The 42,346-nt window shown below is 67.2% G+C and carries 23 protein-coding genes and 2 pseudogenes; 10 read left to right on the top strand and 15 right to left on the bottom strand.

What is annotated here, in order from left to right:
• From V7787_RS38575 to V7787_RS38560, 4 genes are all read left to right on the top strand, one after another.
• The coding region (locus V7787_RS38575) for an N-acetylmuramoyl-L-alanine amidase (protein WP_336092828.1) at positions 1-991 on the top strand (991 nt) is incomplete at its 5' end.
• 292 nt (positions 992-1,283) lie between these two features.
• Positions 1,284-3,167: a DNA mismatch repair endonuclease MutL gene (gene mutL / locus V7787_RS38570; RefSeq protein WP_336092827.1), complete on the top strand. Its 1,884-nt coding sequence runs from the start codon at positions 1,284-1,286 to the stop codon at positions 3,165-3,167.
• A 2-nt stretch (positions 3,168-3,169) separates the two neighbouring features.
• Entirely contained in the window at positions 3,170-4,180 is a 1,011-nt protein-coding gene (locus V7787_RS38565; protein WP_336092826.1) for a DUF1684 domain-containing protein, read from the top strand.
• Between the two features lie 67 nt (positions 4,181-4,247).
• Positions 4,248-5,330 (top strand): TraB/GumN family protein, encoded by a 1,083-nt coding sequence (locus V7787_RS38560; RefSeq protein WP_336092825.1) that lies wholly within the window; start codon positions 4,248-4,250, stop codon positions 5,328-5,330.
• Between the two features lie 387 nt (positions 5,331-5,717).
• Here V7787_RS38560 and rnfB read toward each other — a convergent pair.
• The 4 genes and pseudogenes from rnfB to V7787_RS38540 form a co-directional block, all read right to left on the bottom strand.
• Positions 5,718-6,104, bottom strand: a pseudogene (rnfB, locus tag V7787_RS38555) (Rnf electron transport complex subunit RnfB); the annotation flags it as partial.
• A 105-nt stretch (positions 6,105-6,209) separates the two neighbouring features.
• Positions 6,210-8,297, bottom strand: a complete 2,088-nt coding sequence (metG, locus tag V7787_RS38550) for a methionine--tRNA ligase (RefSeq protein ID WP_336092821.1) — start codon at positions 8,295-8,297, stop codon at positions 6,210-6,212.
• 313 nt (positions 8,298-8,610) lie between these two features.
• On the bottom strand, positions 8,611-9,048 hold the full coding sequence (locus V7787_RS38545) for a DUF2147 domain-containing protein (RefSeq protein WP_336092819.1): 438 nt from the start codon (positions 9,046-9,048) through the stop codon (positions 8,611-8,613).
• 244 nt (positions 9,049-9,292) lie between these two features.
• Positions 9,293-12,274 carry a TonB-dependent receptor domain-containing protein gene (locus V7787_RS38540; RefSeq protein ID WP_336092817.1) on the bottom strand — a complete coding sequence of 994 codons (2,982 nt, stop codon included), beginning with the start codon at positions 12,272-12,274 and terminating at the stop codon, positions 9,293-9,295.
• A 523-nt stretch (positions 12,275-12,797) separates the two neighbouring features.
• Here V7787_RS38540 and apbC point away from each other — a divergent pair.
• From apbC to V7787_RS38525, 3 genes are all read left to right on the top strand, one after another.
• On the top strand, positions 12,798-13,865 hold the full coding sequence (apbC, locus tag V7787_RS38535; RefSeq protein ID WP_336092815.1) for an iron-sulfur cluster carrier protein ApbC: 1,068 nt from the start codon (positions 12,798-12,800) through the stop codon (positions 13,863-13,865).
• A gap of 91 nt (positions 13,866-13,956) precedes the next feature.
• Positions 13,957-14,529, top strand: a complete 573-nt coding sequence (gene dcd / locus V7787_RS38530; protein ID WP_036115729.1) for a dCTP deaminase — start codon at positions 13,957-13,959, stop codon at positions 14,527-14,529.
• A gap of 566 nt (positions 14,530-15,095) precedes the next feature.
• Complete coding sequence (locus V7787_RS38525; protein WP_336092812.1) at positions 15,096-15,608, top strand: RDD family protein; 513 nt, start codon at positions 15,096-15,098, stop codon at positions 15,606-15,608.
• Between the two features lie 236 nt (positions 15,609-15,844).
• Here the strand turns inward: V7787_RS38525 and V7787_RS38520 are convergent, their stop codons facing one another.
• The 6 genes from V7787_RS38520 to V7787_RS38495 are packed head-to-tail and all read right to left on the bottom strand — an operon-like array spanning position 15,845 to position 19,506.
• Positions 15,845-16,144, bottom strand: coding sequence for a hypothetical protein (locus V7787_RS38520; RefSeq protein WP_336092810.1), 300 nt, complete (start codon positions 16,142-16,144; stop codon positions 15,845-15,847).
• A gap of 38 nt (positions 16,145-16,182) precedes the next feature.
• Complete coding sequence (gene pcp / locus V7787_RS38515) at positions 16,183-16,866, bottom strand: pyroglutamyl-peptidase I (protein WP_336092809.1); 684 nt, start codon at positions 16,864-16,866, stop codon at positions 16,183-16,185.
• A complete protein-coding gene (locus tag V7787_RS38510; RefSeq protein ID WP_336092808.1) occupies positions 16,863-17,816 on the bottom strand; it encodes a DUF979 domain-containing protein in 954 nt (317 codons plus the stop codon). The genes pcp and V7787_RS38510 overlap by 4 nt, the downstream gene beginning before the upstream one ends.
• Complete coding sequence (locus V7787_RS38505) at positions 17,813-18,529, bottom strand: DUF969 domain-containing protein (RefSeq protein ID WP_336092807.1); 717 nt, start codon at positions 18,527-18,529, stop codon at positions 17,813-17,815. Before V7787_RS38505 ends, V7787_RS38510 begins: the two co-directional genes overlap by 4 nt.
• A 55-nt stretch (positions 18,530-18,584) precedes the next feature.
• Positions 18,585-19,328: a LamB/YcsF family protein gene (locus V7787_RS38500; protein ID WP_336092806.1), complete on the bottom strand. Its 744-nt coding sequence runs from the start codon at positions 19,326-19,328 to the stop codon at positions 18,585-18,587.
• A 13-nt stretch (positions 19,329-19,341) separates the two neighbouring features.
• A complete protein-coding gene (locus V7787_RS38495; RefSeq protein ID WP_215057316.1) occupies positions 19,342-19,506 on the bottom strand; it encodes a LiaI-LiaF-like domain-containing protein in 165 nt (54 codons plus the stop codon).
• Positions 19,507-19,912: 406 nt separating this feature from the next.
• Here V7787_RS38495 and V7787_RS38490 point away from each other — a divergent pair, with 406 nt between their 5' ends.
• The 3 genes from V7787_RS38490 (at position 19,913) to V7787_RS38480 (ending at position 32,697) form a co-directional block, all read left to right on the top strand.
• Positions 19,913-30,151 carry a two-partner secretion domain-containing protein gene (locus V7787_RS38490; RefSeq protein WP_336092805.1) on the top strand — a complete coding sequence of 3,413 codons (10,239 nt, stop codon included), beginning with the start codon at positions 19,913-19,915 and terminating at the stop codon, positions 30,149-30,151.
• Positions 30,144-30,800 carry a hypothetical protein gene (locus V7787_RS38485; protein ID WP_336092803.1) on the top strand — a complete coding sequence of 219 codons (657 nt, stop codon included), beginning with the start codon at positions 30,144-30,146 and terminating at the stop codon, positions 30,798-30,800. Before V7787_RS38490 ends, V7787_RS38485 begins: the two co-directional genes overlap by 8 nt.
• Positions 30,801-30,948: 148 nt before the next feature.
• Positions 30,949-32,697: a ShlB/FhaC/HecB family hemolysin secretion/activation protein gene (locus tag V7787_RS38480; RefSeq protein ID WP_336092802.1), complete on the top strand. Its 1,749-nt coding sequence runs from the start codon at positions 30,949-30,951 to the stop codon at positions 32,695-32,697.
• An 82-nt stretch (positions 32,698-32,779) separates the two neighbouring features.
• On the opposite strand, the gene V7787_RS38475 is transcribed toward V7787_RS38480, so the two are convergent.
• From V7787_RS38475 to V7787_RS38455, 5 genes and pseudogenes are all read right to left on the bottom strand, one after another.
• Positions 32,780-34,624 carry a DUF885 domain-containing protein gene (locus V7787_RS38475; RefSeq protein ID WP_336092801.1) on the bottom strand — a complete coding sequence of 615 codons (1,845 nt, stop codon included), beginning with the start codon at positions 34,622-34,624 and terminating at the stop codon, positions 32,780-32,782.
• Positions 34,625-34,763: 139 nt separating this feature from the next.
• Positions 34,764-37,772: a serine/threonine-protein kinase gene (locus V7787_RS38470; RefSeq protein ID WP_336092800.1), complete on the bottom strand. Its 3,009-nt coding sequence runs from the start codon at positions 37,770-37,772 to the stop codon at positions 34,764-34,766.
• Positions 37,769-40,831 carry a serine/threonine-protein kinase gene (locus V7787_RS38465; protein WP_336092799.1) on the bottom strand — a complete coding sequence of 1,021 codons (3,063 nt, stop codon included), beginning with the start codon at positions 40,829-40,831 and terminating at the stop codon, positions 37,769-37,771. The genes V7787_RS38470 and V7787_RS38465 overlap by 4 nt, the downstream gene beginning before the upstream one ends.
• 43 nt (positions 40,832-40,874) lie before the next feature.
• The gene (locus V7787_RS38460; protein WP_336092798.1) at positions 40,875-41,540 is read right to left on the bottom strand and encodes an ECF-type sigma factor; all 666 of its coding nucleotides are present in this window, start codon (positions 41,538-41,540) and stop codon (positions 40,875-40,877) included.
• Positions 41,541-41,901: 361 nt separating this feature from the next.
• Positions 41,902-42,346 (bottom strand): annotated as a pseudogene (locus tag V7787_RS38455) (hypothetical protein); the annotation flags it as partial.

Here is a 42,346-nt window from a genome sequence, read left to right as displayed (position 1 = left end):
CGCCAATCAAGCCGTGTTCGAACAGGCCGCGCAGGCGTCGGTGCCGACCACCGTCGCCACCGGCATCCCGACCCGTATCGCCACCGGCGTGCCCACCCGCATCGCTACCGGCGTGCCGGCTCCGGTGCCCGGCGCGACCGTGGCGACGGCGCCGCCCGAACCCGCGCCCGAAGCGGTGCCGCCGGCCGGCGCGGTCAAGACCATGAAGGACGTGATGCGCGGCCGCGGCATGCGGCCGTTGATCATCGCCATCGATCCCGGCCACGGCGGCCAGGATCCCGGCGCGATCGGCCTGACCGGCAAGCGCGAGAAAGACGTGACCCTGGCGATCGGCCGCGAACTGGCCCGGCAGATCAACGCCACGCCCGGGCTCAAGGCCTACATGACCCGCGACAGCGACGTGTTCATCCCGCTGCCGCGTCGCGCCGCGCTGGCGCGGCAGGCCAAGGCCGACATGTTCGTGTCGATCCACGCCGACGCGGCCGAGAACCGTTCGGCCAAGGGCTCCTCGGTGTACGTGCTCTCGCTCAAGGGCGCGTCCTCGCAGCGCGCGCGCTGGCTGGCCGACAAGGAAAACGCCGCCGACCTGATCGGCGGGGTGCGCTTGCAGCAGACCGACAACACCCTGGCGTCGGTGTTGCTGGATCTGACCCAGAGCGGCCACATGAAGGCGTCCGAAGACGCGGCCGGGCACGTGCTCGACGGTCTCAAGGACGTCGGCAACAACCACAAGCCGCATATCGAGCGCGCCAACTTCGCGGTGCTGCGGACCTCGGACATGCCGGCGATGCTGGTGGAAACCGCGTTCATCTCCAATCCCGAAGAAGAGCGCCGCTTGACCGATCCCTCGCATCAGCGCGCGCTGGCGCGGGCGGTGCTGAGCGGGATCAACACCTATTTCACCCGTCAGCCGCCGCCGGGCACGATGTATGCGGCGCGGGCCGAGGCGCAGCAGGCTTCGGGGGGCGGGTTTGGGGGCGGTAGTCCCTGAGGTTGCGGATTTGGTTTGATCGACGGCCCTTCGGGGCCGTTTTTGTTTTTGGGGTTTTCGCGACCTGATCGCCCCTCATCCGCCCCTTCGGGGCACCTTCTCCCGCCAGCGGGAGAAGGGATGATGTTGAGCCCCTCTCCCGCTTGCGGGAGAGGGGTTGGGGTGAGGGGCTCCAGGTGAGGACGACCTCTCCCAACCACCAAACCACAAGCTCCGGATCGCAGCCGCACCCCCCACCCGCTATCATCCCTACCCATTCCCCCACGGTGCCGCGCGCACCGAATCAGCGCCCGTGAGCATCCGCCAACTCCCCGACACCCTCATCAATCAGATCGCCGCCGGCGAAGTCGTCGAACGGCCGGCGTCGGTGGTCAAGGAACTGGTCGAAAACGCGCTCGATGCCGGCGCCCGCCGGGTCGATATCGATCTGGAAGAGGGCGGCGTGCGCCTGATCCGCATCCGCGACGACGGCAACGGCATCGCCCCGGATGAGCTACCGCTGGCGGTTTCGCGCCACGCCACCAGCAAGATCGCCTCGCTCGACGACCTGGAAGGCGTCACCACCCTGGGCTTCCGCGGCGAGGCGCTGCCCTCGATCGCCTCGGTCAGCCGCTTCGCGCTGTCCTCGCGGCGGATCGGCGAAGACCGCGGCGCGGTGCTGGAAATCGATGGCGGCCGGCTCGGCGAAGTCACGCCGAAATCGCATCCGCAAGGCACCACGGTCGAAGTCCGCGACCTGTTCTTCAACGTCCCGGCGCGGCGCAAATTCCTCAAGGCCGAACGCACCGAACTGGGCCATATCGAAGAATGGCTGCGCCAGCTGGCATTGGCGCGCCCCGACGTGGAACTGCGGGTTTCGCACAACGGCAAAGCCACCCGTCGCTGGAAAGGCGAGGGCGACCTGATCGACATGGGTTTGTCGGACGTGCGCATCGGCGAAGCGCTGGGCGAGGAGTTCGCCAAGAACGCATTGCGGGTGGATCACGCCGGCGCCGGCCTGCGCCTGCACGGCTGGATCGCGCAGCCGTCCTACAACCGCGCCAGCGCCGATCAGCAATACCTCTACGTCAACGGCCGCGCGGTGCGCGATCGCAGCATCGCCCACGCGGTCAAGCAGGCTTACGCCGATGTGTTGTTCCACGGGCGGCAGCCGGCGTATGTGTTGTTTCTCGAACTCGATCCGCGCCGGGTCGACGTCAACGTGCATCCGGCCAAGCACGAAGTGCGCTTCCGCGATGCGCGGCTGATTCACGATTTCGTCTATCGCACGCTCAACGACGCGCTGGCCGAAACCCGCGCCGGCATGTCGCCGACGGCGTCGGCGTCGGGCGGCGATCCCTTGCAGGGCGGCGGCGCCGCCGATGGCGGGTCGTCGTCGATGTACCAATGGCGTCCGACCGCGCCGCTGGGTTTGCAGGTGCGCGAAACCCAGGCCGGTTACGCGGCCTTGTACGGTTCCAACAACGGCTCGGTTGCTTCCGGTGGTTACGCGGGCAGCCCGGCGTATTCGGGCGGCGCGTCCTACTCCGGTTCCGGCAGCGCCTACGCGCCGGCGTTGCAGCCCGGGCTGCCGCCCAGCGACGACGACACGCTGCCGCCGCTGGGCTACGCGATCGCGCAACTGCACGGCACCTACGTGCTGGCCGAAAGCGCCGAAGGCCTGATCGTGGTCGACATGCACGCCGCGCACGAGCGCATCGGTTACGAAAAGCTCAAGACCGCCCACGACGGCGAAGGCCTGCGCACCCAGCCCTTGCTGGTGCCGGCCAGCCTGGCGGTGTCCGAACGCGAGGCCGAGGTCGCCGAACGCGAGGAGGCCACGCTGGTCGCGTTGGGTTTCGAAGTCACCCGCAGCGGCCCGCAATCGCTGACCCTGCGCGCGGTGCCGGCCTTGCTGGCCCACGGCGACGTCGAGGCGCTGCTGCGCGACGTGCTGGCCGATCTGCGCGAACACGGCGAATCGCGCCGGGTCGCCGCGGCCCGCGACGAGTTGCTCTCGACCATGGCCTGCCACGGCGCGGTCCGCGCCAACCGGCGTCTCACTTTGCCGGAAATGAACGCCTTGCTGCGCGAAATGGAAGCCACCGAGCGCTCCGGGCAATGCAATCATGGGCGCCCCACCTGGGCGCGTTTCACCCTGCCCGAAATCGACCGCTGGTTCCTGCGAGGACGTTGACGATGTTCGCTGTCCAACCGAAGTTGCGTTCGCTGATCGCCCCGTCGCTGTGCGCAGCGTTGCTGGGCGCCGCGCTGGCCGGTTGCGATTCGCCCGAGCAGCAGGCCGAGCGCCAGCGCCAGGCCGCCAGCGTGGCCCAGGCCAGCGAGAACTTCGCCCGCGACGAACAACTCTGGCGCGAACAGCGGCGCGAAGCGCTGCTCAAGCCCGACGGCTGGACCAGCCTGATCGGGCTGCATCAGATCGACCCGGGCTCGCATTATTTCGGCAGCGATTCCGACAACGGCATCCGTCTGTCGATGGGCCCCGAGCACATCGGCATGATTTCGCTCGACAAGGGCCGCCTGCGCTTCGTGCCGGAGAGCAAGGTGCCGCTGACCTTCAACGAGCAACCGCTCAAGGGCGCGGTGGTGCTGCTCGCCGACGATTTCCCGGCCGGCCCGAGCAAGATCGGTTTCGACGACGGCAAGGGCGTGCTGACCGTGATCGAGCGCGGCGACCAGTACTACCTGCGCGTGCGCCACGCCGACGCGCCGGCGCGGGCCGGGTTCAACGGCATCGAGTATTGGCCGGCGCAGGAAGACTGGAAGATCAGCGCCAAGTTCGTCGCCCATGCGGCCGGCAAGACCATCGATGTGGCCAACATCATCGGCCACGTCGAGGCCACGCCCAATCCCGGCGCGATCGAGTTCGAACGCGACGGCCGCACCTACCGCATCGAAGCGCTGGACCAGGGCGGCGACGAGCTGATGCTGGTGTTCGCCGACCGCACCAGCGGCCACACCAGCTACAGCGCCGGCCGTTTCCTCGACGTGCCGCGGCCGAACTTGCAGGGCAAGGTCGTGGTCGATTTCAACAAGGCCTACAACCCGCCGTGCGCGTTCACCGCGTTCGCGACCTGTCCGCTGCCGCCGGAAGGCAACCGTCTGGATCTGGAAATCCTGGCCGGCGAAAAAACCTACAAACCCAGCGCGCCCAAGCCCGCCGAGCCCGCGGCACCGCATGCCTCGTAAGCGCGGATCGAATCGACAAGCACCGAACTCGACTGCGCGCCCACCGAACCTAGGACACACCCGACCCATGCGGTTCCTGAAGTTGTTCGCATTGCCGATGATCGCCGCGACGCTGTTGAGCGCGTCGCTGACGTCCGCCTCGGCGATCGCCGGCGGCGAAAACGCCGCCGCGCCGGCGGCCAAGGCGCCGCCGGTGCCGTTGCTGTGGAAAGTCTCCGACGCCGACAACGCGATCTACCTGCTCGGCTCGTTCCATTTGCTGCGGCCCGGCGATTACCCGCTCGCGTCCGATATCGATCAGGCCTTTGCGGTATCCGACAAGGTGTTGTTCGAGGTCTCGCCCGAGGACATGTTCGACCCGACCGTCGGCCAGCGTTTCATGCAGCGCGCCAAGTACGCCGATGGCCGCACGCTGAGTCAGGTGCTGCCGGCGGACCTGCGCGAAAAGCTCAACCGGGTGCTGGCCAAGAACGGCCGTTCGCTGAGTCAGGTCGACAGCCTGGAGCCGTGGTTCGTCAACCTGTCGCTGGTGCTCGGGGTGTCGCAATCGATGGGTTTCAGCGCGCAATTGGGGCTGGACCAGTACCTGATGCGTCAGGCCGCCGAGGCCGGCAAGGTCACCGGCGGTCTGGAGAGCATGGACCATCAGCTCGACGTGATGGATTCCGGGCCGCTGCCGGAGCAGATCAAGGCCTTGCGCGAGTTCCTCGACAAGCCCGATGACGTGCCGGAGATGCTCGAGGACATCCACAGCGCGTGGCGCGGCGCCGATCTGGCCGAACTGGACGCCAAGGCGCGGCGCGAGATGAAGGACAAGACGCCGGAGACCTATCGGCTGGTCAACACCGAGCGCAATCTGGCCTGGTTGCCGCAGTTGCAGAAACTGCTCGACGAATCCAAGAAGGGCGACACCCTGGTGGTGGTCGGCAGCTTGCATTTGCTCGGCGACGACGGTCTGGTCGAGCTGCTGCGCGGCAAGGGCTACAAGATCGAGCGGGTGTGTTCGGCCTGCGCGCAAGGCACCGCGGATCTGGCGCCGCCGCCGACGGTGGCGCCGTCGGTGCGGCTGACCCCGGATACGCGCGAGGGCAAGCCGGTCGATGCGGCGAAGGGCGAGCGCAAGCCGGATGGGGCTACGCCGAAGCATTGATGCGCGGTGAAGGGCTGAGGTCGATATCTCCCCGCCGTATTCCGGCGAAAGCCGGAACCCATTTTGACGTTGGTACGAGACCTCCCCACCGTCATTGCGGCGAGAGTGGAACTCACGCGGAGGAACGAGACCTCCATGCCGTCATTCCGGCGAAAGCCGGAATCCATTTTGACGTTGCTGTTGCCGTTGCCGTCTGAAGCCGAGAGCAACAGCAAGATCAAAATGGATTCCGGCTTTCGCCGGAATGACGGGGAGTGAGGGATTCGGCGCAGTTGGGTTGCCGCGATTACGCCGGAGCAAGAACGCGGCAGGGCAAGAAGGAAACTCCGCGCTCCCGCAAGCCCAGCGCGAACCGCGCAAGGATCGAGCGCCTTACGCCGCCGGCGCAACCAACACGATGCAGTCCACCGGGCACGCCGGAACGCACAACTCGCACCCGGTGCACAGCGGTTCGATGACCGTGTGCATGTGCTTGGAACCGCCGACGATCGCATCGACCGGGCAGGCTTGGATGCACTTGGTGCAGCCGATGCAATCGGCTTCGACGATCAGCGCCACCGGCGCGGGCTTATGTTCCCCGCGCGTGCGGTCGTACGGGCGCGCGGGCACATCGAGCAAACGCGCCAACGCGCGCGCGCCGGCGTCGCCGCCGGGCGGGCAGTGGTCGATATCGGCTTCGCCGCGCGCCATCGCTTCGGCATACGGCCGGCAACCGGCGTAGCCGCATTGGCCGCACTGGGTCTGCGGCAGCAATCGGTCCAGGCGCTCTACCAGCGCCGGGACCAGGGATTCGGGATCGGGGATTGGCGACTGCATGGCTGTGTCCCGTGGAGACCAGGCGCTATCGGAGCCTGATCTCCCAAATCGCGAATTCCGCCGTCAACGCACCGGCATGCCCGGCTCGGCGCCGCCGTCGGCGTCGAGCAGGAACAGGTTGCCGCCGTCGAAACCGGCCGAGAGGATCATGCCTTCGCTGACGCCGAAGCGCATTTTGCGCGGGGCGAGGTTGGCGATGAACACCACGCTGCGGCCGACCAGGCTCGAAGGTTCGGCATAAGAACCGCGGATGCCGGAGAAGATCTGGCGCTTGCCCAGATCGCCGGCGTCGAGTTCGAAGCGCAGCAGCTTGTCGGAGCCTTCGACGAATTCGCAGACCAGCACCTTGCCCACGCGCAGATCGAGCTTGGCGAAATCGTCCATGGCGATGGTCGCGCCAGCGCCGGCTTCGGCTTTTGCGGCTTCGGGTTTGGCCGCGGCAGGTTGCGCGGTTTCGGCCTTGGCCGTGTTCGCGGCGGGCTGCGCGGGCGCGGTGGGGGCGAGGGATTCGATGCTGGCTTCGATCATGTTCTCAATCAATTTCGTGTCGATACGGGTGAACAGCGGCGCGTAGGCGCCGATGCTGTGCGCGGCCAGCGGCGCGGCCAGGTCGCCCCAGTGCGCGACCGGCGCGCGCAGGAACGCTTCGGCCTGCGCGGCCACGCGCGGCAGCACCGGCTTGAGCGCGGCGGCGAGCACGCGGAACAGATTCAGGCCCTGCGTGCACACCGCCTGCAGTTGCGCCTCGGCGCCTTCCTGCTTGGCCAGCACCCAGGGCTTGTATTCGTCGATGTACTTGTTGGCCTCATCGGCCAGCGCCATGGTCAGGCGCACCGCGGTCGCCGCTTCGTTGCGGTCGTAGGCCTGGGCGATCGGGATCAGCTGATCGACGAAGCGCTGGTACATCGCCGGGTCGGGCAGGGCGTCGGCGAGGCGGCCGTCGAAACGCTTCTCGATGAAACCGGCGCAGCGGCTGGCGAGGTTGACGAACTTGCCGACCACGTCCGCGTTGACCCGGGCGACGAAGTCGGCGAGGTTGAGGTCGATGTCTTCCACGCCGCCGCTGGTCTTGGTGGCGAAGTAATAGCGCAGCGCTTCCGGGTCCAGACCGACGTCGAGATAGGTGCGGGCCATGATGAAGGTGCCGCGCGATTTGGACATCTTCTCGCTGTTGACCATCAGATAGCCGTTGACGTGCAGCCGGGTCGGCGCGCGGAAACCGGCGCCGTGCAGCACCGCCGGCCAGAACAGGCCGTGGAAGGTGACGATGTCCTTGCCGATGAAGTGGTGCAGTTCGGCCTGGCTGTCGCGCGCCAGGTACGACCAGAAATCCAGGCCTTCGCGTTCGCACAGCACCTGGAAGCTGCTCAGGTAGCCGATCGGCGCGTCGAGCCAGACGTACAGGTACTTGCCCGGGTGGCCGGGGATTTCGAAACCGAAATAGGGCGCGTCGCGCGAGATGTCCCAGGCGCGCAGGCCGCCTTCGGCATCCAGCCATTCGTGCAGCTTGGCCTTGATCCCCGGGGTGCCGACGTCGCCGGCCAGCCACTCGCGCAGGAACGCATCGAAGTGGCCGACTTCGAAGAAGAAGTGCTCCGACTCGCGCAGCTCCGGCACCGCGCCGCTGACCACCGAGCGCGGTTCCTTGAGTTCGGTCGGGGCGTAGGTCGCGCCGCAGTTCTCGCAGTTGTCGCCGTACTGGTCGGGCTTGCCGCAGTTGGGGCAGATGCCTTTGACGTAGCGGTCGGGCAGGAACATCTGCTTGACCGGATCGAACAACTGCGCGACCGAACGCCGCTGGATGTGGCCGTTGTTGTCCAGGCGCGCGTAGAAGCCCTCGGTGAGGGTGCGGTTGGCGGCCGAGTGGGTCGAGTCGTAGTGATCGAACTTGACCCCGAAATCGGCGAAATCGCGCTCGTGGCGGACCTGGATGTCGGCGACGAAGGCTTCCGGGGTTTTCCCGGCCTTCTCCGCGCCGAGCATGATCGGCGTGCCGTGGGTGTCGTCGGCGCAGATGTAGTGGACGGTGTTGCCGCTCATGCGTTGCGCGCGAACCCAAATGTCGGCCTGCATGTAGCCGACCAAATGACCGAGGTGCAACTCGCCATTGGCGTACGGCAGGGCGTTGGAGACGACGATTTCGCGGGACATAAGCGGATGGGCCGTGGGTGGTCGTGAATTATGGCATGGGGGCCGCGCGGGGCTTGGGTGCGCGGCGGCGGTTTGCGTGTCGAAGGTGCGAGGCGCCTGCTGCTTCCGGTCCGTCATCCCCGCCAAGGCGGGGATCCAGGGCCTTATCGCGACAGGGCTCTGAAGTCTCTGGATCCCCGCCTTCGCGGGGATGACGTTCTGGGGGCGGCGTTGTGAAGGGTTTCGAGGCGGTGCCCGCGGGTTTCGAAAGCCGCCCCAAAGCAAGAAACCCGGCCGAGGCCGGGTTTCCGTAAGACAACGGACCGGCCGAGACTTATTCCTGACGCATCCAGGTCTGGGTGCGGCCGAGCATCGAGAAGCCCATGAAACCGCGCACGTCGAGCTTCTTGCCGCCGTCGGTGGGGGTGACCTTGACCGAGTAGATCTTGCCCGAGGCCGGGTCCAGGATCTGGCCGCCGTCCCAGGTGTCGCCGTCCTTGCGGATGCCCCACAGGATCACCATGCCCTTGACCGGCTTGCCCTTGCGCTCGCCCGAGCACTTGTCGCACACCGGGTTGGGGCCGCGTTCGGATTGCAGGACTTCGTTGACCCGTCCGGCCAGGCTGCCGTCTTTGGCTTCGTAGATTTCCACGACCGACTTGGGCTTGCCGGTCTTGTCGTCGATGGTGGTCCACGTACCGACCGGCGTGGCCTGGGCGAATACCGCCGTCGGCAGCGCCAGCAACAACAATGCGAGCAGTTTGGTGCGCATGTATCCCCTCCCAGAGACAGTGAGCGTGAGTGCGGACCGCGTCCGGTAAAGGCCGGTCCGGCGGTTGCAGCCTTTATACCGCATCCGCCCGGGTATGGAAGTCGCCGCGCGCCTGCGTTCAGGCCGTGGCCGCATCGGCCCGGCGCGGCCGAACCGGCGTCGCCGCGGCGCGGGCGGACGGCGAAAACGACAAGCCCGGCATGCGCCGGGCTTGTCGTTGCAACGGTGAAGCGATCGCCAGCGATCAGAACTTGTAGCTGGCGCCGGCGTACACGTAACGGCCGATGGTGTCGTAGTTCGAGTTGGTCGCCAGTTCGCCGAAGTAGTTCAGCGGCGGATCCTTGTCGAACACGTTGTCGGCGCCGATGTACAGGTCCAGTCCGGTGTTGGGGACCTTATAGCCGACCTGCAGGTTGTGGTAGGTGTAGGACGGATTGCGGATCGGGCTGACCTGGCCCGGGTTGCTGTTGTAGCTCCACGGCTCCACCCGCAGGTTGCCGTCGATGTAGCGCATGTCCCAGCTCGCGCGCCACTGGCCGATCTTGTAGCTGGCGTTGAGCGAGGCGCGCCAGCGCGGATCGCTGACGTAGGTCAGGTATTCCTTGTACTCGTTCGGGAAGTCCTGGAACTCCCATTCGCGCGAGGTGATCAGGCGGGTGCCGACGAAGCGCAGCGAGGCTTGGCCGCCGAGCATTTCGAAGCGGTAATCGGCTTCGATGTCGACGCCGGCGCGGCGCGAGCGGGCCAGGTTCTCGTTGAGCGCGGTCCAGTTGTAGATCACGCCGGCCGGGAAGTTGCGGCCCTGCGCGTCGGTGTAACCGCCGGCCGGGGCGCGCTTGATCTGCGCGCAGAAGTCGTTGCCGATGCCGCCGGGCGAATCCACGCAGCGGGTGGCCATGGCTTCGGCCGAGACCGCGCCGATCGCGTCCTTCAGATTGACGCGCCAGTAGTCCACCGACAGGCCGAAGCCCTGGATGAACTCGGGCTGCCAGACGAAGCCGTAGGAGAACGAACGTGCTTCCTCGACCGCCAGGTCGGGGTTGCCGCCGCTCACGCCCGGGTAGTTGCCGCCGTACTCGTTCTTGAAGTCGGCCGGCAGGCCCAGCGCGGCGCAGTTGCGCGCGCGCAGCGCCGGATCGGCCGCGGTGTTGACCGAGTTGCGACGGCCGGCGCGGGTTTCGCACGGGTCGTAGATCGGAGCGAAGTTCTGCGTCTGCGGGTTGAACAGCTCGCCGATGTTCGGCGCGCGCACCGCTTGCGCCAGGCTGGCGCGGACGCGGAAGGAGTCGTTGATCGCCCAATCCAGGCCGACGTTCCAGGTCTTGGTTTCGCCGACCGTGCTGTAGTCGGAGTAACGGCCGGCCAGGTCCATGCTCAGGCGCTGGATGCCCGGCAGATCGGCGAGCAGCGGGATGGTGGTTTCGGCGAAGATTTCCTTGACGCTGTACTCGCCCTTGCGGCTGGGGATCGAGTTGAGGAAGGTCAGGCCCTGCGCGGCCAGCGGATCGGTGATCTCCTGGCTGGTTTCCTTGCGCCATTCCACGCCGCCGGCGAAACCGACGCTGCCGGCCGGCAGCTCGAACAGCGAGCTGTTGGCGACCGAGGCGCTGAAGACCTTCTGGGTCAGCTGGGTGCGGTTGACCGCATCGTAGTTGAACCAGTCGGCCGCCTGCGGGTTGATCGCGCCGTTGCCGAACACGCTGAACGGCACGCAGCCCTGACGCGACAGGTCGAGGTAGCGCGCGTTGGTGTTGGGGTTGATCGCGTTGGGGTCGAGCGAGACGCGGCAGACCAGGTTGCCGGCGCCGTCGCGGACCACGTCCATGCCGGCCTGCCAACGGTCGTTGATGCGGTTGTTGAGGTTGAGGCGGTCGATCTCGGTCTTGCCGTAGTTGGCCGAGACCTCGTAGCTCCAGTTCTCGCCGAGGAAGCCTTCCAGGCCGGCGACGTAGCGCTGGGTGGTGCGCTCCACGTGTTCGCCGCGACGGCCGGCGTCGACGTTGAAGCGCGCGATCTGCAGCATCTTGTCGCGGTCGGTCAGGCTGTTGAGGCCGTTGGCGTCCATCAGCGCGGCCAGCTGCGGCGACAGGTAAGCGTTGTCGCGACGGATGCGGAAGGGCTGGTCGTAGGCCGGCTGGGCCAGGAAGTCCGACTCGGTCTTGGTGTACTTGCCTTCGAAGAAGAACTTGTGGTTCTCGTTGATGTCGTAGTTCAGCAGCGTGTTGAAGCTGTAGCGGTCGAAGCCCGGCTGCAGGTCGGCCACGCCGTTGAGATCGACGAAATCGCAATCCACGCAGGTGTTGGCGCCGTCGCGCGGACCGTCGTAACGGGTCGGGCGGTAGGTGCCGTCGGGATTGAACTGGTAGCGCTTGCCGCCGGCGTTGAAGGTGCCGCCGTAGGAAATGCTGGAGTTGCCGCCCGGGCCCATGAACACGCGCTGCGGGTTCTCCTGCGAGGGCGGCAGGGCCGGATTGAAGTTCGGGTTGGGCATGTTGACCATGTAGTCGCGGGCGATCTTGCGGTCGCCGCGGCCGAAACGGTCCTGCTTGCTGTACTCGGCCGAGTACACGATGTTGCCGCGGCCTTCGGCGAACTCGTTGCCGCCGGTGACGCTGAAGAACGAGCGGCTGAAGTCGCCTTCGCTGGCGTCGCCGGTCTGGGCGCGCAGCTCGTAGCCGTCGAACTTCTTCTTCATGATGAAGTTGACCACGCCGGCGACCGCGTCGGCGCCGTAGACGGCCGAGGCGCCGCCGGTGATCACTTCCACGCGCTCGATCAGTTCCACCGGAATGGTGTTGATGTCGACCGCGGTCGAGCCGGACAGGCCGCCGACGTGGCGGCGGCCGTTGACCAGCACCAGGGTGCGGGTGGTGCCCATGCCGCGCAGGTCGAGCAGGCCCAGGCCGGCGGTGCCGATCGAGCGGGTCGAGTTGCCCAGGGTGTAGGTCGCCGACAGCTGCGGCAGGGTGGTCATCAGATCGGAGATGGTCACAGCGCCGGTGGCGCGAATTTCTTCCGAGCTGATCCCGACCACCGGCGACGGGGTGACGAAGCCGATGCGCTTGATGCGCGAGCCGGTCACGGTGACCGCGTCGATGTCGGTGGTGGTGGCGGGCGCGCCTTCGGCGTCGGCGGCGTAGGCGCCGCCGGTGGCGGAAATCAGGATCGCGGAGCAGAGCGCCGCCGTCAGCCTGCTGCGTTGCAGGCCGAGCGTTTGTACTGCCATCTGGTGTTTCCCCTAACTAAGAACTGGAATCGTGGAACCGATCTGTGAATGAGTCGATTTGCGTGTTTTGGTTGCCTTTCCTGGCATTAACAACTCCTTTACATCGCTGAACTTAACACGGCTGTAATTCGCTTTCAGATGCCGGTTCGGCTCCCTGTCTTTGCGGAGTGTGTCGATTCAAGTAATTGAATGCAATGATATTGTGATTTCGCAATATGTGCGGGAAGTCAATATTTTTCTTTCACTCGCCAGGGCGGCGACGGTCGGCGGCCGCTGCGGTTGGGCGGCCCGTTCTGGCGCATTAATGCAAATTTGAGTGGTTGTTTTAACGAATCCGACATCCTTCGCCACCGGCCGCGCCATCGCCGCGCGGCCACGGGAACGCGGCCCGTCCGCTGGCCGGCGGCGCGGGGCGGGCGTCGCCCGGCCGCAGGCTTTACCATGTGCACCGGCCGCCGCGGCGGCACCCTTCTTATCGAGTTCCCATGCGCCAACACACCCCGCGCCCGACCGGATCGCCGGTATGAGCGAGAACCTGCAAGCGGCCATCGCGGCCTTGTTCCTCCCCGACACCGAGCTGAGCCTGGCCGACAGCGAGGCGCGCGTGCGCGCCGGCGCCGCCGAGGGCCGGGTCGCGGTGTCGATCAACGCCGGCTACCCGCTGGCCGGCCTGCGCGCCGGTCTGGAATCGGCGATCGGCGCGCTGCTGGCGCCGCAGGGCCTGAGCCTGGCCAGCCTGGAATTGAATTCGCGGATCGTCTCGCACGCGGTCCAGCCGAACCTGTCGCCGCTGAGCAATGTGCGCAACCTGATTGCGGTCGGTTCGGGCAAGGGCGGGGTGGGCAAGTCCACCACCGCGGTCAATCTGGCCCTGGCCCTGGCCGCCGACGGCGCCCGCGTGGGCGTGCTCGACGCCGATATCTACGGCCCCAGCGTGCCGACCATGCTCGGCGCGCACGGCAAGCCCGACAGCCCCGACGGCAAGCACATCGAACCGCTGCGCGCGCACGGCATCGAGGCGATGTCGATCGGGCCGCTGGTGGAGCAGGACACGCCGATGATCTGGCGCGGGCCGATGGCGACCTCGGCGCTGACCACCTTGCTCAACGACACTCAGTGGAGCGAGCTGGACTATCTGATCGTGGATTTGCCGCCGGGCACCGGCGACATCCAGCTGACCTTGTCGCAGAAGATTCCGGTGGCCGGCGCGGTGATCGTGACCACGCCGCAGGACGTGGCCACGCTGGACGCGCGCAAGGCGCTGCGGATGTTCGAGAAAGTGCAGGTGCCGGTGCTGGGCCTGATCGAGAACATGGCGGTGCACGTGTGCTCCAACTGCGGCCACGCCGAGCACCTGTTCGGCGAAGGCGGCGGCGCGCGCATGGCCGCGCAGTACGGCGTGCCGTTGCTGGGCAGCCTGCCGCTGGAAATCGCGATCCGCGAGCAGGGCGACGCCGGCGTGCCGGTGGTGGCGGCCCAGCCCGACTCGGCCGCCGCCCGCGCTTACCGCGGCGCCGCGCGCCGGCTGGCCGCGCAGTTGGCGCGGCGGCCGCGGGTGACGCCGTCGATCTCCGCTTCGCTGCTCGGCTGAGCCCGGACGCGTCGGATTTCGGCGCGTCCGCCGCAGCCCTTACAATCGACCTTTACCGCGCGGCCGTGCCGCGCCCTGATTGGAACACCGCATGAGCATCAAGTCCGACCGCTGGATCCGCCGCATGTCCGAGCAACCCGGCGGCATGATCGAGCCGTTCGAAGCCGGCCAGGTCAAGCACGCCGCCGACGGCCAGCGCATCGTCAGCTACGGCACCTCCAGCTACGGCTACGACGTGCGTTGCTCGCGCGAGTTCAAGGTGTTCACCAACATCAACTCGACCATCGTCGACCCGAAGCATTTCGATCCGGGCAGCTTCGTCGACATCGAGAACGACGTGTGCATCATCCCGCCGAACTCGTTCGCGCTGGCGCGCACGGTCGAGTACTTCCGGATCCCGCGCGACGTGCTGGTGGTGTGCCTGGGCAAGAGCACCTACGCGCGCTGCGGCATCATCGTCAACGTGACCCCGCTGGAACCGGAGTGGGAAGGCCACGTGACCCTGGAATTCAGCAACACCACGCCGCTGCCGGCGCGCATCTACGCCAACGAAGGCGTGGCGCAGATGCTGTTCTTCCAGTCCGACGAGGTTTGCGAGACCTCTTATAAGGACCGCGGCGGCAAGTATCAGGGGCAGACCGGGGTTACCTTGCCGCGGACCTGATCGGCGGCTGGCCGGGCGTTGCTCGGTCTCGGGCCGATCTTCGGCCCGGTGCGGGGCCGGTCTGGGGACTTCAGCGCGATCCCTCCGGGGCGTCGTTCCCGCGAAGGCGGGCTCCGCTTTACTTCGGCGCAGCCGAACATCCAGAGCCAAGAGCCTTCAGCGTCATCCTTCCAGGCCGTCATTCCCGCGAAGGCGGGAATCCAGCGACTTCAAGCGTTCTCGCACGAAAGGCTCTGGATTCCCGCGTTCGCGGGAATGACGGTAGGTGGGGGGCGCTGTATTTGAGTTTCGTGTCTGGCATCCGGCATCCGGCATCCGGCATCCGGCATCCCGAATCCCGAATCCCGAATCCCGAATCCCGAATCCCGAATCCCGAATCCCGAATCCCGAATCCCGAATCCGGGCCGCCACCGCGCGCAACCAACCCGCCCAGCCACCGATCGGATGCGAATCGGCACGATCCGATGCGTCAGTTGGCGCTCGCGCCTGCTATCTTCGCCGGGTAAATCCAAGGCGCCGCGGTTGGGGAACCACGGACGCCCTATCAACCAGCAAGGAGTAGACGAATGGACCCGCAGAACCCTTACCAAAGCCCGCAGTCGCCGGTAAACGTTGCCGATACCGGCGATCAGGAGCTGGCCGAGCGCGGCATCCGCCTGGTGGCGGCGATCATCGACGGCGTGATCATGATGGTGTTGCTGTTGCCGCTGATGTTCATCGGCGGCTATTTCGCCGCGGTCACCGAAGCCGCCCAGTCGGGCGTGCAGCCCTACGGCCTGCAGATCCTGTGGGGCTTGGGCGGCCTGGTGTTGTTCTTCCTGGTCCAGTACCTGCCGCTGAGCCAGACCGGCCAGACCTGGGGCAAGAAGGTCATGAAGATCAAGATCGTCGACCTCGACGGCAACAAGCCCAGCCTGGCCACGCTGATGGGCAAGCGCTACCTGTTCCAGAACGGCATCGGCATCATTCCGTGCCTGGGCGCGGTGGTGTCGCTGGTCGACATCCTGATGATCTTCCGCGAAGACCGTCGCTGCCTGCACGATCAGATCGCCGGTACCCGCGTGGTGGTTGCGCGGTAACAGCCGGGGTTAGGGATTGGGGGTTGGGGAACTGGGGATTCGTATAGAGCGGATCGACTGGATTCCAATCCCGCAAAAACGAACGCGCCGATGCCTCAGGCATCGGCGCGTTTTTTTTCGGCGGAGATTGGCGATGCGGGATTCGGCATCCGAAACAGACTCAGCGCCGCTAACCAAGCCGCGCACCTTCCGGACCGTCATTCCGGCGAAAGCCGGAATCCATTTTGACTTCGCTCTTACGGCTTCTGATACGTAACAAAGAACCCCTGCAAATCCCCGTTCTCGATATACGGCTCCACGCTCACCACGTCATACCCGCGAGTGGTGAAGGCCTGATGCGCACGGCTGAGCGCATTGGCCGCGCCCTGATTGCGGAAGCCCCAGGTGGCGTCGACCCACAAGGTCACCGCGCGCAGGTTCTTGGCGACCGCTTCCTGCGCCACTTGGTCGGGGTTCTTGTCGAACAGGCCGGCGTACGCGGGCGCGGCGGCGAAGGACGCGGCGGCAAGCAAGGCAGCGAGCAGGATGCGGTGCATGGGAAGGCTCCATCGGGCGGCCGTGGCCGCGGTGATCGTCAGTGTTCGGCGCCGCCGGCGATGCGCCGGTCGGTCGGGGTCGCCAGCGCGGTGCGTATCGCCAGCCGCAGGGCCTGGACCACGGTTTCGGTGGCCAGACCGGCTGCGCCGGGATACCGCTGCGCTTGCGCGGGAGAATACGGAATGTGGATGAAGCCGCCTCGAACGCCGGCGCGGCCGGGTTCGCTCAAGGCGTGCATCAGCCCGTAGTAGACGTGGTTGCACACGTAGGTGCCGGCGGTCTGCGAGATCTCGGCGGGGATGCCGGCGGCGCGGATCGCCGCGAGCATGGCCTTGATCGGCAGCGTGCCGAAGTACGCCGCCGGGCCGTCGGCAAGGATCGGCGTGTCGATCGGTTGCGCGCCCAGGTTGTCGGCGATGCGCGCGTCGTCGATGTTGATCGCCACCCGCTCGATCGACAACTGCGCGCGTCCGCCGGCCTGGGCCACGCACAGCACCATCCGCGGCCGCAGCGCGTCCAGGTGCTCGCGCAACACACTCACCGATTGGCCGAACGCGACCGGCAAGCGGCGCGCGGCGATGCGATAGCCGTCGCCCGCGGCGTCGATCACGACCCCGTCGAGCAAGCGCACCGCGTCCCAACTGGCGTTCTCGCTGTCGCCGCCGAACGGTTCGAACCCGGTCAACAGCACGCAGCCTTGCGTTTGCCGCTGCGCGCTCAACGGAACGCGATCCAGTACATCAGCAACACATTGCAGATCAGCAGGAACGCCCCGGTCGGCCATTGCGCGCGGATCACCCCGTAAGGGTCCTTGAGTTCCAGCAGCGCGGCCGGGACCAGGTTGTAATTGGCCGCCATCGGCGTCATCAACGAGCCGCAATAGCCCGAGAGCATGCCGATCGCCGCCAGCGAGGCGACGTCGGCGCCGTGGTGCTGGATCAGCAGCGGCAGCGCGATGCCGCCGGTCATCACCGGGAATGCGGCGAAGGCGTTGCCCATGATCGCGGCGAACAAGGCCATCCCCAGCGCATAGGCCAGCACCACCACGAAGGCGTTGTCGACCGGAATCAGCGAACGCACCACCCCGGCCACGGCCTGGCCGACGCCGCCGGCCTCGAACACGCTGCCCAGCGCGGCCAGCAGCAGCGGCAGCAGCGCCGCCCAGCCGACCGAATCGACCAGCCGGCGCGATTGCTCCACGCCGCTCCACGGCGTTTGCCGGGTCAGTCGGCAGGCGGCGAACAACGCGACCACGCAGGCCAGGGTCAGCGCGATCAAGGTCACGTTGGCGGTCTGCAGCAGCGGCGTGCCGCCGATGCTGACGTATTTCAGGCCGAGCGCGCCGACCAGCGTGACCGCCGGAATCAGCAGCGCCGGCCAGAACAGGCTATTGCCCAGGCGCCGGGCTTCGGCCTGTTTTTCCTCGTGGCCGGTTTCCGCGTAGCCGCCCTTGCCGAGCCCGCCGAAACCGGCCAGCACCGCCAGCAGCACCACGCAGGCGCCGACGACTTTGTTCGGCAGATGCTCGGCCAGGAACATCAACGCGGCGATCAAGCCCCAGAACAAGGCGGTGGTGTAGCGGCGCGGATTGGCCTTGTCGCCGACGCCGCGCCAGGCCAGCGCGGCGAAGTAGGCACCCATCAACCAGTAAACGAAGGTCAGGGTAATCATGGCGACGGCGCCTGATCGGCGGCGGCTTTCTCGCGTCGTGCCTGTTCGATCCGCCGCGCCAACTGGCGCTCGAACCGCAGCACCCGCAGCACGTGGATGACGAAGGCGCAGATCGCGGTGGGAATGCCCCACAGCGCGATCTGCAGCGGATCGAGCTTGTAGCCGTGTTCGGCGAAGAAGCTCTGGATCAGCAGCACCGCGCCGAAGGCGATGAAGATGTCTTCGCCGAAGAACAGGCCGACGTTGTCGGTGCCGGCGGCCATCGCGCGGATGCGCTGGCGTTCGTCCTCGCTCAGCTCGCCGTGCGCGGTTTGCGCCGCGCCCTCGGCCATCGGCGCCAGCAGCGGCCGCACCGTTTGCGGGTGGCCGCCCAGGCTGGTCAGGCCGAGCGCGGAGGCCAGTTGGCGCATGAACAAATACGCGATCAGCAAGCGGCCCATGGTCGCGCCACGCAATCGCGCGACCCAGTGCTGCGCGTGTTCTTTCAGCCCGTGGCGTTCGAGCAGGCCGATCACCGGCAGGGTCAGCAGGAACAGCAGCAGGAAGCGCTTGTCGGTAAAGGCCTTGCCCAGCACTTCCAGCACGTCCAGCGGCGAGAGCTGGGCGGCCAGTCCGGTGATGAAGCCGGCGGCGACCACCACCAGCGCCGGATTGAGCCGCAATACGAAGCCGAGCACGACCGCGGCGACGCCGATCAAGGGCCAATAATTCATGCCGCGTCCTGGTAGCGAAGAAAGAAGGTGAGGGGCGAGCGCGAACGCGCGCGGGTCACAGCGCGGCTACCTGGATTCCGTCGGCTTCCAGGGCCTGGCGCACCGCGCGGGCGAACTGCGGCGCATCGCTGCGATCGCCGTGCAGGCACAGGGTGTCGGCGCGCAAACCGATGCGGCCGCCTCCGGCGACTTCGACTTCGCCGTGCAGGACCAGATCGCGCACCTGGCGGATCGAGTCTTGCAGCGATTCGATCACCGCGCCGGCTTGCCCGCGCGGCAGCAGCCGGCCGTTGGCCGCGTAGCCGCGTTCGGCGAACACCTCGTGCGCGGCGCGCAGGCCGGCCTGTTCGGCCGCGTCGGTGAGTTGCGATTGGGCCAGGCCGTAGACGATCAGGTTCGGATCGAACGCGGCGACCGCGCCGACGATGGCTTCGGCGACGATGCGATCGTCGGCGGCCAGGTTGTACAGCGCGCCGTGCGGCTTGACGTGAGTCAGCCGCACGCCTTCGTCGTTGCCGATCGCGGCCAGCCGCGCCAGTTGCCCGAGCATCAGCATGCCGATTTCGTCGCGGCTCAGCGGCAAGGTGCGGCGGCCGAAATGCTCGGGATCGTCGTAGCCCGGGTGCGCGCCCGCGGCGACGCCGTGCCGGCGGCATAGGCGCAGGGTCGCGCGCATCGTCGCGTCGTCGCCGGCATGGCCGCCGCAGGCGATGTTGGCCGAGCTGACGTAGGGCAGGATCGCGGCGTCGTCGCCGCAGCCTTCGCCGAGATCGCAGTTGAAGTCGATGCGTCCGGACATGGCGGGCGCGGCGCTAGTTGCGCTTGAACAGCAGGCCCAGGCCGACTGCGATCAGGATCGCCGGCCAGTAGGTCACCAGCACTTTGGTCAGGCTGAGGTTGGTGAAGCCCAGGTTGTTGAGCAGGAACAAGGTGCCGATGACGATCAGGATCAGGGCGCCGACAACATGGGATTTCATTCGCGGGTTTCTCTTGGTTGGAGCGGATTGGCGTTGGCCCGCGCCGAATCGGCGGGGGGCGGGGTCGAGTCTAGTGGGCTGGCTGGATTTGCCCAATAGAGCGGCGCGGGCCGGGGGGGTTGGCCGTGGCCGCCGATCCAGCGGCCGGGCGGGACGCCGGCGTGCACCGGGAATATGCATGAATGCGCCATTTTTCGGTGTTTTCAACAGAAACCATCTGGATTGCGGGGCCCGGCGAGGCATTTTTCGAGTGTGACATCCGTCAATGAATCGACACGTCGTCGCGAAAAAGCGTGGGCGACAGTAGGGATCGCGTGAGCGTGGCCGTCTGTATAGCCGAACGCCCGTCGGATGCTCGGCAACGGCAGGGCGCAGACACACCGAAGTTTTTTCAAGGACGACCCTCATGAACGGTCCGCTGCACCGCAACGCTTCGCTTGTCGCGCGTAATTCCGGCGACGTCTCTCCGGCCACGGACCTCAGCCACGACAGGCCCATCGCACGCGCCGGCACCAGTGCATCCAGCCACCGCGCCACCGCCCCGGCGACCGCGCTGGTGGTGGTGCTGGCCGCCTTGGCCGCGCCGCCCAGCCGCGGCCAGATCGTCGGCGCGCCCGACGCGCCGGCCGGTCAGCGGCCGGTGATACTGACCACGCCCAACGGCCTGCCGCTGGTGAACATCCAGACGCCGTCGGCGGCCGGGGTCAGCCGCAACGTCTACCAGCAATTCAATGTCGGCCCCGAGGGCGCGGTCCTCAACAACAGCCGGACCAACGCGCAAACCCAATTGGGCGGCTGGGTGCAGGGCAATCCGAATCTGGCCGGCGGCTCGGCGCGGATCATTCTCAACGAGGTCAACGGCGGCAATCCCAGCCAACTGCGCGGCTACCTGGAAGTCGGCGGCCAGCGCGCCGAAGTGGTGATCGCCAACCCGGCCGGTATTTCGGTCGACGGCGGCGGCTTCATCAACGCCAGCCGCGCCACCTTGACCACCGGCACGCCGCAGATGAATTCGCTCGGCGGCCTGGACGGGTTTCTGGTCCGCGGCGGCACCATCGCCATCGACGGCAAGGGCCTGGATCTGAGCCGCACCGATTACGCGGCGATTCTGGCGCGCGCGGTGCAAGCCAACGCCGGCATCTGGGCGAGCGAGCTGAAGGTGGTGACCGGCGCCAATCAGGTTTCCGCCGATCACAGCCGCATCGATGCGGCCGCCGGCGCCGGCAACGCTCCGACCTATGCGCTCGACGTCGCCGCGCTCGGCGGCATGTACGCCGGCAAGATCGTACTGATCGGCACCGAAGCCGGCCTGGGCGTGCGCAACGCCGGCACCGTGCAGGCGGCCGCGAGCAACGTCGCCGGCGCGCCGCTGGCCAGCGCCGGGCAGTTGGTGGTCACCAGCGCCGGACGCCTGGAAAATCTAGGAACTCTGCAGGGCACGGCCGATGCGAACCTGAGCGCGGCCACGCTGAGCAACAGCGGGCGGGTGTCGAGCGGCGGCAATCTTAAGATCGCCACCCAAGGCGACCTGAGCAACGCGGCCGCGGGCAAGGGCGGCACGCTGGAAGGCTCGCGCCTGGAATTGGCCAGCGCCGCCGGCGATCTGGACAACCGCGGCGGCACCTTGCGCCAGACCAGCAGCGCCGCGCTGGTGTTGAACGCGCCGAAGCTGAGCAACAAGGGCGGCACGATCGGGCTGGAACCGATCGCTTCGACGCCGGGCACCGGTCCGGGCAATCCGGGCGGCGGCAATCCTGGCAATCCCGGTAATCCAGGTAACCCCGGCACTCCGGGCGGCGGTACGCCCGGTGGCGAGACCGGCGGCGTTATCCCGCCGCCTTATGTTCCGCCATCGCCGGGCGCGATCGCCGCTGCGGGCGCGGTGCGCAACGACGGCGGGCGGATTTACGCCGGCGGCGACATCGATGCGCGCAGCGCCGATATCGACAACAGCGGCGGCACGCTCAGCCTGGCCAGCCTCACCGTCAACCAGCCGCGCTTCGACAACCACGGCGGCACCCTCAACATCAGCCGCGCGTTCAACGCCAACGTCGAACGCTTCGACAACAGCGGCGGCAAGCTCAATGCCGGCAGCCTGAACATTTTCGCCAGCGGCGATTTCTTCAACGTCGGCGGCCAGCTCACCAGCGCCGGCGATGCCAGCCTCAGCGTCGGCGGCAACGCCGACAACACCCGCGGCAGCGTTTCCGCAGTCGGCGCGCTGACCGCCAACGTCGCCGGCCACGCCATCAACGACACCGGCAACCTGGTCGCCAATCGCGGCGTGAGCTTGAACGCCGCGTCGCTGGACAACAGCAAGGGCAGCATCCAGTCGGCCCAAGCCGGCACCCAATTGAACGTGACCGGGGCGCTGAACAACGCGCAGGGCCAGATCGGCGCCAACACCGACCTCAGCGTCCGCGCCGGCGGCCTGGCCAACAGCGGCAGCTTGCGCGGCGGCAACGACGTCACCCTCGCGGTCGGCGGCGCGTTGAGCAACGACGGCGGCATCACCGCCGGCCGCAACCTGACCGTCGCCGCCGCCAGCGTGCAGGGCGGCAAGAGCGGCGTGCTGGGCGCGGGCGTGCAGAACGACGGCAAACTCGCCGGCGCGGGCGCGCTGCAGGTCACCGCCAGCGGCGCGCTGGTCGCGCAAGGCACCACTCTGGCGGCCGGCGACGCCAGCTTGCAGGGTGGCAGTGTCGATGTGTCGAACAGCCAGACCAGCGCGGCCAACATCGCGCTGACCGCGACCCAGGGCGACATCGCCACCCGCAAGGCCACCGTCGCCACCGCCGGTAGCTTGCGCGTCGCGACCACGGGCAACGCCGCTCAGACGCTGAGCAACGAAGGCGGCAAGCTCAACGCCAATCGACTCGATATCCAGGTCGGCAACCTCGGCAACGGCCAGGGCGGCGAGATCGTCCAGACCGGCACCGGCGCCAGCACGCTGCTGGCGCGCGGCACCCTCGACAACAGCGGCGGCCGCATCGCCAGCAACGGCGCGGACCTGACCCTGCAAGCGGCGAGGATCGGCAACAACGGCGGCAAGATCGAGCATGCCGGCAGCGGGGCGTTGAAGATCGCCGGCGGCGACTACAACGGCGGCAACGGCCGGATCGTCAGCAACGGCGGCTTGAACGTCGCCCTGTCGGGCGGCTTCAACCAGGACGGCGGCGCCGCCAACGCCAAGCGCATCGCGATCGAAGCCGCCTCGTTGAGCAATCGCGGCGGTCAAATCGTCCAGACCGACAAGGACGCCACCCGCATCGCCATCGCCGGCAGCGCCGACAACAGCGGCGGCACCATCGCCAGCAACGGCGACACCACGCTGAGCGCCGGCAGCCTGATCAACCAGAACGGCATCTTGCGCGCGGCCGATGGCTCCAAGCTCGATCTCGCGGTCGTGGGCGCGGTCGACAACAGCGCGAAAGGCGAGATCGGCGCGGGCGGCAATCTGCGCCTGAACGCCGGCAGCCTCAACAACGACGCCGGCCGCCTCACTTCGGTCGGCGATCTGAACGCGCAGATCGGCGGCGCCGCCAGCAACCGCGCCGGCACCATCGCCGCCAATGGCAATGCCGCACTCAACGCGGCCAGCCTGGACAACCGCGGCGGCACCGTCGCGGCGGTCGCAGGCGCGCTCGATGTCGTCACCAGCGGCGCGACCAACAACGCGGGCGGAACTCTGCAGGCTGGCGGCGCGACGCGTTTGCGCAACGGCGGCCTCGACAACGCCGACGGAAAGATCTTCGGCGACAGCATCGCCATCGACTCGGGCGTCGCCGCGTTGGAGAACGCGCGCGGCACCATCGCCGGCGTCAAGACCGTCGAGCTCAAGTCCGGAGCGCTGAACAACAGCGCCGGCTTGATCCAGTCCGGCACCGCGATGTCGATCGACACCCGCGGCCAGCGCCTGGTCAACGACAACGCGGCCGGCCACGCCACCAAGCAGGGCGGCATCAGCAGCGGCGGGACGTTGGCGCTGAACGCTGGCGCGGTGAGCAACGCCGCCGGCTACATCGGCGCGAAGGAAGCCTTGACCGCGAATACTCAGGGTTTCGCCAACACCGGCGGCGGCCTGGTTCTGGGCCAATCGACGGTCGCGATCAATACCCAAGGCGCCGGCTTCGACAATCGCAACGGGCAACTGCTGGCCAAGAGCGATCTCACCCTCAACGCCGGCAGCGTCGACAACAGCGATGCGCTGATCCGCTCGCTAGGCACCGCCACGGTCAATGCCGGCATTATCGTCAACGCCAACACCAACCGGGCCGAGCGCGGTATCGAGGGCAAGAACGTCAACCTCGGCGTCGGCAATCTGGACAACAGCAACGGCGCGGTCCGCGCGGACCTGATCGCCAAGATCGTCAGCGCCGGCACCGTCAACAACAGCAACGGCCTGATCTCGGCCGGCGACACGGTCGCCGTCGTCGACCCAAACGCGGCCAATCCCGGCGCCAAGACGCTGAACCTGATCAACACCGGCGGCACGCTGGTGGCCGACAAGCTGTTGAACATCGACGCGGCGCGCTACAGCGGCGACGGACGCGCGCTGTCGGGCAAGGATCTGAGCATTGCCTTGACTCAGGACATCGTCAATAACGGCGAGGTCGCGGCCAACGGCAATCTGAGTTACGTCACCACCGGCAACTTCACCAACAACGGCAAGCTCGCTGCGGGTCAGAGGTTGACCGTCGGCGGCAGCACGGTCGAGAACACCGCAAACGGCGACATCGCCGGCGCCGTTACCGTGGTCAACGCCGGCACGCTGAACAACCGCGGCGTTATCGATGGGCGCAATACGCAGATCAATGCGGGCACGCTCAACAACATCGGTACCGGACGCATCTACGGCGATGTCATCTCCATCGCGGCCGGCACGGTCAATAACGATGCCGAGACGATCGGCGGCATCACCAAGTCTGGGACGATCGCCGCGCGAAGCGCTCTGGATATCGGCGCCGGCGTGGTCAACAATCGCGAGCATTCGCTGATTTTCAGCGGCGGCAATTTGTTCATCGGCGGTGGGTTGGATGCCAATCGCAAGGCGACCGGGCACGGCGCTGCGCTCAACAACCTGAGCGCGCAGATCGAGTCCTTGGACAATCTGCTCATCGCCATGGCCGAGGTCAACAATCGCGACGTGCACATCAGAAAGGGCACGCCGACGGTAACTCCCAGCGTTCTGGTCGGTGTCGCGCCCATCACCTACGTCGGAAGCGGGGTGGGGCGGACCACCATGTACAGTTTGGATGAGGTCGTGCTCGATCCCATCAACGGCTCGGTCTATCTCAAGAGCACGAATGAGCTCGTAGGCATTGGCGGCTATGCCGTCTGGACCAACCAGCTGACGACCACCGAAGACACGGCCACCGATGTCGATCCGTCCCGGATCGTCGCGGGCGGCGATATGAAGGTGATCGGACGTCTGTTCAATCAGGATAGCCAAGTGCTGGCGGGCGGCTCGATCGAGGCGACTTCCTATGTGTCCGAGCAACTGCAGGGCACGAGAAAAGTCACCGGCTTGGCGGTGGCGGTCGACCACACCGGCCAATCCCAGACTCCGGTGCCGATCCCGATCGATATGCCGCCGCAAACCGTCCTGCTGGGCGCGTACAAATACGAAGGCAATATCAACGCCACCAAAGGCTACAACGCTGGCGTCGCGCCCGTAGGCGGCACGACCGGCAGTGCCGGCGGCGTGGGTGGTGTGAATGGCGGCAACGGTCCCGCCACCATAGTGGAAGTGCCGGCCAATGTAGGCGCGGTCGTCCGCGCTACCGGCGATAACGTCGGCGCGGCCGGTGGTGCGGCGGGCTCCGGCGGTGCAGGCGAGAGTCAGGACGTGCCCATGGTCGTGCGTACCAGCACGCCCGGCGCCACCGTTCCCAGCGCCAGTCTGTTCGGCCTGCGCCCGGATGCGGGCAGCCGCTATCTGGTCGAAACCGATCCGCGCTTCGCCAATTATCGTCAGTGGGCCAGCAGCGATTACCTGCTCAACAGCCTGGGCTTGAATCCGAACAATCTGCTCAAGCGATTGGGTGATGGGTTCTACGAGCAGAAGCTGATTCGCGAGCAGATCGCGCAGCTCACGGGCTATCGCTTCCTCGAAGGCTTCGACAGCGATGAGAAGCAGTACACCTCGTTGATGAGCGCGGGCGCCACGTTCGCCAAACAATATGGCCTTACGCCTGGCATAGCGCTCAGCGCCGCGCAGATGGCGCAGCTGACCAGCGATATCGTCTGGCTGGTCGAGCAGACCGTCGCGCTGCCGGGCGGCGGGACTCAGCGTGTGCTGGTGCCGCAGGTGTATGTGCGGGTTCGTCCTGGAGACATCGACGGCTCGGGAGCGCTGCTGAGCGCGGATGCCGCCTACATCGACAGCGCAGGCGATGTCACCAATACCGGCACCATCGCCGGTCGCTCGCTCGTGTCGATCAATGCCGAGAACTTCAATAATCTCGGCGGACGCGTCGTCGGCGGCGGCATCGGCATCAATGCTCGCAACGACCTGAACAATATCGGCGGAAGCATCGTGGCGCGGGACGCCGCGGTGCTGACCGCGGGACGCGATATCAACATACAGACGACGACGCAGACTGCCGGAAGCAGCACGGCGGTCGATCGCGTAGCCAGTGTCTATGTGAGCAACCCAGGCGGCGCGTTGGTCGCTTCCGCCGGTCGCGATACCAATCTCATCGCATCCGCTCTGGTCAGCGCCGGCGGTGTGTCGGTGGGGGCTGGACGCAACGTCAACCTGAGCACGGTGAGCGAAGGCCATACCATCGCGGTCGCGAACGGTAAGGTCGCGGGTATTTCTTCCGAGAGCCGAGAGGTGGGCGCAGTCATCCAGGGGCAGGGGGATGTGCGTCTGGCCGCCGGCAACGACGTCAACATCCGCGCCGGAGCGGTGGCCAGCGTGGATGGCACGTTGGCGGTTTCGGCCAAGAACGACATCAATGTCACGGCCGGCCAAGCGACGACCAGCGTTTCGACCGCGACGCAGAGCTCTTCCAAGAGCTTGTTCAAGAAAACCAGCTCCAGCACCTTCGACAGCACCACCACGACCGAAGTGCTTTCCAGCAGTTTGAGCGGCAAGAACGTAGCGCTCGTGGCCGGCAACGACATCAACCTCCAGGCTGCTCAGCTCCTCTCCGAGGACGCGATGAGCCTGTCGGCGGGACGCGACGTCAACCTCACCACCGCCAATCGAACTACCCAGGAACTGCACGCCAGCCAGACGCGTACCAGCAGCACGGCTCTGTCCAGGGCCTGGGCGGTCGCCTCCGACGCTGGCGGCCCGATAGGTGGTTACGGTAATCGCAAGAGCTCGGGCAACAGCACCAGCGCCAATCTCAGTACTCAAGCGGTGGGATCCAACTTGTCGGCGGGCAGCCTCACCATCGCCAGCGGTCGCGACACGACATTGCAGGCGGCCACAGTGGTGGCCGACGGCAACATCACCATGGCGGCCGGGCGCAACCTCACTATCGAGAGCGCGCAGAACACCGAGCTGAACATGGACTCCTCGGCCAGCAGCAAGAGCGGCTTCATTGGCTCTTGGCAGCAACCTGGCCTGGGCAATGTCAGAGGCTTCGGTGCGAACGCCGTCGTCAGCACCACCCAGCAAGCTAGCCAAGTCGCCAGTCTCACGGGTGATGTGACTTTGGTGGCCGGAAACGAATACCGCCAGACGGCGAGCAGTGTGATGGCCGCGGGCCAGGGCGGGATAGCGCAGGGCGGAAACGTCAACATCCTCGCCAAGAACGTCACCATCAACGAGGCCTACAACACCGAACAAGCGGTCGGCATACAGCGTAGTTCCAGCAGCCAGTTGGGCGGCAACGCCAGCGTGGGTGCGCTTGGGATGAGCGTCAGCGCCAACGATTTGCAACGAGGCGGCAGCGGAACCCTGGGGCAGCTTCGCAACTCCCTGTCGGCGATGAGCGAGACCAGCAGCAATCGCGCGCGAGGCCTCGCGGCCCTGAACATGGCGATGACCGGCAAGCAGATATACGACGGCGTCAGCAACCTCGCCAGCGGCGCCAATGCCTCTCCGCTGACTTATGGCGTGAGCGTGAGTCTGAGCCGGAACAACGCGCAAAGCACCACCTTCAGCAACAGCACCACCGCGGTGGGTTCCAGCGTCATGGGAGCCAACAACGTCAACATAGTCGCCAGCGGCGGTGGCGCCAATTCCAACATCCACACCGTGGGTTCGACCATCGCCGCGGGCAATACCGTCAACTTGGCGGCGGACAACGACATCATCCTGGAGGCCAGTCGCAGCACCACGGTCAGTGCGGGTCGAAGCTCCAGCAACGGCGCAAGCGTGGGCGTGACCCTCGGCGGCGGAGCGCAGAACGGTCTCAGCATCCAGTTGGGCGTGCAGGGCAGCCAAGGCCGCGACAATCAAAACAGCATCACCTACAACCCGACGGTAGTCTCGGGCGGCACCGGCGTGAACATCACCAGCGGGCGCAACCTGACCCTGAACGGTGCTGTCGTCGAGGGCAAGCGCGTCACCGCCGATGTGGGAGGTGATTTGAACATCACCACCTTGCAGGACGTGAGCGTGGGCGAAAGCCGCCAATCCAGCAGCGGCTTCGGTTTGAGCATTTGCGTTCCGCCCATCTGCGGTGGCGCCATCGTGCTGCCATCGGCCAACGCTGCCGGCGCTTCGGCCAATGGCTTCTACGTCAGCCCCGGCACTCAAGCCGGCATCCGCGCCGGCGACGGCGGCTTCAACGTCAACGTGCGAGGCAACACCAACCTCGTAGGCGCGGTGATCGAAAGCACCCAGGCGGCTATCGACAACAATCGCAATGTCTTCCGCACGGGCGGAACGTTGACGATGACGGATCTGCAAAACGTCAACCGCTCCAATGGCGAGGCGTACTCGGTCGGAGCCAGCGTGCCGCTAGGCTATGGCACCAGGCCGACCGTGGGAACCGAGACCACACCTGGACAGGAAGCAGGCTGGTACCTGACCCCGCCCAAGGACGCGAACGGCAACAGTGTGGCCAGCACTCGTCCTGCCGGTGGTGCTGGCGTGGGCAGCTACGATCGCAGCCAGACAAGCGTGACCGCGAGCGGGATCTCGGGAATCGCCGGCAGTACGGGCGTCAGAACAGGCGACGTCAGCAGCGCGGGTACTTTGATCAAGGACTGGAACACGCAGGCCATCATCAAGGACGTGCAGACACAGGCTCAGATTACTCAGCAGTTCGGGCAGAACGCGACGAGTACCTGGGCAACTGTCGCCAATACACGGTTGCAGGAGGCAAAGGACAGGGGCGATCAGGAGGCCGTGGGGTGCTGGTCCGCGGATGGGCTCTGCCGTGCCGCGGGTCATGCCGTCATCGGAGGGTTGACGGGAGGCGCTTCGGGTGCCGCCGGTGCCGTGCTCAGCACTCAGGTCGCTCCGACGATCGATCGGGTGGTCGGCGGCCTGAATCTGGACGAGACGACGCGCAACGTTCTGGTCGCGAGCTTGACCACAGCTGTGGGTGGCGCCGTTGCCGGTACATCGGGCGCTGTCGGGTCCTTCAACGAGGTCACCAATAACTTCTTGACCGGCCGCCAGGAGATCCAAAAGCGAAAAGAACTCGCCGAGTGTGAGGCCAAAGGCAATTGCAAGGCGATCGCCGATAAATGGAATCGCCTGGACTTGGATCAGCAGGGAATGCTGGATGGGTTCAACAAAGCTCATAGGGCGATGCTGGAAAACCCCACCAAGGAGAATGTGGAGGCCTTCGCGGCGGTCAAGAAGGAATGGGCCGGGATGTACGAGAAATTCCAGGCCGAGGGCGATCTCGGTGGAATGAAGCTCGTCAAGAACAGCTATTACATGGCGAACATCAACTATCAGCTCGCGTGCGCGCGGATATCTGATTGTGAGGTTCCCAGCGTCAGCGAGCTGAAGACGTCGTCGGCGATGAATCTCGACATCGCCATGGCCTCGGAAGGAGCTGCCGGGGCTGTGGTCGGGGCGGTAAAGCGTTGGCTTCGCGTGCGGGGCAGTGAGCCGGAGCCGCCGCCGCAGAGCACGAATCCAGCTCAACCAGTCACGCAGGGCGAAAAGGCCCAAAGAGTGGTCCAGGCTGTTACCGGCAAGCTCACTGCGGACGACGTCAAGTCCATCGAGTTCGCGAACAAGGCGGTGAATGTGGCCGACGCTTCAAGGCTCGCGGGCGATGCCGATCTGGTCAACATCGCCAAGTCTTTGGGGGTGCTCGCTGGGGACCGCAAGACGATCAATATCTCCAGAGTCACCCTGGAGGATGGGACAAGCGTCTTGGTCGGAGGACAAAGCGGCAGCACGCAATTGTCGCCCGCCGTCAGGCAAAGAATGATCGAGGAGGGAATCGTCCCTCTCGAAAAAGGATTCCCTTTGTTCCATGGCGAAGGCAATACGGTGACATTGGTGACAAGCGCGATTCAACGCGAGTTGCCTGGCGCGAAAATCGCCTCGATTGTGCTTGCTCCAAGCAAGCCAATCTGCCTGAACTGCGCCAATAACAGCACTATTTTTCAAACTTCGTCGGGTATAACCATATCGACTGCGCCAGGAGTGCAATTTACGGGCAAGCCCTCTAAGCTGGGGAGTGGCCAAGACCGATGGGGAAGTTATCGTGAGTAGCAGTGCTTTCAACTGGAAGGAGACAGGCCTTCTGTTCGAGAGAATCGAGCCGCTTGGAATGGCTGGTCAGCGCATTGTTGCCGCCTTTTGCGCGCATGCGAGCGGCAGGTTCATAGAATTCTGTCTTCAGGATTGCGAGTACCCAGAAGTGCCGAACCTGCGCAAGCCTCTGGATCTGTTCGTGTGGAAAAACCTGGACCAGCCCGTGATATCGATGCCGCTCGGTTTCGAGGAGCTGCAGGAAGAGATGGACGATCTATGGGAAGGCATAGACGTCCATATGAGAAATTCCAGGAATCAGGTGTTCGGCGGCGCCGAGTTCGGTGAGGCGTTTCCCGTCTATGCCGCGTCGGTCCGTTTCTTTTATGGCGACGGTTCGCTGGAAGCGTTGTGCCGAAGCATCGAGAATTTTGCTTGGGCCAAGCTCGAGGTCTTGTACAAATTCGCTATTGGAAGAAAGACCTGGATCAAGGCGGAGATGAAGCTTCCGGTGATGACTCAGGTCGTTGCGGATCTGGACTGGATCATCAGTCGCATCGAATCGATAGATTCAAAAGAGTCTTGGGATGCATGTGTCCGCGACGTTCGAGACTACGCGGATATCTGCGATTCGTTTTCGGTGCGAAAGGTCTATTACGAGCCCGCATAGGGTAGTGATGAAGCGAGCCGCCGCATCGATTGGTGCGGCACTACGCATATAGCTATGCGACAACCATTTGCAGAGGGACCTGGTTCCGCTTTTGTCGACAGCGGATGAGTTCGTGTCTGGATCCAACAACAATTCAAGGAAGTGGTTCATGCCTCGCCTTCTGGCGCCTTTTACAGCGCTGGCCGCTGCGCTGCCTTTGTTGGTCAATGCGCAGCAATCGCCCGTCACGCCGCAACCAATTATCGAACAACAACGCCAGCAAGAGCGCGAACGCGCCTTGCGCGAGCAGAACGAGCGCGCGGTCGACGAGCGCGCCCAACCCGCGCCGCCGGCGCCGACGCAGAAGATTCCAGGTTCCGAATCGCCGTGTTTTCGCATCGATCGGGTGGCGCTGACTGGCGAGCATGCCGAGCGGTTCCAATGGGCGGTCGAGGATCTGTCGGGCCCAGGCGGCGATGATTCGCCGATCGGCCGTTGTTTGGGCACCGAAGGCGTCAATGTCGTGATCGCGCGCGCGCAGCAGCGCGTGATCGAACGCGGCTGGGTCACCACGCGCGTGCTTGCCGCCGCACAGGATTTGTCCCAGGGAACGCTGACCTTGACCTTGATTCCCGGGCGGATCGCGGCGATCCGTTTGAAGGACGGGTCGACCGTGCCCTTGCTCGGGGCAAAGGCCTTGTTGGCCAGCGCGATACCGGCGCGGGCAGGGGATCTGTTGAACCTGCGCGACATCGAGCAAGGCCTGGAAAACCTCAAACGCGCCCCGACCGCCGACGCCGACATCCGGATCGAACCGTCCACCGCCGCCGACGCCAAGCCCGGCGACAGCGACTTGGTCGTGCAATACGTGCAATCGCGCAAATGGCGCCTGACCCTCAGCGCCGACGACAGCGGCACCGATTCCACCGGCCGCAATCAAGGCGGCGTCACCGCTTCGCTGGACAATCCGTTCGGGCTCAACGATCTGCTGTACGTCAGCTACAACCACGCCATCGCCAGTCCGTTGTTGCATAGCGGCGATCGCGGCAACGAAAGCACGACCGCGCATTACTCGTTGCCCTATGGTTACTGGGCGCTGAGCTTCAACGGCTCGCGCAGCGAGTATCACCAAAGCGTCGCCGGCTTGAACGAAACCTATGTGTATTCGGGCAAGAGCGGCAACGGCGAGGCCAAGCTGTCGCGGTTGCTGTATCGCGATCAGCACCGCAAGACCGCGATGGCGGTGAAGGCGTTCCGGCGCACTTCGCGCAATTACGTCGACGACACCGAGATCCAGGTGCAGCGGCGGGTGGTCGGCGGCTGGGAAGCCAGCCTCAATCACAAGGAATTCATCGGCAAGGCGACTTTGGAAGCGACCGTGGCCTACAAGCGCGGCACCGGCGCGTTCGGTTCGATGCAGGCGCCGGAGGAGCCGTTCGGCGAAGGCAGTTCGCGGTTCAAGCTGATTACCGCCGAGCTCAATTTCAGTGCGCCGTTCAAGTTGAAGCTCGGCGTCGGCGAGCAAGGATTCCGTTATGTCGGTCTGCTGCGCGGGCAATGGAACCGCACGCCGCTGACGCCGCAGGATCGCTTCGCCATCGGCGGGCGCTATTCGGTGCGCGGTTTCGACGGCGAGACCAGTCTGCTCGCCGACCGCGGCTGGCTGATCCGCAACGATCTGGGCTGGGCCTTGCCGCAAGGCGGCGCGGAGCTGTATCTGGGCGTGGACTACGGCCGGGTCGGCGGGCGTTCGGCGGCCGAGTTGATCGGCGATGAGCTGGCCGGCGGCGCGCTCGGTCTGCGCGGCAATGTCGGCCGCTTGAGTTACGACTTGTTCGCCGGCGCGCCGATCTACAAACCGCGCGGTTACCGGACCGCGGACGTCACTTTCGGATTCAGTCTGCTCGCCAGTTTCTGAGCGAACCGGTCTCGAAAGCTGCGCGAAAAAAAGGGCCGCGATGCGGCCCTTTTTCTTGCGACTTCGCCAGCGCATCGGCAAATTACTTCGCGGTCTTTTCCTCGGCCTTGTCCGACGCGCCCGGCGCGGGCGCGGCCGCCGGCGCATTCGCGTCGGCCGGCTTCGGCGCCGTCCACAGCTTGGCTTGCGCCGGGCCGTTCATCATCTGCCCGTACACCAGCGGGATCGGCGGGCCGCCGTAGCTCAGGAATTGGTCGTGGAACGCCTTCCAGCCGGCGCGGCCGCCGTGGTTGGCGGTCCAGTCCTGGCGCAACTGCATGATCATCAGCTTGCCCAGCGTGTAGTTCAGATACGCCGGATCGTAGGTGCCGCGCGCGGCTTGCTGGCGCGCGTTGCCCGGATCCTGGAACGCCTTGTCCTTGAACATCTGCTCGGACTGGGCCACGGTCATGCCGCCGGTGTGCAGGCCGATCGCCGACAGATAGCGCACGTTGCGCAGCAGCGCGTTGGTGAGCTGGCCGATGTGCACTTCCGGGGTGGCGCCGTCCAGGCCGGCGTCGAACATCATTTCCTCGGTGTAGTGGGCCCAGCCTTCGGCGTAGGCGTAACCGACGAACAACTGGGCGAACTTCCACTGCGAGCGGTTGGCGTGCAGGAATTGCAGGAAGTGGCCCGGCCAGACTTCATGCGCCGAGGTGAACAGCAGATCGGTCTTGCCCGGCACGTACGCGTCCTGCTCGGCCTTGGGCCAGCTCGGATCGGGCGGGGCGATGTAGTACACCGAGGGCAGGTTCTTCTCGTACGGCCCGGGGATTTCGATGTAGGCGAAGTTGTTGCGGTTGAACGGCGGCGCTTCCTCGACCTTGGCTTCCTCGGTGCCCGGGATGGAGACCAGATCCTTGTCGACCAGGAACTGACGCAACCCGACCAGTTGCGCGCGCGCGCCTTCCACCGCGCCGCCGACCGGCTTGTCGGCGTTGGATTTTTCGATGCATTGGTTGAGCGAACGGCCCGGGGCGAATTGATCGCAGGCGGACTTCAGCGCGGCCAGATTGCGGGCCAGATCGGCTTCGCCGGCGGCCTTGAGCTGATCCAGCGGCACGTCCACGCCTTCGGTGGCCTTGAGCATCTTGGCGAACTTGTCCGCGCCCAGGGCGAAGTCCTGGGTCGCCTGCGGCTTTTGCGCCTTGAGGTACTCGGCCAGTCCGCGCATGGACTCGATCGCCTTGGCGTTGGAGGCCTTGAACTTGGCTTGCAGCGCTTCGTCCTTGACCTCGGCGAAGGCCTTGGGCACGTCCTTGTCGAAGAACTCGGCCAGACCGCCGAAGATCATCGTGCCCAGGTCGATATAGCTCGCCGGCAGCGGGCCCTTGAGGTTGCCGCGGATTTGTTCGGCGGCCTTGGGCAGGTTTTCCTGATAGCTCACGAACGCGGCCATGCGTTGCGGCAGCGGCGCGTAGGGACGGGTGAGGTACATGCTCGGCGACAGATCGCCGGCGTAGAAGGCCGGGTTCTTGGCGGCGAAGCCGGATTCTTCCAGCCAGAACAACTGGCCGTCGATCACCGCGCGGACGTAGTCGCGCTGATAGCGCTGCGGCGCGTCCAGGCGGTCGTCGCCGAACGCGGCGACCGCGTCGCGCTGCTGGTGCAGCCACTGGATGTTGCGTTGCAGCCCTTCGGGCGAGAAGTCGGTGATCTTGCCGTCGTATTCGTGCTTGCCGGCGCTGGCGGCGGAGACCGGGAAATGTTCGAAATAACCTTGCAGGAAGCCGTCGACGGCGGCGTTCCATTCCGCGCCGGCGGCGGGCTTGGCGGCGGCCGGCGCGGTCGCGTCGGCGGCGGGCGGGGCGGTTTCGGATTTGCAGCCGGCGATCAGCGCGGCGGCGATGCAGGCGGACAGGGACAGCAGACGCAGGCTGGATCGCATTGCAGGGGTCTCCGGGTGGCCAGAACGGACGCGGCGGACGGGCCGCGCGGGCGGGGCGTTACGGCCGACCATCCTGTGCGCTCGTACGGGGCTTGCACAGTGACTTTCGGCATGTGTCGCCGCTATGTCGCCGGCGCGGTCACGGCCGCTCGCCGCCGCAGCGGCGGGCGTCGAGCTCGATCCGCTCGCGCTCGGCCGCGCTGAGCAGGTCGTGGCCGGCCGCGGGCAGTCGGCGGCGACGCACGCCGTCCAGGTAGGCGCGCACGATCTGGCGCTCCTCCGGCGCGATCAGCGGCGCGGTCGAGCTGAGTTGTACCGCCTGCGCCGCGAACGCTTGCGCCTGCGCGGCATCGCAGGTCCGCAGCGCGTACAGGCTGCGGTAGATCAGCGACCGGGTCAGGAACACGCTGCGGTTCTGGAAGTCGACCAGCGCGCCCTGGCCGGCGCCGCCGGCGTCGATGAAGGCGCGCTCGCGCTCGATCAGGCGGGCGAAGCCGGCGTCGGCGAGCGCGTCGCGGCCTTGGCGGAAGCTCAGCTTGGCCTGCAGGTAGTCGATGTCCTGCAGCCGGTAGTTGCCGGCGCCGAACAGGGCGATGGTTTCCGCGCGCAGGTCGGCGAGCACGCGCGCGGCTTCGGGCAGGTGCGCGGGCGCGCCGCGGTCGAGCAGGTACTGGACCAGCAAGTCGCGTTCGGTCATTGCCGGCAGGCCGGCGCGGGTCTCCTCGACGATGGTGTCGCGCAACGTGGTCAGGCCTTCTTCGATTTCCTGCGCGCTCGGCGCGTCGACCCCGTACAGCAACAACAGCGCGAAGTTGTACCGCGCCGCGCCGCGTATCTCGCTGCCCGGCGGCATGCGCCGGTCGAGCAGGCGCACCGCGCTGCGTTGCAGTTCGATCGCTTCGGGGCGGTCGCGCGCGATCGCCCAGGCGCTGCTGGCCAGCGCCGAGGCGTACTGCGGGTTGTCGCGGCCGTAGGCTTCGCGCATCGTCGCCAGCGCCGCGGCGACGTCGCGCTGGGACAGCCCCGAATCGGGAAAGATGCTCAGCCGCAGCTTGGCGTAGGCGGTCTTGGGATGCGCGGCGCCTAGCGTGCGGGTGCGGTTGCGCACCAGTTCGCGCGCCAGCTCGCGCGCGCTCAGGTTCGGCTGCAGCTGCACGATCCGCATCAGCACTTCCAGCGCATCGTCGGCCAGCACCGGATTGAGCGTGCGCACCAGGGCGATGGCCCGGCGCGCGTCGGCTTCCGCCGCTGCGGCGCGGAACAGCCGGTAGCGCAGGCCGGCGCGGCGGATCAGCGCCTGCGCCAGCAGTTCCTCGTGGCCGCGTCCCAGTCGCTCGGCTTCGGCGACCACCCGGTCGGCGGTGACCAGCGCGTCCGGCGGATGGCCCAGATACCACTGCGCCAGCGCCATCTGCGCGCCGATGGTCACCCGCGAGGTGCGCGCGACTTCGTCGTTGCGCTGGCCGAGTTCATCGAGCTGCACGCGCGCCACTTGCAAGGCCTCGGCGTAGCGCGCCTGGGTGATCAGCAGGGACAAGCGGGTCGAGGCGAGGAAACCGTCGCGGTCCTCGCGGTCGCCGAGGGTGCGTTCGGCTTCGGCGACCAGCGCGTCGGCGCGTCGGTAGTCGCCCATCAGCGCGTAGCTGCGCGCCAGCGTGCCGAGGCTGCGCGCCTGCAGGCCGGGCTGGTCGTCCAGGCGCATCGCGCGCAGTTCGCGTTCGGTGCGTTCCAGCAGCGCGCGCGAGGAGAACGGCGCGCTGCCCAGGCCGCTCTGGGTGGCGCTGCCCAAGGTGCTGGCGAACAAGCGGCCGACCGCCTGACTGGCGCGGGCTTCGCGCTGGGCGCGCTGGTGTTGCCAGCCGATCGCGGCGAGGCCGACGGCCACCACCAGCGCCAGCGACACGAACAACATCGACGCGACCCGATTGCGCCGCCGCCACTGGCCGACGCGCTCGCGCCAGCCGGCGCGGCGCGCGCCGACCGGCCGGTGTTCGCGCCAGGCGCGCAGGTCGCGGGCGAATTCGGCGACGCTGGGATAGCGGTCCTGCGGCTTGTGCGCCACCGCCTTGAGCGCGACCGCGGCGAGGTCGCCGCCGACTACGCGCTGCAGCGCGGCGATGTCGGTCAGCCCGCGGCGTCGGGCGAGTTCGTCGTCGGCGTCGTCGAGCAACTGATCCATCGGCTCCGGCGCGGCGCCGACCGCGATCGGCAGCAACTCGCGCAGGCCGTGCAGCCGGGTCGGCCATTGCCCGCACAGCAGCCGGTAACTGAGCACGCCGAGCATGTACAGGTCGGTGGCCGGGCCCTGGATGCCGTGCTGGCGCGCTTCCGGCGCGGCGTAGTCGGGGGTGATCGCCAGGTGCGCGTCGGCGCCGGCCTCGCCGCCGAAGCGGGTGGAGATGCCGAAGTCGAGCAGCTGCACCCGGCCGTCGGCGGTCACCAGCAGGTTGGAGGGCTTGATGTCGCGATGCAGGATGCCTTGCGCATGCGCGTAGGCGAGCGCGTCGCAGGCCTGCGCCAGCAATTCGGCGCGGGCGCCGACGTCGAGCCCGCGGCGGTCGCACCAGGCGTCGATCGGCTCGCCTTCGACCCGCCGCATCGCGAACCAGGGCCGGCCGTCGGCGTCGATGCCGCCGTCGATCACGCCGGCGATGCCGGGATGGTCCAGGCGCGCGAGCAGGTTGCGCTCTTCGCGGAACGCCACGGCCAGCTCCGGCGAATCCAGCTCGCTGCGGATGCACTTGAGCGCGACTTGCTGCTGGTACTGGCCGTCGTCGCGGTGGGCCGCATAGACCGTGCCCATGCCGCCGCGGCCGAGGATGCGGTCGATGCGCCACACGCCGAAGCGTTCGCCGACGCGGCGCTCGTCGCGCTCGTCCTCTTCGGCGTCGCGCTCGATCGCGCTGGCGGTGCGCGCGCCGTCGCCGCCGGCGTCGTCGCGGTTCTGATGGGCGGCGACGATCTGCGCCGGCGAGCGGTCGAGCACGCCGGCGTCTTCGTCCAGGTCCGAATCGAGCAGGTCGCGCAGCGCGGCGTGCAGTTCCGGATCGCTCGCCGCCAGCGCCGCCAGCTTGCGCGTGCGTTCGGCCGCGGGCAGGTCGACGTAGGCGTCGAACAGGGCCAGGGCGCGGGCGAGGGCGTCGCTCATCGGTTGGCGCCCGCGCCGTCGACGCGGGCGCCGTGCGTGCCAGGGGCGCGCGCGTGCGCGCAGCGACGCGGCAATCGGGCGACGCCCGGGGCAATGAGTTTTTCCACTGTCAGGACCTGATAGTCGCCCTGCACGGCCGAGCTGAACGGCGCCCGCGCCGGCAACCAGCCGTGGCGCAGGTTGCGGGCGAGCCCGTCGATCTCGGTCTTGAGCGTGTTGCCGATGCGGATAGTCACCTGGGTCGCCCGGTCCATGAAGGCGCGAGCTTCAGCGTCGCGACAGGACTGGAACGCGTACCGGCTGCGGTAGGCCAGCGCGATCGCCTTGATGACATCGCGGCGCTCTTGCGCAACGCCCGAACTGAGCGGCGTCGCGGCGATGCTGTCGAGCAACGCCGCGAATTCGCCGTCGGCTTGCGCGGGCTGTCCCTGGCGGTAACGCACGACCGCGCTGAACAAACGCAGTTCCTGCCAGGAGGTATCGCCGGGCTGGTAGTAGTCCGGCGCGGTGCGCAGCGCCGCGTCGATGACCTCCCGCGCCTGCTGCAATCGAGAGTCTCCGCCGAACATGGCCAGAAACATGCTCAGCACCAGCCGCTGACGCTGGACGGGCAGGCCGAGCCGAAGGAGTTCGGCGATGTTCAGGCGCTGAAGTTGCACGGCCTCGTTGTACTCGGATTCGCTGATCACACCCTCGCCCTGCAGCGCCATGGCCAGACTTTCGCGTACGGTCAGCAGTATGTCGTTGCTGGCGCGCGCACGTTCCGCCGTCGCCAGCGCTTCGCGTTGCATGCGCAGCTCTTCGCCGCGGTCGCGCGCGACCATCCAGGCCAACTGCGCCGACGCCAGCGCATAGACAGGATGATCGCGGCCGTAACCGGCCTCGATCCGCGCGAGCATCTGCAACGCCTCCTCGCGCGGCACATGCGGAGAGCGGCTCATCGCATACTGGACTTCGGCCAGGGCGGTCTGCGGATGATCCGCGCCCAAGTGGCGCCGGCGCTCGTCGAGCAGCTCGCGCGCGGTGGCGGCGAAGGTCGGACTGACGCGCAACCGCTGCACTTCGACCAGCCGCTCCAACGCGTCGTCGGCCAGCACCGGATCCAGCGGTCGCGCCAACGCCACCGCGCGTTGCGCGTCGGCTTCGGCCTGCGGCAGCCGCCCCAGGCCGCGCAGGAAGTCCGTGCGCAGAATCAGCGCGTAGGCGACCAAGTCTGCCTGCGCCGGCCGCAACGAGCCGGCCAGTTCCAGCAGCGCGTCGGCGCGCGCCAGCGCCTGCCGGGGCCGGCCCGCATCCCACAGCGCGCGAGCTTGCTCGCTGCCGATCGCGATGCGCGCTTCCATGGCGGTCGCATCGTCGCGCTGGTCCAGTTGCCGCAGGCGCTGTTGCGCCAACGCCTGCACCTGGTCATAGCGCGCGGCACGATTGAGCATCGCCAACTGGGTTGCGGCGATGAATCCGTCTTCGTCGCTGCCGGCGGCGCTGTCGGCCAGACTCTGGGCTTGCGCGGCCAGAGCCGCGGAGTGGCGATAGTCGCCGATCTTGGCGTAGCCGCGCGCCAGCGTCGCCAGCGCGTGCGCGCGCACGCCGGGCTGGTCGGCCAGCGGCAGCGCGCGCAGTTCGCGTTCGGTTCGTTCCAGCAGCGCGCGCGAGGAAAAACGCCCGCTGCCCAGGCCGGACAGGGTGGCCGCGCCGAGGGTGGAGCCGAACAGCCGCCCGACTTGCTCGCCGGCTTCGGCCTGAGCCAGCACCTGGTGATGCTGCCACCACAGCGTGCCGGCGCCGGCGAACGTGGCCGCCAGCACGGTCGCGCTCAGCGCGGTGGCGGCGCGGTTGCGCCGCATCCACTTGCGCGTGCGCGACAGCCAGTTGCCCGGCCGCACCCGCACCGGCCGGCCCTGGCGCCAGCGGCGCAACTCGTCGGCGTATTCGGCGATGCTGGGATAACGGTCCTCGGCGCGCGCGGCCACCGCCTTGAGCGCCACTGCGGACAGGTCGCCGCGCAGCCGCCGCGCCAGCGCCGCCGCGTCGGCGGCGCCGCGGGCGCGGGCGCTGGCGTCGTCGGTGTCTTCGGCCAACTGCGTCATTGGCAGCGCCACGCCCGAATCCGAGCCGTGCAGCAACGGGCGCAGGCCGTGCAGCGGTGTCGGCCATTGTCCGCACAGCAGGCGATAGGTCAGCACGCCGAGCGCGTACAGATCGGTGGCCGGCCCCTGCGCGCCGTGCGCCTGCGCTTCCGACGCGGCGTAGTGCGGGGTCGGCGCGGCCAGTTCGGACGGCGCTTCGCGCAAGCGTCCGATCTGCGCGGAAATGCCGAAGTCCAGCAACTGCGCGCGGCCGTCGGCGGTGACCAGCACGTTGGAGGGCTTGAGGTCGCGGTGCAGCACGCCCTGGGCATGCGCGTAGGCGACGGCGTCGCAGACTTGCAGCAGCAGATCGACGCGCGCGCCGACGTTGAGGCCGCGCGCATCGCAGTAAGCGTCGATCGGTTCGCCTTCGACGTAGCGCAAGGCGAACCACGGGCGGCCGTCGCCGTCGACGCCGCCGTCGACCAGCGCGGCGATGCCGGCATGGTCCAGGCGCGCCAGCAGGCTGCGTTCCTCGCGCAGCGCCGCCAGCGATTGCGGCGAATCCAGTTCGGCGCGGATGCACTTGAGCGCGACGCGCTGCTGGTACTGGCCGTCGTCGCGATGCGCCTGGTAGACCGTGCCCATGCCGCCGCGGCCGACGATGCGGTCGATCCGCCATGCGCCCAGGCGCGCGCCGATGCGCAAGTCGGCGGAGCGATCGGCGTCAGGATCGGCGTCAGGATCGGCGGCGTCGCCGGCAGGCGTCGGCGCGTCGGCGTCGCGTTGGCGCTGCTGCGAGAGGATCCGCGCCGGCGAGCGGTCGAGCACGCCGCAGTCGTCGTCGGCATCGGCCTGAAGCAGGGCGCACAGTGCGGTGTGGGTGTCCGGTTCGGTCGCGGCCAGCGCCGCCAATCGGCGATCGCGCTGGTCGACGGGCAGTTCGACGAATTCGTCGAACAACTGCAAGGCGCGTGCGGAAGCGGCGTTCATGCGCGCGATCGGGCGCGGCGGGCGAGACGGCGGGACCGGCCGCTCAGGCGGCGTCGTCCTCGCCGTCCAGGTCCGGCGTGGTTTTCAGGTGGGCGGCCAGGAACGCGCGCGCCTTGCGCCAGTCGCGGCGGATGGTGCGGTCGGTCAGCCCCAGCACTTCGCCGATCTCGATATCGCTCATGCCGGCGAAGTAACGCATTTCCACCAATTGGGTCAGGCGCGGCTCGACCGCGCTGAGCGCTTCCAGCGCGCGGTCGATCGCCAGCAACTGGTCCAGGTCCGGATCGTAGGACGGCTCGTAATTCGGATCGGCCTTGTCGGCCAGATAGCTTTCCTCGTACTTGAGCCGCTTGAGCCGGCGCACTTCGTCCAGCAGCGCGTAGCGCATCGCCTGCGACAGCACTGCGAGCAAGTGCTGGCGATTGTTGAGGGTCAGCTTGTTCTGATTGAGGCGCAGCCAGGTGCGGTTGATCAGCGAAGTCGGCGAACGTTTGTTGCCGCGCCGCCAGCGGCGGCGGATCTGCAGCGAGGCGGCCTCGTGCAGGTCGCGGTAGAGCAGGGTGTAGACGCGGTCCCAGGCGCCGGGCTGGCCGTTCTGCGCGGCCACGATGAGCTGGGTCACCGAATCGAGCGTCGCTTCGGGAAACTCGAACTCGTCCGGAGCCGGCGGTTTCGCGAGCGGGTCGTGCGAGGGGCTTTCTTGGGTCATGTCCGGTTTCAGCTTCGGCAGGACGATGGGATTTTCGTTAGCCCGACTTCTTAATGACTGGCGTTCAAGCCCGCACAGGAATACGCCAAACACGTGCGGTTGTCGATAACGATTTATCCGAAAAGCGGGCTGCGGGTATAGCTTTTGGTCGTGTATGCGAAGCCATGCTCACCGTTCGGCGTATTCGATGCTGGCGCCATACGTTTGATCCGCACATCGGATGCACGCATTGGTTCTGATTAAAACGCCGGTTTAGGCGGAAGCGGTCCGCGAATAATGTATACCCGGGCGATGCGGCGGTCCCGATCGATGCGATGGGTGCGCTGTGCGCGGATCGGGTCGCGCCGCGATGCGCCGCTGGTCAGCCGGCGCCGACGCGGTCGGCGATGGCCCAGCGCAGCCGGGCCAGGTCGGCTGCGGCCAGCCGCTGCGCCCGACGCGCTTCGTCTTCGTCGCAAGCGCGAAAATACAGCTTCGAATTGGGCTGGGCCTGGGCCAGTCGCGGCAGGTCGGCGGCGATGACGTGGCCCAGGCGCGGGTAGCCGCCGACGGTCTGCGCATCGGCCAGCAAGACGATCGGGCGGCCGTCGGAGGGCAGTTGGATGGTGCCCGGCGCGACCGGTTCGGACACGCCACTGGCGCCCATGCCACCGGTGTCGAGCGGATCGCCGCTCAGGCGCAGGCCTTGGCGGTTGCTGGCCGGGTCGACCCGCCAGCCGCTTTCGCCGAAACGCGCCGCGGCCTGGGCCAGATCGGCGGCCTGGGTGGGGCGGTAGCGGATCGGCGCTTGCGGGTCGAGACCGAAG

It is taken from the genome of Pseudomonas sp. CGJS7 (assembly GCF_036961695.1).
This window is presented reverse-complemented; position numbering and strand designations above follow the sequence as displayed.

Bases quoted from the DNA above. Each gene is read 5' to 3' on its own strand.
- V7787_RS38565 (WP_336092826.1), top strand. From the start codon at position 3,170: ATGTTCGCTGTCCAACCGAAGTTGCGTTCGCTGATCGCCCCGTCGCTG.
- V7787_RS38560 (WP_336092825.1), top strand. From the start codon at position 4,248: ATGCGGTTCCTGAAGTTGTTCGCATTGCCGATGATCGCCGCGACGCTG.
- metG (WP_336092821.1), bottom strand. From the start codon at position 8,297: ATGTCCCGCGAAATCGTCGTCTCCAACGCCCTGCCGTACGCCAATGGC.
- V7787_RS38545 (WP_336092819.1), bottom strand. From the start codon at position 9,048: ATGCGCACCAAACTGCTCGCATTGTTGTTGCTGGCGCTGCCGACGGCG.
- V7787_RS38540 (WP_336092817.1), bottom strand. From the start codon at position 12,274: ATGGCAGTACAAACGCTCGGCCTGCAACGCAGCAGGCTGACGGCGGCG.
- apbC (WP_336092815.1), top strand. From the start codon at position 12,798: ATGAGCGAGAACCTGCAAGCGGCCATCGCGGCCTTGTTCCTCCCCGAC.
- dcd (WP_036115729.1), top strand. From the start codon at position 13,957: ATGAGCATCAAGTCCGACCGCTGGATCCGCCGCATGTCCGAGCAACCC.
- V7787_RS38525 (WP_336092812.1), top strand. From the start codon at position 15,096: ATGGACCCGCAGAACCCTTACCAAAGCCCGCAGTCGCCGGTAAACGTT.
- V7787_RS38520 (WP_336092810.1), bottom strand. From the start codon at position 16,144: ATGCACCGCATCCTGCTCGCTGCCTTGCTTGCCGCCGCGTCCTTCGCC.
- V7787_RS38510 (WP_336092808.1), bottom strand. From the start codon at position 17,816: ATGATTACCCTGACCTTCGTTTACTGGTTGATGGGTGCCTACTTCGCC.
- V7787_RS38505 (WP_336092807.1), bottom strand. From the start codon at position 18,529: ATGAATTATTGGCCCTTGATCGGCGTCGCCGCGGTCGTGCTCGGCTTC.
- V7787_RS38500 (WP_336092806.1), bottom strand. From the start codon at position 19,328: ATGTCCGGACGCATCGACTTCAACTGCGATCTCGGCGAAGGCTGCGGC.
- V7787_RS38495 (WP_215057316.1), bottom strand. From the start codon at position 19,506: ATGAAATCCCATGTTGTCGGCGCCCTGATCCTGATCGTCATCGGCACC.
- V7787_RS38490 (WP_336092805.1), top strand. From the start codon at position 19,913: ATGAACGGTCCGCTGCACCGCAACGCTTCGCTTGTCGCGCGTAATTCC.
- V7787_RS38480 (WP_336092802.1), top strand. From the start codon at position 30,949: ATGCCTCGCCTTCTGGCGCCTTTTACAGCGCTGGCCGCTGCGCTGCCT.
- V7787_RS38475 (WP_336092801.1), bottom strand. From the start codon at position 34,624: ATGCGATCCAGCCTGCGTCTGCTGTCCCTGTCCGCCTGCATCGCCGCC.
- V7787_RS38470 (WP_336092800.1), bottom strand. From the start codon at position 37,772: ATGAGCGACGCCCTCGCCCGCGCCCTGGCCCTGTTCGACGCCTACGTC.
- V7787_RS38465 (WP_336092799.1), bottom strand. From the start codon at position 40,831: ATGAACGCCGCTTCCGCACGCGCCTTGCAGTTGTTCGACGAATTCGTC.
- V7787_RS38460 (WP_336092798.1), bottom strand. From the start codon at position 41,540: ATGACCCAAGAAAGCCCCTCGCACGACCCGCTCGCGAAACCGCCGGCT.